We start from the raw sequence: 56822 nt of genomic DNA on the forward strand, positions 1-56822 counted from the left end.
CGATGAAGGACGTGGGAGGCCGCGATAGGCCTGGGGGAGCTGTCAACCAAGCTGTGATCCCAGGGTGTCCGAATGGGGAAACCCGGCATCAGTCATGTGATGTCACCCGCACCTGAACACATAGGGTGTGTGGGGGGAACGCGGGGAAGTGAAACATCTCAGTACCCGTAGGAAGAGAAAACAAATAGTGATTCCGTGAGTAGTGGCGAGCGAAAGCGGATTGAGGCTAAACCGGCGGCGTGTGATACCTGTCAGGGGTTGCGTGGTCGGGGTTGTGGGACCCTGCTCAACAGACTGACATCTGTTGGAGAAGTTACAAAGCCAGTGGCTAGTCGAACAGTCTGGAATGGCTGACCGTAGACGGTGATAGTCCGGTAGGTGAAAGCTGCTGGTCTTCTGTGGGTGTTCCCGAGTAGCGGCGGACTCCTGAAATCTGCCGTGAATCTGCCAGGACCACCTGGTAAGCCTAAATACTTCCTGGTGACCGATAGCGGACGAGTACCGTGAGGGAATGGTGAAAAGTACCCCGGGAGGGGAGTGAAATAGTACCTGAAACCGTTCGCCTACAATCCGTCGGAGCCTTGCGGGGTGACGGCGTGCCTTTTGAAGAATGAGCCTGCGAGTTAGTGGCATGTGGCGAGGTTAACCCGTGTGGGGGAGCCGTAGCGAAAGCGAGTCTGAATAGGGCGTTTTTAGTCGCATGCTCTAGACCCGAAGCGGAGTGATCTAGCCATGGGCAGGCTGAAGCGCGGGTAAGACCGCGTGGAGGGCCGAACCCACCAACGTTGAAAAGTTGGGGGATGACCTGTGGTTAGGGGTGAAAGGCCAATCAAACTCCGTGATAGCTGGTTCTCCCCGAAATGCATTTAGGTGCAGCGTCGCGTGTTTCTTGCCGGAGGTAGAGCACTGGATGGTCTAGGGGGCCCACAAGCTTACCGAAATCAGCCAAACTCCGAATGCCGGTAAGTGAGAGCGCGGCAGTGAGACTGCGGGGGATAAGCTTCGTAGTCGAGAGGGAAACAGCCCAGATCACCAGCTAAGGCCCCTAAGCGTGTGCTAAGTGGAAAAGGATGTGGGGTCGCATAGACAACCAGGAGGTTGGCTTAGAAGCAGCCACCCTTTAAAGAGTGCGTAATAGCTCACTGGTCAAGTGGTTCCGCGCCGACAATGTAGCGGGGCTCAAGCACACCGCCGAAGCTGTGGCATTCACATTTTAACTTCGTGCCTCCTTGATGGGGTATGCAGGTGTGTGGATGGGTAGGGGAGCGTCGTGCCGGGGGTGAAGCAGCGGGGTGACCCAGTTGTGGACGCGGCACGAGTGAGAATGCAGGCATGAGTAGCGAAAGAAGGGTGAGAAACCCTTCCGCCGGATGACCAAGGGTTCCAGGGCCAGGCTAATCCGCCCTGGGTGAGTCGGGACCTAAGGCGAGGCCGAGAGGCGTAGTCGATGGACAACGGGTTGATATTCCCGTACCCGCGAAAGAGCGACCCTGACGAACCTCGTTGTGCTAACCACCCGAACTGCCGGCGGTCTTCGGACCAATGGTGGGGAGCGTGGGAACCTGGCGGGTAGTAGTCAAGCGATGGGGTGACGCAGGAAGGTAGCTGAGCCCGGCCGGTGGTTGTGCCGGGGTAAGCGTGTAGGCCGGCGTGTAGGCAAATCCGCACGCCACATAGGCTGAGACGTGATGCCGAGCCGATTCAGGTGAAGTCAGTGATCCTATGCTGCCGAGAAAAGCCTCTAGCGAGTTCTTAGCGGCCCGTACCCCAAACCGACACAGGTGGTCAGGTAGAGAATACCGAGGCGATCGGGCGAACTGTGGTTAAGGAACTCGGCAAATTGCCCCCGTAACTTAGGGAGAAGGGGGGCCGGAGACGTGAAGCCCCGCGCGGGTGGAGCGTTGTATGGCCGCAGAGAGCAGGGGGAAGCGACTGTTTACTAAAAACACAGGTCCATGCGAAGAAGTAATTCGATGTATATGGACTGACGCCTGCCCGGTGCTGGAACGTTAAGGGGACCTGTTAGCTCTCACGAGCGAAGCGGAGAACTTAAGCGCCAGTAAACGGCGGTGGTAACTATAACCATCCTAAGGTAGCGAAATTCCTTGTCGGGTAAGTTCCGACCTGCACGAATGGCGTAACGACTTCCCCACTGTCTCAACCACAGGCCCGGCGAAATTGCATTACGAGTAAAGATGCTCGTTACGCGCGGCAGGACGGAAAGACCCCGGGACCTTTACTATAGCTTGACATTGGTATCTGAATTAGCTTGTGTAGGATAGGTGGGAGCCGGTGAAGTCCATACGCCAGTATGGGTGGAGGCAATCTTGAAATACCACTCTGGTTGATTTGGGTATCTAACTTCGGACCGTTATCCGGTTCAGGGACAGTGTCTGGTGGGTAGTTTAACTGGGGCGGTTGCCTCCTAAAGGGTAACGGAGGCGCCCAAAGGTTCCCTCAGCCTGGTTGGCAATCAGGTGTTGAGTGCAAGTGCACAAGGGAGCTTGACTGTGAGACTGACAGGTCGAGCAGGGACGAAAGTCGGGACTAGTGATCCGGCACTGGCATGTGGAAGCGGTGTCGCTCAACGGATAAAAGGTACCCCGGGGATAACAGGCTGATCTTCCCCAAGAGTCCATATCGACGGGATGGTTTGGCACCTCGATGTCGGCTCGTCGCATCCTGGGGCTGTAGCAGGTCCCAAGGGTTGGGCTGTTCGCCCATTAAAGCGGTACGCGAGCTGGGTTTAGAACGTCGTGAGACAGTTCGGTCCCTATCCGCCGTGCGCGTAGGATACTTGAGAAGGGCTGTCCCTAGTACGAGAGGACCGGGACGGACGAACCTCTGGTGTGCCAGTTGTCCCGCCAGGGGCACGGCTGGTTAGCTACGTTCGGAAGGGATAACCGCTGAAAGCATCTAAGCGGGAAGCTCGCTTCAAGATGAGGTATCCCACCCACATTTGTGGGGTAAGGCCCCCAGCTAGACGACTGGGTTGATAGGCCGGAAATGTAAGCCCGGTAACGGGTTCAGTTGACCGGTACTAATAGGCCGAGGACTTGACTACTAAGCTGCTACGCGTCCACTGTGCAACTCTGAACAAACCACCACCCATGTTGTTGGGTTGGTTGACATGTTCATAGAGTTACGGCGGTCATGGCGGAGGGGAAACGCCCGGTCACATTCCGAACCCGGAAGCTAAGCCCTCCAGCGCCGATGGTACTGCACTCGGGAGGGTGTGGGAGAGTAGGACACCGCCGGACAATCTTCCAATTCAGGGCCACCCCCAACCGGGGTGGCCCTGAATTGCGTTGCCCCCCGGAAAACACCACGACGGACCGCCTCGGTCTCGTACCGTCGAGCCGGGACCGTCGACGCACGATCGCCCGCCGGCTCGGCGGCGCGAAACGTGACGTGCCGTACGCCGGGACCGTGATCGGGTCCGACCGCACGGGGTACAGGAGTGGGCATGGAGATCGGAATCATCGGGTCGGGGCACATCGGGGGCACCCTCACCCGTCGTCTGCGTTCACTCGGTCACGACGTCGCGGTGGCCAACTCCCGCGGGCCGCAGAGCCTGACCGACCTCGCCGCCGAGACCGGCGCCCGGGCGGTGTCGGTGGAGGAGGCCGTGCAGGGCGCCGAACTGGTGGTCATCGCGATCCCGCTGAAGGCGGTGCCGCAGCTCCCCGCGGCGCTGTTCGACGGCAAGCTGGTGGTCGACGCCGACAACTACTACGCCCAGCGGGACGGGGACATCCCCGAGCTGCTGGACCGCAGTCTCAGCTCCAGCCGCTGGACGGCCGATCACCTCAAGGGCGCGCGGGTGGTGAAGGTCTTCAACAACATCCAGGCCGCGCACCTGATGGACGAGGGTAAGCCGGCGGGTACGGCGGGCCGGATCGCGCTGCCGGTGGCCGGTGACGACGCGGACGCCAAGCGGATCGTGATGGAGCTGGTGGACGAGCTGGGCTTCGACCCGGTCGACGCGGGCACCCTGGACGAGAGCTGGCGGCAGCAGCCGGACACGCCCGTCTACGGCACCGACCGGGACGCCGACGGCGTACGCGAAGGGCTGGCCGCGGCACGGCCGTGAGAATCATGGGAAAGGCCCCGCCGGATACGTCCGGCGGGGCCTTTCCGCGTCTCGTGGATCAGTCGTCGCCCGGCTTCGGGGCGCAGATGAACCGCGGCTCGGCGTCGTAGCGCCAGCTGAACTTCTCCCGCTTGAACACCTTGCCGTCCTTCTTGATGACCCGGAACGCGTCCTGGGCGAACCCGACAGCGCCGGCGGCGGCGATGCAGGTCGGACCCGGCGTCAGGTAGACCGTCTTCGGCTGGGTGATGTTGCGGCGCGGGCCGTACTCGGTCTTCACGCTGTCGTAGATCTTGGTGCTCCAGATCGAGACGGTGATCGAGTTGGACGTGTACGACGTGTCGATCAGGACGCCGTACGGCGTGTTGTTGCGGAACTTGAAGTCGAGCTGAGGCCAGTAGATGGTCGACTCGATCACCGCCGGGTAGCGGCTGAAGTAGAACGAGTGCGGCTTGTGCTCGACGTCCTCCAGCCCGGCGTAGTAGGTGGCGTTGAACAGCGTGGTGGTGAACTGGGAGACACCGCCGCCGACGCCCGGCACCAGCTTGCCGCCGACGATCGTCGGCGCGTCCTTGTATCCCTGGTCGTAGCCGCGTTCGCCGGTGTGCCCGTTGAGCGAGAACGTCTCGCCCGGCTTCACCAGCGCGCCGTCCACGTCCTTCGCCGCGCGGACGATGTTCTGGCTGCGCGGCGACGAGAGGCCGCCGGTGAATTGAGTGGTGAACGTCGACACCCGCTCCTTGATGCCGAGCTTCGCCAGCTCCGCCTCGGTCAGCTCGGGGGTGGCCGGCTTCAGCTCGGCGGTCACCGTACGGCCCTCGGTCTTCGGCAGCACCGCGAGCAGCGCCGGGCCGAGCGCGGCGGCGTCGACCTGGCGTCCGGGCTTGCTGGGCAGCACCTTCGGCTTGCCGCCGCTGATGGTCAGTCCGGCGTCCCGCGGCTCGACCTCGAGCTTCGTCAGCCGGTCCCCCAGTGCGGTACGCAGCCGCTTGACGTCGACCTTCGGGGTGAGCGTGCCGGCGTCGTCGGCGGAGAAGCGCAGCGACCGGGCGATGGCGGCGGGCGGGACGGTGACCGAGCCGCCGTCGGTGGTGAGCGTGACCGGTGCGGCCACCGCGGGCCGGGCCAGCTCGGCGACGAGCCGGTCCACCTCCTCGCGGGTGGTGGCCGGCCACTTCTCGACGAGCGGCACGGTGACCGGCTCGGCGGCCAGCCAGCCGGCCTTCACCACCGAGGTGGCGCCATCGGTGTCGATCGTCAGCGCCGGCTTCGGGTAGACCGGCTTCGGTGTGGTCCCGGTCCAGATGATCGCCGGCATGGTCATCTCACGCCCCTGCGCGCCCATCACCTTGCGCAGGGCCGCCCCAAGCTTGGCCTGGTCGACGGTCACCACCGGCTCGACCGCCCGGGAGCCGACGAGCCGGCTCACCGCGTGCGCGTCGGCCTCGGCAGCCGCCGCCACCGTCGCGTCCACGTCGATGGCGAGCCCCACCTCGGACGGCTTCAGCTCGGCCTTGTTCTCACCGACTGCGACCGCGAGCGGGGCGTCCAACTTGTCGGCCCGGCGTTCCAGCTCGGCGCGGAGCGCCTGGGCCGCCTCCGCGCGGCTCCGCCCGCCCAGCTCGGTGCCGAGCACCGTGGTGCCGCGGGGCACGTCACCGGCGTACGCGTAGGCGCCCAGGCCGACGCCGCCGGCGAGCACGGCCGCGACGATCCCTCCGGCCAGCAGCAGCCGGGCCCGTCGCGAGCGTGTCGGCTTGGCCGCGCCGCCTCCGGGTGGTGTGGCGACCGGCTCCATCTCGACGCCGGGCCAGCTCACCGCCGCCACCTTGATGGTGGGACGGTCGTCGGCAGCCGGCATCTTCTCGCCGTACATCGTCACTGCAACCTCGATCGGAAGTACACGCGGGGACCGCTTCCCCCGCGGGAGACACCTACGGTAACCAACGCTCGGGCCCGCCGGGAGTGTCCGGTCCGGCGGTCGTGTCGGTTGACCGCCGGTGTCGCACCGATCACCCGTTTCGGGGCGGTGCCGCGGTGCGGATCGTGGCACGGTGAGCTGGTGCGGACACAGGATCGGGTGCCGGCGTACGGCGGCGGATGGCTGGACCGGGCGGCGGCGCGGCGCGCCGACGCGGACTGGCTGGCCGAGCGGCTGACCGACCCGGCGAGCGTCGTGCTGCCGCTGTGGCGGGACCGCTGCCTGGTCGACGGGGACGGCCCGGTCCGGCTCACCGGTGAGCGGGCGTCGACCGTCCGGGCCGCGGCGGGCGAGACCGTCTTCCTCGGGGTCGACGGGGACGCCGCGGTGTTCGCCGTCGACCTCTCCGCGCTGGGTGAGCGGGCCGCCGTGGAGGCGGCCGCCGCGACACGGGCGGCCGACCTGCGGGCGCTGGCCGGCCGGCTCGACCCGGCCGGGGCGGCCGTCCAGGCGTACGCCCGGGGGTTGCTGCTGTGGCACCGGCAGCAGCGATACTGCGGCGCGTGCGGCGCGGCGGCGGTGGCCGGTGGCGGCGGACACGTCCGGACCTGCGCGGACGCGGAGTGCGGGCGGATGCTGTTCCCCCGGATCGAGCCGGCTGTCATCGTGCTCGTCGAGGCGCCCGGCCCGCCGGGGCGCTGCCTGCTGGCCCGGCACGCGGGCGCGGCCGAGGGGGCGTATTCGACGCTCGCCGGCTTCGTCGAGGTCGGTGAGAGCCTGGAGGACGCGGTCCGCCGGGAGCTGGCGGAGGAGGCGGGGGTGACAGTCACCGACGTGACCTACCAGGGGTCGCAGGCGTGGCCGTTCCCGGCCGGCCTGATGGTGGGTTTCCGGGCCGTCGCCACCTCCGAGCAGGTCCGCGTCGACGGGGTGGAGCTGCTGGAGGCGCGCTGGTTCACCCGGGCGGAGCTGCGGGAGCGGATCGCGTCCGGTCGGTCGCTGGGCCGGGTGGACTCGATCGATCACCTGTTGCTGGGTGACTGGCTGGGCGCCGAGTCGCCGGCACGGCCATCAGCAGTGTCGTGACCACGGCCGTGGCGAGGGCCGCGACGACGAGACCGCCGACGGTACGCGGACGCACGATCGCGGCAACGGTCACCAGCGCGCCGGTGCCCAGCCACAGCGGTGCGGCCGGCCACCTGACGCCTCCGGCGAGACGGTCGTTGAGCAGAACGAACGTCACCGCGTAGAGCGCGCCGACGGCGGCGAACAGCGGCGCGTACCGGCCGAGCGCCGTGTAGTCGGGTCCGCCGACGAGCCGGAAGGCCAGCCCGCCGGCAACTGCCGACGCGCCCACCAGGACCAGGCCGCAGGCACCCGTCACCGCGAGCGCGACCGTGCGGCTGCGGCGGTCCCCGCGGGCCAGGCGTGGCAGGGCGAGGACGGCGGCGACCTGCGGCGCCCAGAGCGCGCCCTTGGTCAGGACGGTCCCCACCGAGTACGCCCCGGAACCCGACGGCGGCAGCAGTTGCCGGGCCAGGAGCAGATCGGCGTAGGAGACGACGAGCATCGCCAGCGTCGCCCCGCACCCGGCGGTCACCTGGGCGACGGTCAGGCGCGGGGCGGCCGAGGGACGCCGGGGCGTACCGGTGAGCCAGGCCAGCGCCGGTGGCGCCAGCGCGGCGGTGAGCGCACCGATCGCGAGCGCGCCGGTCAGGCCCGCGCCGAGCAGCAGCCCCACGATCACCCCGCCGTAGCGCGCGGCGGCCAGCAGCGCCATCGCGGCGGCGAGCCGCAGGAAGCGCTGACCGCCCTGCAGTTCGCCGAGCGAGCGCGACGAGAGCACCACCGAGGCCGTGGTGACGGCCAGCAGCGCGGGTACCACCGCCGGCAGGTCCAGCGCGGCGACGAGCACAGGCGTCGCCACCAGCAGTGCCCCCGCGCAGAGGGCGGCGGTCAGCACGGTGAGCCGCCGGGTGTCGGACGGGCCGTGCCGGGCGTGGTGCACGGCGACCGCGAGTTGCAGGCCGAGCCCCGGCACACCGGCGATGGCCACGAGGCCGAGGGCGGTGGCGAGCGCGCCGAGGTCGTCCGCGTCGAGCTTCCGGGCGGCGAGTACCGGCACCAGGTAGGCCAGGCCGTTGACCAGCACACCGGCGAGCGTGACGGCGACGCCCGCCGCTCCCAGCCCGGTCCTCCGGCCGTCCGCCGGCTGCGGGCCCGGCCGGCCCTCGCTCACGTGATCTCCGAGACGCGGGACGCCGGGCCGTCCTCCGGCCCCGGCGCGACGTCCGGTGCCGGCCGCCCGTCCGAGTCGGGCTCGGCGCGACCGTCCAGGTTCGTATCCGGCTCGGCCTCGCCGTCCGGCCCTCGGCCGGCGTCCCGGTCCGTGGCCGGCTCGTCGCGGTCCGGCCCCGGGCTCGGGCCCGGCTCGGTATCGCGGTCCGCGTCTCGGTCCGGACCCGGCTCGACGTCGAGGTCCGGCCATCGGCCCGGACCCGTGCCTGGACCGGCGAGGGCGGCGGGAGCGGCGACGGCCGCGGCGGCGAGGGCAGGGACGGGCGTCGGCTGCCCGGCCGGCTCCGGCGTCCGGGGGGCCGGCACGGCCGGGGCCGCCGCCGAGGCGGGCCTGATCCGGCGTACGGGCCGTCGGCGGGCGGTCGTGGAGAGCCAGAGCGCGCCCAGGGCGGCGACCGTCAGGAGTTGCGGCAGCACGTCGGTGTGCCGGTCGCCCGATTCCAGATAGACCCACCCGGCCAGCGCCACGAGCGCGCCGGGGAGCCACGTCTCGGCCGCCCGGGCGATCCTCCTGACCCGCCGGGGGTCACTGGTCCACGGCAGGCGACGCGGCCCGGGTACGGCGAGCATGAAGCCCGCTGCGACCAGCAGGGCGCCGAGCAGACCGCTGTGGAGCACGAGCGCGGCGGCGCCGACTGCGAGCAGCGGCAGCGAGCGGGTGAGCCGTCGCCGGGCCGCCGGTGCGACGACGACCGCGCGATCCCCGGCGGGCCGGCGATCGGGCAGCACCGCGAGCAGCACCACCACCGCCAGCAGGACGCCGCCGAGCAGCAGACCCATCCGGTACGGGGTGTCCGGCGTGAAGCGCAGCACCACGTCCCCGGAGACACCGGCGGGAAGGATCCAGCCCTGCTGCCAGCCGTCCACCACGAGCGGGGTGAGCGTCGTGCCGCCGATGGTCGCCTGCCAGCCGGTGTTGGTGTTCTCCCGCACCGCGAGCACCCGGTCGACGGAGTGCTCGGACACCCGTACCCGCCGCTCGGTGGCCGACCAGGAACCCACCTCGATCTCGCCGGCGGTGGCCTCCGCGGCGGGCGTCGCGGTCCGTGGCGTCAGCGCGACGCGGGTGGCGGTGGCGAGCGTGCTCGCGGTGGTGACGAGGCGGTGCTCCCCGCTGCCCAGGTCGAGCTGCTTGGGCGTGGTCCGGCCGCAGGCGGTGACCGGCATCTCGCGCAGCTCCAGCAGGTCGCGGACGGTGCCGGTGAGCGTGGTGGTGATCCGGGACGAGCCGACCTGGAGCGTCGGGCCGGACCCGCAGGCCAGCTTCAGCGGCGTCTCCGGGCGGGGTGCGACAGTGGTGCCGAGGGGCAGCACCGTCACCTCGCCGACAGCGATGGGCAGCGGCTCGGGCAGCCGCAGGCCGTACGGGTCGGTGCTGGTGGCGGACGGCTTGTCGAGGAACTGGATGGTGATCGAGTCGGTCCGCATCGGCGGGTCGAGCGTGAGCACGCCGTCGTTGGTGAGCAGGTTGCTGCGGAACCCGTCGTTGCCGACCACCCGGACGCTGCCGATCCGGGTGGCGGCGGTCCCCTCCTCGACGGTGAACCGGATCCGGCTGATGACCTGCGGTTCGAGCCAGGTGAGGCGCAGGATCGGCGCCTCGTCGTTCAGCGCCGGTGACCAGCTCGTGGCCGGGTCGCCGTCGAGGACCGCGCCGGGCCGGCCGGCCGGGTCGGGCACCGCCGTCGAGGACGCGGTGACCTGCGGCGCGAGGCGCAACGGCTGAGCGTCGGCGACCAGCTTGTCCAGAGCGGCGTTCAGCTCCGGGCCGGGCGTCGGCCGCGCCCACAGCTTCGCGTCGTACGTTCCGGCCACCGGCAGCGTGAAGGTGCGGTCGATGGTGGAGGCGTCCTCCGAGCCGCGGATCGCGTCGGTGGAGCAGCGGGGGCGGCCGTCGACGGTGAAGCAGGCGGGCGTGGACGGGGCCGCCGACACGACCACGCCTGCGGGCTGGTCGGTGGCGGGGGCGGCGGGCAGCTGGAGGGTCCGGCTGGTCTGGACACCTGGGATCTTGATCTCGGTGATGCCGACCGTCTTGTTGCCGAACGGGCGCAGGTCGAACGCGGCGTCCACTGATACCTCGACCTTGCGGGTGGCGTGCACGCCGGGCAGCTCGAAGACCATGTGGTCACCGAACTGCTCGACGGTGCGGCTCTCGTACCCGGCGGTCACGGTGACTGTGGTGGGCAGGGCGTCGGCCTTCAGGTCGAACCAGACCTCCACCCGGGTGACCCGGGTCGGGTTCGCGAGGTTCACCTCGATCCACTGCCTGTCGCTGCGCGAGTGCGGCGCCGACCGCCAGGACGTGGCGGTGTTCCCGTCCATCGCCGCGTACGGCTGGTATTCGGGCCGGGTGCCGCCGGTCGCGTCGATCTGGGAGCGGGCGGTGGAGGCGCGGATCCCGCTGATGCCCTCGAAGCGCGCGACAGTCGACCACTCCGGCCCCCAGTCGGGCAGGTAGTCGTGCGCGGGCGCGGACACCGCGAAGGTGTCGTCGGCGGTGAGCGTCTGGGAGGAGTTGTCGCGCAGCCGGCCGAACGAGACGTCGCGCCTCCGCAGCCCGTCGGTCATCACGACCCGCCCGGTGGTCTCACCGGCCTTCGCGTCGCCGGCCAGGATCGTGGGCGCGGCGCCGAGCTGGCCCGAGGCGGCCAGGTCGAGCAGCGACTCGGGACCGCCGACGACGGTGGTCACGTCGTCGCGGTCGTACGCGACCACCGGCTGGACGGGCCGGTCCACCCGGTACACCTCAAGTGCCCGTCCGGGCACGTCCAGGCCCTGGTCGCGGAACTCGTCAGGGGCGTCGGAGCCGCCGCGTACCGGGCCGAAGGACACCACGCGGGTCAGGCCGGGCGAGCGTTCCAGCGCCTGCCGGACGACCGCGGGGCGGGCCGTGTCCGAGCGGCCGTGGTCGAGGTCGGCGCGGAACAGGACGTGGCTGATCCCGGAGCGGGCGAGCAGGTCGGCCAGGCCCGCCGAACCGGCGCCGGTGGCGAGCGTCGACTCGATCGCGTCCAGCAGCCGGATCGTGGCGGGCGGGGTGAACGGGATGGCGTTGCGGACCGCCCACCGGCTGTCCAGCAGCGGCTGGGCGATCTCGTCGGTGGTGCTGCCCCAGTCGTACGCGGGGAAGCGCGCGCCGGGGACGACGAGGACCCGCCCGCGTCCGGTGTTCGCGTCCAGCCAGTCGGTGGCGTCGTGCCAGTAGCCGGGCACGTCCTTCACCGCCCCCGGGGTGGCGAGGCCACCGGCGAGCGCCGGTGAGGCGACGCCCGCGACCGCGACCATCGCCGTGCCGGCGGTGAGCCAGGCCCGTGCCGTGGCCCGGCCACGACGCTGCTCGGGGGCGGTCCGGGCCGCGCGTACGGCGAGGCTGACCAGGTGCGCCAGGCCGAGCGCCAGCGGCAGGCGCAGCAGCACGTCGAACTTGTGCACGTTGCGCAGCGGGGCGCCGATGCCGTCGAGGAACTGCTGCTGCGGCCCGGCGAGGATGTTCGGCAGGTCGCCGGTGTGCCCGAGGCCGACGAGCGCGACGCCGAGCAGCAGACCGGTGATGAGGAACCGGCGGTGCGGCATCCCGCGCCGGGACAGGCCGAGCACCCCGAGCGCGGCCACCGCCAGGGTGGCCGCCACAAGCAGCGTGTCGTTGGCCAGCCGGGCGCCGGCCGGGATGTTCGCGCCGAACGGGGACGCCAGGTACGCGACCCAGTAAGAGGCGCCGCGTAGCGTCGTCACCGCGTCGGTGACGCTGGTGGTGTTGCGGGCGGTCTCGATGTAGTCCAGGAACGGCGGGCTGTACCGGCCGAGGACCAGCAGCGGGATCAGCCACCACGCGGTGGCCAGGGCGACCGCGCCGCACCAGGCCGCGAGGGCGGTGACGCGGCGGCGCAACGGCCGGAGCGTGGCGAGCCAGAGCAGGGCGAGCGGCACCACGGCGGCGACGGCTGTGGCGTTGACGCCGCCCGCGCAGGCGACGGCGACCGCCGACCCGGCGACCGCGCGGCGCAGCCGGGCGCCCCGGGCGAGTCCCACGAGCGGGATGAGCACCCACGGCGCGACGGCGCTGGGCCAGGACTCCACCGACGACCAGCCGAGCTGGGTCAGGATGCGCGGGGACAGCGCGAACGCGACACCGGCGATCATCCGGCCGGCGGGGCTGCCGATGCCGAGCCGGCCCGCCAGCCGCACCACACCGAGGTACGCGACGCAGAACAGCAGCGCCCACCAGAGCCGCTGGACGATCCACGGCGCGATGCCCAGTTCCGTCCCGAGCAGGAAGAACGGGCCCATCGGCCAGAGATATCCGTACGCCTGGTTCTGGAGCTGGCCGAACGTGCCGGTGGGATCCCACAGGTGCAGCGAGCGCAGCAGCCACCCCGCCGGATTGACGTTCAGGTCGACCTTCGTGTCCGGTACGACCTGCCCGGGCGCCTGCTGGAAGGCGAGGGCGGTGAGCGCGAGGCAGATCGTCAGGTGCCGGAACCGCCGCGCCGTCTGCCGGGCACGGCCGGTCTCCCGGGCGGGGGTGTCCGTCCCCGTCGGCGACGTTGTCGTCCCGTCCGCACGCATTTTCGGCTCCCGTCTCCGCCGGCCGTACGCGCACCTGCAACATGACGCGTGTCGCGCGACGTTATCCGGACCGGACGCGCAGTGGCGACCTGGGGGCGCGGCAGGGCGTTATCAGGAGAACGGCCGTCCCCACGGCGTGTAAGCGTGTGGCAGGCTGCCGACCATGTCAATGCCACAAGCAGCGGCCGAGACGCATCCGGCAGCCGTCGGCGCGGAGGACGACGGACCCGGACCGATCGGTCGCTGGATTGCCGCCGACCGCGTCCGCGCGGTCGCGATCGCCCTCATCGTCGTGTCCGTCGCGTCGCGCGCCGGGCTGGCCGCCCGTGGCTGGTTCTCGCAGGACGAGTTCGTCATCGCCGCGCAGGTGCTCGACACCCGGCTGGACCCGGACTACCTGCTGGGCACGTTCAACAACCACCTCATGCCGGCCGGGCTGGCGGTCGCGTGGCTGATGGTCCGGGCGGCCGGTTTCGCCGGCTGGCCGTGGATCCTGCTGCTGGCGGCCGGGCAGGCGGCGGTCGGGATCGCCCTCTACCGGCTGCTCCGTGACCTGCTGCGGCCCGGCTGGGGGCTGCTGGTCCCGCTGAGCCTGTTCCTGTTCAGCCCGCTGACGCTCGAGGTGTCGTCGCTGTGGCTGGTCGGGCTGCTCGTCCTGCCGCCGCAACTCGCCCTGGTCCTCGCGGTGGCGGCCCAGGTCCGGTACGTGCGCACCGGCCGTAGGCGGCACCTCGTCCTGGTCGCGTTCTGGCTGGTGTTCGGCCTGCTCTTCGACACCAAGGCGCTGCTCATCGTGCCGCTGCTGTTCCTGCTGACCGCGTTCCTGTTCACCAAGGGCCGCGCGTGGCGCAGCCTGGTGAGCACCGTCGTGCGGTTCTGGCCGGCGTGGCTGATGCTCACCGTGCTGTCCGGGGCGTACCTGGCGTACTACCTGACCCGCCCGGCCCGGGGACTGGACGAGCCCACCTCGGTCGGGCAGGTCTTCTCCTTCCTCGGCGACCTGATCGGCGACACGGTGGTGCCGGGCCTGCTGGGCGGGCCGTGGCGCTGGACGTACGCCGGTGACGGGCCGCCGCTGTCCGACCCGTACGACATCGCGAAGTGGCTGTCCTGGGCGGTGCTCGCGGCGCTGATCGTGGTCACCGTGCGGCGGCGGCCGTCCGCCGGGCGGGCCTGGCTGCTGCTCGCCTGCTACCTCGGCCTGGTCGCGGCGCTGTTCGCGGTGACCCGGCTCGGCGGGCCGCTCGGGCCGCTGGTCGGCGTCGTCCCCCGGTACGTCGCGGACGTGGTGCTGGTGGCCGCGATCTGCGTCGGGGTGGCGCTGCTCGGGATGAAGGACAACGACGAGGACGACGTGTCCGCGTGGCCGCTGCCGACCGTGCTGCGGGAGCCGGGCGCCTTCGCCGTCGGCCTGGTCTCGATGGTGGTGCTGCTGGCGACCATCGGCGTGGGCACGCTGTGGAGCACCGCGCGGTTCGGCGACAACTGGAGCACCAAGCACGGGCGGGACTACCTGGCCACCACGCAGGCCGAGCTGGCCGCCGCACCACCGGGGACCGTCTTCTTCGACACGATCGTGCCGGACCGGGTGGTGGCCGGGTACTTCTGGCCGGACAACCTCCAGTCCCACTTCTTCCGTCCGGCGGAGCGCCGGCCGACGTTCGTGACGATGAGCGAGAAGCCGTCGACGTTCGACGAGAACGGCCGGATCCGTCCGGTGGTGGTCGAGGGACGCAAGGTCGCGCCCGGCACCGTGGAGGGCTGCGGGCACCTGGCCGAGGGTGGCCGGACCACCCGGATCCCGATGGACGGCTACCTGGTCGAGTGGCCGTACGTGGTGCACTTCGGCTACGTCAGCTCCGGTGACTCGACGGCGGTGTTCAAGCTCGGCGACGCCACCCGCGAGATCACGCTCAAGAGCGGGCTGAACGACGTGTTCTTCATGGTGGAGGGCGCCGGGTCCGCCGTCGAGCTGACCGTGAACACGCCCGGAGTCAGGTTGTGCACCAACCTGATCACCATCGGCCGGGCGGTGCCGAAGCCGTAATGACCGGACGTCCCGCCGAGGGCGGCGGCCCCGCGGTCCGGCGGTGGCGGGAGGCGCTGCCGCTGTACCTCGTGGCGGTCGTCGTCACCGCGTTGATCCTGGCCCCGCTCGCGGCGCCGGGCTACGCGCTGCGGTACGACATGGTGTTCGTCCCCCGGCAGCCGCTGAGCTGGGATCTGGTGGCCCCGGCGCAGAGCCTGCCCCGGGCGGTGCCGATGGACGCGCTGGTCTCGCTGGTGACCCAGCTCGTGCCGGGCTGGGTGGTGCAGCGGGTGGCGCTGGCCGGTGCGGTCCTGTTCGCCGCCGTGGGCGCCGGACGGCTGGTGCCGACCGAGCGGCGTGCGGTGCAACTCGTCGCCGCCGTGGCGTACGCGTGGACGCCGTACCTGGCCGAGCGGCTGCTGATCGGGCAGTGGGGGCTGCTGCTGGCGTACGCCGCACTGCCGTGGCTGGTGCGGGCGGCGCTGGACCTGCGGGCGGGCCGCGACGGCGCGCTCGCCCGGGTGGTGCTGCTCGCCGCGCCCGCCGCGATCACCCCGACCGGCGGCCTGATCGCCCTGGCGACGGTGCTGGTGCTGACGGCGGACCGGGCCCGGCTCCGGCTCTCCGCAGTCGCGGTGGGCGGTGTCGCGCTGCTCAACGCACCGTGGATCGTGGCGGCCCTGGTGACCGGCGCGGGCGGCACGTCCGACCCGGCAGGTGTGGCGGCGTTCGCGGCGCGCGCCGAGAACTGGGCCGGCCCGCTGGTGGCGCTCGCGGGCACCGGCGGCATCTGGAACGTGCAGGCCACCCCGGCCAGCCGGTCCGGCACGCCGGCCCCGCTGGCGACCCTGGTGCTCGTGGTCCTCGCCGTGGTCGGCGCCGGCCTGCTGCGGCGCCGGCTGCCGGCGGGCGCGGCGGTACGGCTGGGCGTGCTGGCCGGCGGCGCGTACCTACTGGCCGCCCTCGCCGTGCTGCCCGGCGGGAACACGGCGCTGAGCTGGGCGGTGGCGCACGTGCCGGGCGCGGGACTGCTCCGCGACGGGCAGAAGTTCCTCGCGCCGTACGCCCTCGTGCTGGTGGTGTGCGCGGCGCTCGGCGCCGAGCGGCTGGTGGCCCGGATCGACCGGGAGGTCGGCGGGATCGTGCTGGCCGGGCTGCTGCTCCTGCCGTTGGCCGCGATGCCGGACCTGGCGTTCGGCGGGGCCGGCCGGATCAGCCCGGTGCGCTACCCGGCGGACTGGCAGGCGGTCGCCGAGCGCCTGCCGGACGACCCGGGTGAGATCCTCGCCCTGCCGCTGACCACCTACCGGGCCTATCCGTGGAACCCGGGCCGGGTGGTGCTGGACCCGGCGCCCCGCTATCTGCCGGGAACCGTGCTCACCGACGACACGCTAGTGGTCGACGACGTCGCGGTGGCGGGCGAGAATCCGCGCCTGCGCGAGGTGCGCCGGGTGCTCGCCGAGGGACAGCCGGTCTCGGCCACCGGCGTGCGCTGGGTGGTGGTGCAGCACGGTACGCCGAGCACAGTGGACCCGGCCGTCCTGGCCGGTCTCGACCTCCGGTACGAGGGGGAGTCGCTGAGCCTCTACCGGAACCCGGCCGCGTCGGGCTCGCCGCAGCGAGCCGGATCCGGTCGCTGGCTTGTCGTGCTCGCGTGCGGAACTGCCGTTCTGGTGGTCATGGCTGCCGCCTTTTCGACCCTACGCCGGCGAGCTACTGCGTGGTAACGTCCGCTCGCACGTCTCACCACTGGAGGAATGGCATGCGTAGAGCTCTAACCCTTGTCGTGTCCGGCCTGGTGGCGGCGTTGCTCGGGGTCCTGGCCCTCGGCGGGCTCTCCGCCGCCGCGACCGCCACGGCGGAGGAGGCCGCAACCGAGGCGCGTAACGCCTCGGAGGCGGCCAAGCGGGCCGGGAAGCAGGACCCGTACGCCCCCGAGGTCTACGGCAACAGGTAGGACGGGTCGCCCCGCCGCTGCACCCGGCGGGGCGAGTCCGCGGTCTCCAGCAGGGTCGCGAAGCGTTCCCCCGCCACCGGCCAGGTGAAGTTCGCCGCGTGCCGCCGGGCCTGAGCGCCCATCTCCTGACGCATCTCGTCGTCGTGCAGCAGCGCGCGCACCTTCGCCAGGTAGTCGTCGATGTCGTCGGCCAGCAGGCCGGTGCGCCCGTCGACCACCGCCTCCGCGACGCCGCCCGCCTCCCGGAACGCCACTGTCGGCGTGCCCGCCGCGCCGGCCTCCACGATCGTCAGCCCCCAGCCCTCCTTGAGCGACGGCGTCAGGGCGACCCAGGCCGAGGCGAGCAGCGCGGCCTTCTCCTCCTCCGTCACGAAGCCCCGGAAGTCGACCCGGTCGGTGATGTCCAGCTCGTCGGCGACCTCGCGCAGGTGCGACTCCCACCAGCCCTGACCGGCCACCACCAGCCGGAGCTGGGGCAGCTCGTCGGCGAGCGCCGCGACCGCCCGCAGCGCCACCTCCACCCGCTTGTGCGGCACCAGCCGGTTCAGCGTCACGAGCAGCGGGAACGGTGCGCGCCCGGCGTCGGTGCGGGGCAGCTCCGGCGTGCCGTTGTAGACCACCGAGACCTGCTCCGGCGGTACGCCGAGGGTGGCGAGTTCGCGCCGGGTCGCCTCGGACACGGTGACGTACCGGCAGCGCCGGTAGACACGTACCGCCAGCGACGACTCGACCCACCAGCCGAACCGGGCGGCCCACTGCGGCAGGACCACCGGCCACTGCTCGCGGTGCACGTGGTGGATCAGCTTGACCACCGGACGCCGGGCCCAGAGCGGGGAGAGGAACGGCAGGCCGTTGCAGACGTCGACGAGGATGTCCGGCCGGCCGCCCCGGCGCGCGGCGAGCGGGCCGAGGCCGAACGCCCCGGCCAGGTAGCAGAGCGCGGCCCAGAGGTAGACGGTGTGCCGGCCGCCGCGACGGACGAACCGGATGCCCTCGTCGTTGACCTCGTCGGCGGGAGCCTCGCGGTGCGCGGCACAGAACAGGGTGGCGCGGAATCCGCGCGCCACCAGCTCGGCGGCGATCCGTTCCACGTACACCTCGGAACCGCCGCCCTCGGGGTTGCGAGTGTCTCGCCAGTTGAGGAACAGCACGTGTCCGGGCATGCCGAAGCGACGCTCCACGCGAACCCTACTCTCAAGTAATTTAGCGGTGCGCGTCACATTAAGGGCTGGGCCTGCGCCCGGCAATGCCCCGAGCGGCGGCGTTGAGCCGCCGGGCGTCGTCGGATGACGCTCGGTGTTCGGCTGGTGACCGCTAGGCGGGTGCCGCGACGTCCGGCGTGGTGGCCGGGACGTCCGGCGTGGTGGCCGGGACGGCCGGTGCCCCCGCCGCCGGTCCGCGCCCGGTCGGCCGGCGGCGGCTCTGCGTGCCGAGCGTCTGGAGAGGGCGCTCGACGCCGTAGTAGCTGGCCGCGGCGTACATCAGTCCGAAGACCATGGTCAGGGCGAAGACGTTGACGAACTCGCCGGTGAACAGCGGCCGGTCCTCGAGCAGGTAGATCAGCTCGATGACCAGCGGGTGCCACAGGAACAGCCCGTACGACACGTGGCCCATCCACCGCGCCGACCCGGTGCTGAAGACCTCCTTCGCCCGGGTCGGACCGCCGAACGCCACCGGGATCGTGATCAGGACGGCGATCAGGAGGTAGAGCGCCATCTTGGTGCCGAACTCGACGGCGGTCGGGCTGGTCAGGTCGCGCGGGCCGGCGATCGGCGTCGTCGCGATCGCCATCACCGCGACCGCGGCACCCCAGCAGGCGAGCGGCGCCGAGGCGAGGTCGTCGAGCACGCGGAAGGCGGCCGGCGCGGTGCCGGTCCGCAGGGCCACGTGCGCCGCGGCCAGCGCCATGCCACCGCCGAACCAGGCGCCGTACGAGGGGAACCACATGGTGTGCAGCGCGCCGTCGAGCCAGCCGGCGCCCATCATGGCGATCCACGCGACGGTCAGCAGCGCGCCGGAGGAGGCGAGCAGGACGGTGCGGACGGGACGCCAGGTCCGGCCCACGGCGAGCACCGCGAGCAGCGGCAGGAGCAGGTAGAAGACGACCTCGGTGGCGAGGCTCCAGGTCTGGCTGAGCCCGTGGCGGAGCTGGCCCGGGCCGTAGATCTGGGTGAGCGTGAGGTGGCGCAGCCAGTCACCGGCCGACACCGGGTGGTTGCCGGGCAGGACGACGAAACAGACCACCACCGCCAGCCAGTACGCGGGCAGGATCCGCAGCGCCCGGCGCCAGAAGTACCGCTTGGCGCGGGGCCGTGGGCGTCCGGTGGCGACGGTGAGCGCCCAGGGGCGGAACAGCAGGAAGCCGGAGAGCACGAAGAAGATCGCCACGCCCACGTCCAGGCGCGCCAACCAGCCGCCCCACGTGGTGTTCATGGTGACGGCGGTCTGGAAGCCGACGTGGTGACCGACGACCGCCACCGCGCCTATCGCTCGCAGCGCGTCGAGGGCGGGAAGACGGCCCGTTACCGGTGGCTCCGGGATTGTTGGCGTGGTGGCTGTGGACATCTGGACATCCAGGGGGTCGCTTTTGCAGGTGACTGGGGAGTAACCTCCCGCCAATGCTAAGGATCGGGTGCCCCGGACGACAGACCGTAGGGCGGCAGGTTACAGGAGGATGAGTGAAGCTTCGCGTGGGCGCCGCGCTCTTCGGGCTAGGTGTCTTGTTGCTGGTCTTCGCGGCCGGGCTGCCGTTCTACGTGGCCCCCGCCGTGACCAAGCTGCCCTATGACCTGGAACCAACGACGTCCGTCGCGGAGGCGAAGGGCGCGAAGTTCCTACAGATCAAGTCCGAAGCCGGCGGCGTGAGCATCGACGTGCCGCAGGCCGACCTCGTGTCCAGCGTCGAGGTCATCCCGCAGCCGGAGGACACGAAGGACCGCTTGCCCAAGGAGCTGAAGGGCGACGCGGTCATCTGGAACGTCTTCCAGACGGTCAAGCGCGGCGACAACCAGGATGTGATCAGCCAGTACAGCACCGAGCTGGCGCTGTACCGGATCTCCGGCGCGGCGGCGCCGTGGGACGAGCAGTGGCTCAACGAGTCCGGCGCGCAGCAGACCCCGGTCGGCAACGTGCGCTACTCGGGCCAGATCTACAAGTTCCCGTTCGGCACCGGCAAGCGTGACTACCAGGTGTTCGACCGTGACCTGAAGAAGACGGCCCCGGCGCGGTTCACCGGCACGGAGAAGATCAAGGGCGTCGAGACGTACCGCTTCGAGCAGCGGATCGAGAACGAGCCGCTGAACACCCCGGAGGACAGCGTCAAGACGCTGCTGGGCAAGTTCGCGCCCGGCGCGACCAGCGGCCAGGTCGTCTACAGCAACACCCGTACGCTCTGGGTCGACCCGGTGACCGGCGCCTACGTCAAGGTCCGCGAGCAGCAGTACAAGGAGCTGCGCCCGGACACCGGCGCCCCGACCGTGCTGCTGGACGCGGACTTCAACTACAACGACGCCACGATCAGCCGCAGCGTCGAGACGGTGAAGGACAACCGTTTCAAGATCGGCCTGATCAGTGTCTGGGGTCCGATCATCGCCGGCGTGCTCGGCCTGATCGCCCTGATCGCGGGCGTGTGGCTGGTGACCCGGCCCAAGGGTGACGGCAGCGCCCGGCACCGCGCGGACGCGCCGACCTCCGACCCGACGCCTACCCGCGTGGACCAGGAGCCCGTGGGTGGCCCGCTCGACGACGAGATCCCGCCGGCGTCGACGAACTGGCGGTCCGACGATCCGTCGGTGCCGGCCCAGCGTTCGGGCGCCGGTGAGGTGGAGCGCCGCTGACCGGTACGCCGGAAGCACGACGGAGGGGTGGGCCGCGATGCGGCCCACCCCTCCGTCGTCAAGATCTCCCATGCGGGCGAACCTACTTTACATTCGTTACTCGATTGTAACGGCGAGATGTCCGGTGACTTTCCGTCGCGCTCACCGTCATCTATGCCCGGTTTGCCGCGACATTTCGCCCTCCACGCCCTGCCTGGGCAGGGATTTCGTGACGCCTGGTCACCTCTCTGTCTCAACCCGGTGTTACCGCCGGGTAATCAGGGGGTTGTGAGCTGCACCGCATCGGGTGCACGATCAGGCTCGATCGTTACCCGTCGGTAACAGAGGACGGGCCCGGCGCGGGCCACCGGTTCCCCACCGGCCGCCGCGCACATTCGTTCGAGGAGGAACCCCGTGCAGAATCGGCTCGACAACCAGGGTCGTACCCGGTGGCGGCGGTTCGCCGCCATGATCGTGCCCACCACGGCCGCCGCCGGTGCCATCCTGTTCGGCATGTCGACCGGCGCCATCGCCTCCGACATCACCGTGTCCGGGCAGACGTTCAAGATCGGCGCCGACCGCCTGGAGGGTGAGGGCTTCAAGCAGTACGGCGGCATCGTCCGCGAGAAGGGCGAGGACGGGAAGGCCGGCGCGACCCGCCCGGTCGCGATGGCCGAGATCAGCAGCGCCGAGCTGTACAAGCTCTGCCAGTCCGTCCGCGCCGACCTGCCCGGCCTGCCGGTGGTGCTCACCATCAACGCCGGTGAGGGCAAGGACCCCGCCCGGGCCAAGGACCTCGTGATCGCGATGGACTCGCTCGAGGGCAACGCGACCTTCACCAACATCAAGATCGGACGCGACGCCAGCGACCTCAACCCGACGGCGCAGCGCGGCTCGTTCGGCCAGAACTCCGACCGGGTCACCATCCGTGACCTGAAGCAGGTCTCCCGCTACACCACTTCCTCGACGTTCAACCTGGTCGGGCTCCGCCTCAAGGTCAACGTGGGCGACGACGCCAAGGGCAAGGAGTGCTTCTGAGCTGAGCACGGCCCGCGGTGGCCGACCACCGCGGGCCCGCCCGATCGATCCCGTCCCCGCTCCGCCAGGAGGAGTACGTGACAACCGTCGACCCGTCCCACGCCCGGCTCGGCACCGCGGCCCGGGCATGGCGTACCTTCCGCCGCTGGCAGCGGAGCCGGCCGTTCTGGGGCGGCCTGTTCATCATCCTGGCCGGGGTGGAGATGCTCGCCTCCACCCGGTTGACCCTCAACGGCCTGAGCTTCAGCAGCGGCGCCACCGGCCTGCTCTCGCTGCTGATCCCGGGCATCCTCGTGACCTGCGGGGTGCTGCTCTGGCTCAGCCCGCCGCAGCGGCTGTTCTACTCGATCGTCGCGGCGATCACGACCGTCTACTCCCTGATCGGGCTCAACCTCGGCGGCTTCTTCGTCGGCCTGCTGCTCGGCATCGTGGGCAGCGCGCTCGCGTTCGCCTGGGTGCCGACCCCTCCGGCCGGTCCCGCCGGTGCGGCCGCCGACGAGCGCGACGCCGAGGCGGACGCCGAACCCGGCACCGCTGCGGACGCCGAGCCCGGCACCGCCGAGGACGCACAGCCCGTGGACACGCGGCCCGAGGACACGCAGCCCGCGGACGAGCGGCCGACCGTCGAGGTGCCGGCCGGCGTACGGCCGGCCGTCGAGCAGCCGACTGCCGAGCGGCCGGGCGGGGAGCGGCCGGTCCCTCGGCAGTCGGTGAACGGGCAGGCGGCCGGATCCGACGGCGGCCCGCCGGAGTGGGCGGGGCGTTCGGCGGACCCGCGCGCCTTCGGCATCGTCCTCGTGGTGCTCGGCCTCGCCACCGCCGGCCTCGCCGTACAGCCCCGAGCGGTGCAGGCCGCCGCCCCGAGCAAACCCGCCGCCAGCGCCTGCCCGTCGAAGCCCGCCACGCCGACGCCCGGCGCGAGCGCGCCCACGGCGACGCCCACCCCGTCGCCGAGCGCGAGCCCGACACGGGAGGGCAACATCATCACCGACTTCTTCGAGGGGATCGGTGACCTGTTCAAGGGCAGCAGCAAGAAGAGCGAGACGCCGTCGCCCACACCGACCGCGAGCGGATCGGCGGCCCCGACGAGCAAGCCGGCGACCCGGCCCGGATCGACCGAGTGCCCGGCGCCGGGCAAGCCCGGCAAGGTGGACCCGGCGAAGCCCGGCAAAGTGGAACCCGGCAAGCCCCTGCCGCGTATCGCCGCCGACCCGAGCCTGCCGAAGGTGGGCCAGACGCCGTCGAAGCTCACCGGCTCCAAGGTGACCATGACCGGGCTGCGGTTCGAGGGGATCACCGACCTCCAGACCGAGCAGGGTGCGCTCAAGGTGCTGAAGTTCAGCATGAAGGAGGCGGTGACCGACGACTTCCTGCTGGTCGCCGACGGTCCCAGGGGCCGCACCCAGCGGTACGCGACCGACCGCCTCACGGTCCGCGACGACGTCGCGTTCTACTGCACCCGGTTCGTCGGCAAGCTCGCCGGTATCAAGCTGACGCTGACGCCGGACCTGCCGTTCCCGGACGGCCTGCCGGTCACGCTCCCCATCCCGGTGACGTTCACCGACCCGGTCATCGACCTGGCGTACGTCACCAGCAACACGCTCACCGGCCGGCCGACGTTGCGGCTGACGCTCGGCGCCTGACCCGGCGGGTGCCGGCGGGACTCCCCGTCGGCACCCGCAACCGGCTCAGAGCCGGGCCAGCGCCTTGCGCAGCGGGTCCAGCCCCAGCGAGCCCAGGTCGAGCGCCTGGCGGTGGAACTCCTTGAGGTCGAAGTCGGCGCCCTTGCGGGCCTTCGCGTCCTCGCGGGCCTGCAACCAGATCCGCTCGCCCACCTTGTACGACGGGGCCTGACCGGGCCAGCCCAGGTAGCGGTTCAGCTCGAAGCGCAGGTTCTCGTCCGGCACCCGGCAGTGCGCCCGCATGAACTCCCAGCCCAGCTCCGGCGTCCACCGCTCGCCCGGGTGGAAGCCGAACGGGTTGTCCTTCGGGATCTCCAGCTCCAGGTGCATGCCGATGTCCACGATGACCCGGGCCGCGCGCAGCGCCTGCCCGTCGAGCATGCCGAGCCGGTCACCCGGGTCGTCGAGGTAGCCCAGCTCGTCCATCAGCCGCTCGGAGTAGAGCGCCCAGCCCTCACCGTGCCCGGAGACCCAGCACAGCAGCCGCTGCCAGCGGTTGAGCAGGTCGGCCCGGACGGCGGTCTGGGCGACCTGGAGGTGGTGACCCGGCACGCCCTCGTGGTAGACGGTGGTCACCTCCCGCCAGGTGGAGAAGTCGGTGATGCCCTGCGGCACCGCCCACCACATCCGTCCCGGCCGGGAGAAGTCCTCGCTCGGGCCGGTGTAGTAGATGGCGCCGTCGCTCGTCGGCGCGAGGCAGCACTCGATCCGGCGCACCTGCTCGGGGATGTCGAAGTGGGTGCCGTTCAGCTCGGTGATCGCCCTGTCGGCGAGCGCCTGCATCCAGTCCCGGAACGCCTCCTTGCCGCGTACCGTCCGCGCCGGGTCGGCGTCGAGCGCGCGTACCGCGTCGTCGACCGAGGCGCCGCGCCCGGCGATCCGCGCGGCCACCGCGCGCATCTCGGCCTCCAGCCGGGCCAGCTCGGCGAAACCCCAGGCGTACGTCTCGTCCAGATCGACCTTCGCGCCGAGGAAGTACTGCGAGGCCAGCTCGTAGCGCTCCCGCCCGGCGGCCTGCTTCTCCCGGCCCACCGGCGCCAGCTCGGTGCGCAGGAACTGCCCGAACTCGGCGGTGGCGGCGGTCGCTGCGGCGGCGCCCTTGCGCAGCTCCGCGCCGAGCGCGCCGTCCGCGTCGATCCGCTCGACCAGCCCGTGGAAGAAGTTGTCGCCCTCCGGGTCGACCCAGACGTCGCACTGCTTGGCGACCTCGACGAGCTGCACCCGCGAGCTGACCCGTCCCGCCGCGGCGGCCTCGCGCAGCGTGCGCTTGTAGCCGTCCAGCGCGGACGCGAAGCGGTTGAGCCGTGCGGCCACGTTCGCCCGGGCCTGTTCGCCGTCGGTCGGCATGAGGTCGAAGACCATCCGGATCTCGTGCAGCCCGCTCGCGATCACGTTGACCTCGCTGCCGGTCTCGCCTGCGTCGTAGCGGGCCAGCTCCAGGCCGAGGCGCTCCTGCATGGCCTCCTGGGCGGTCCGCTCCGCCTCGGTCTCCGCCTCGGTCACGTCGAGTTCGCCGAGCGTGCGGCGGGCCAGGTCGGCGCGCGCCGCGTAACCCTCGGGCGACAGGTCGTCGAGCTGGTCGTCGTAGCCGGCGATGCCGACGTAGGTGGCGCCGGTCGGGCTCAGCGGGGCCCACTCGGCCACGTACCGGTTGGCGAGGTCATCGATTCGTCCCACGAGGCGACCCTACGTGACCCCGCATCCGGAATACCGCGCGACTTCGTCGTACCTCTGCGGCAGAGTGTCAGGGGTGAACGTCGAGATCACTCCTGACCGCGCGCCGGCGCGGAGCTGGCTGCCCGGGTTCGTCGCGCTCGCCGCCATCTGGGGTTCCAGCTTCCTGTTCATCAAGGTCGGTGTCACCGAGCTGCACCCCGTGCACCTCACCCTCTACCGGGTGGCCACCGGTGCGCTGACGCTGCTCGTGGTGCTTGCCGTGCTGCGCGACCGGCTACCCCGCGACCCCCGGGTCTGGGCGCACATGCTCGTGGTGGCCGCGTTCGGCGTCGCGGTGCCGTTCACGCTGTTCGGCTACGGCGAGCAGCGGGTCGAGTCGATGCTCGCGGGCATCTGGAACGCCACCACGCCGCTGATCGTGCTGCCGCTGGCGGTGCTGGTGTTCCGCACCGAGCGGCTGACCGTCCGGCGTGCGGTCGGGCTGGGGCTGGGCTTCGCCGGCGTGCTCGTGGTGCTCGGCGTCTGGGAGGGCGTGGGCGGCGCCCACTTCGTCGGCCAGCTCATGTGCTTCGGCGCGGCGGCCTGCTACGGGCTGGCGATCCCGTACCAGAAGAAGTTCGTCGCGGGCAGCGCGTACTCCGGGCTGTCGCTGTCGGCCGCCCAGCTGCTGGTGGCGACCGCGCAGCTCGCGCTCGTCGCGCCGTTCGTCGGCACGCCGCCGTCGCCGACCGGCCTCTCCCCGCGCGTGATCGCGAGCGTGCTGGCGCTCGGCGCGCTCGGCACCGGGCTCGCCTTCGTGATCAACATGCGCAACATCCGGCTGGCCGGGGCGAGCACGGCGTCCACCGTGACGTACCTGATCCCGGTGTTCGCGGTGCTCGTCGGCGCGGTGGTGCTCGGCGAGCGGATGAACTGGCACCAGCCGGTCGGCGCGTTCGTGGTGCTCGTCGGCGTGGCGGTCGCCCAGGGCCTGTTCGGGCGGCGTCGCCCACGCCCGGAGGCGGTGGCGCCCGCAGTCCGCGCCGTCGAGCCGGCCACCCGGGGCTGACGTTCAGCTACGGCCGGCCGTCCACTTCACCAGGCGGTCGGCCGTCCAGGTGTTCACCACCCGCTTCGCCGGTACGCCGCACAGCGCGGCCCGCTCGCAGCCGAAGCGCTGCCAGTCGAGCTGGCCCGGCGCGTGCGCGTCGGTGTCGATGGCGAACCGGCACCCGGCCTCCAGCGCGAGGCGGATCAGCCGCTTCGGCGGGTCCTGCCGCTCCGGCCGGGAGTTGATCTCGACGGCCACGTCGTGCTCGGCACAGGCGGCGAAGACGGCGTCCGCGTCGAACTCGCTCTCCTTACGGGTACGCGCCCGGTGCCCCCGGTCACCCGGCCCGGTCACCCCGGCGGGCCGGGAGGAGACCATCCGGCCGGTGCAGTGGCCGAGGATGTCCAGGTGCGGGTTCGCGATCGCGGTCAGCATCCGGCGGGTCATCTTCGCCCGGTCGTCGTTGAGGCCGCTGTGCACCGAACCGACCACCACGTCGAGGCGCGCCAGCAGGTCCTCGTCCTGGTCGAGCGAGCCGTCGGCGAGGATGTCCACCTCGATGCCGGTGAGGAGGCGGAAGCCCTTCGGCAGCGCCTCGTTGACGGCGGCGACGTGGTCGAGCTGCTTGCGCAGCCGCTCCGCGGTCAGGCCCCGGGCCACAGTCAGCCGCGGCGAGTGGTCGGTGAGCACCATGTACTCGTGGCCCAGCTCGACCGCCGCCAGCGCCATCTCCTCGATCGGTGAGCCGCCGTCGGACCAGTCCGAGTGGGTGTGGCAGTCGCCGCGCAGCGCGTCCCGCAGCTTTGCCGCCGCCTCGTCCAGGTCGGTGCCCTCGGTCGCCAGCAGGCGGCGCAGGTAGACCGGTTCCTCGCCGGCCAGCGACTCGGCCACGCAGCGGGCGGTGACGTCACCGACGCCGGACAGCTCGGTCAGCTTGCCGGTGCGGGCCCGCTCGGCCACCTCGGCGGCGGGCAGCGCGCCGAGCGTCTTCGCCGCCGACCGGAACGCCCGGACCCGGTACGTGGCCTCGTTCGCCCGTTCCAGCAGGAACGCGATCCGGCGCAGGTCGGCGAGGGGATCCCGGGCACTCATGTCCTGGAACCTACGCGCATACGCCGTCCGCCGCGTGGCCCCGCAACCGCGAGTCGGTCAGCCGCTGCGGGTGGACCGGCCGGGCGAGGCCGGGCAGCCGTGCTTGCGCTGCCAGGCGGTGACCTCGGCGACCGGCGAGCGGTTGCCGCCCTTGCGCCACGAGTTCAGGTACGGCGCCGGCCAGACCACGCCCCGGCGGATCCACCAGTCGTCCGCGCCCGTGCACTTCGGGGAGAGCCCGAAGTGCAGGTGGCAGACGTTGTTGGCGTTGCCCGTACGGCCCACCTCGCCGAGCTGCTGCCCGGCACGCACCCGTACCCCGGCGTCGACACCCGCGGTGATCGCGCTCAGGTGCGAGCCGTAGTAGCGCACCCCGTCGTCGCCGAGCAGCGAGACGGAGAGCCCGCCGTTGTTCGGGCCCAGCGGCCCGCGCTTGTCGAACCGGTCGACGCGGCTCACCTCCAGCACCACGCCGTCGGTGACCGCCACCACCGGTTCGCCGCAGTCGGCGAACACGTCGGTGCCGGGGTAGCCGCCGTGCGTCGGGTGGTAGTCGACGTTGCCGGCCCGCACCGGGAAGACCCGCTTCACGTCGGTGCGCGCCGGCGACGGCGTGGCGGACGAGGAGGCGACCGGCGGGGCGGGGTCGGCGGGCTGCGCCGCCGTCGCGATCGGACTCGGTTCCTGCCACCTGTCGGCGCGCCCGGTAGGGGCGCCGCACCCGGCGGCGAGCGCCGCGACGAGCAGCAGGACCGGGTACGCCGGTCGCGTGCGGCGTCCGATCGATGGCGAGCGCATCCGGTCATCCTGACAGACCACTACCGTAGGGACGAAAGCTGAAGCGGGACGGACGGTCCGGGAAAGGGGGCGGCGGTGACGCACGGGTGGCACGGCGGACCCGAGGGGACCGGTCCGGGGGCGTTCCCGCCACCGCGTACGCCCTCGGGGCTGTTCCCGTCGAGCACGTCGATGCGGCCCAGCTACCGCGAGCCGTACCCGATCACCGGCGCCGGCGTCGCTGTCGGTGCGCTGGTCGCGTTCGCCTGGTTGCTGTTGTTCGGGCTGGTCGGCGGCGGCGTCGCCGGTTACGCCTGGTGGACGCTGCTGGCTGGCGGCCTGGCCTGGCTGGCCGCCGCGGTGCTGGTCCGCCACGGCGACCGGGGGGTGGCGACGGGCGTGGCGATCGTCACCGCGGGTGGCTGGAGCATCGCCGCAGCGATAGTCGCGATGCGGTGGGCGCAGACCGGGGACTGGCCGCTCTGGTGACCTTCGGTGCCGGTTTCGCTGCGTAGCGAAGGCCACCTTGACGTACGCCTGAGGACGGTCCACGCTCGCGGTATGGCCTGGACCACACCGCCGCGGCTCGACCCCGATCGGAGCCGCCGACGCCTGCAACTCCTCGCCGAGTTGGCCGGTGCCCGTGCGGTACAGCAGCGCCAGCGGCCGCAGCGGGCCCGCACCGAGCGGCTGCGCCAACTCATCGCCACCCGCCGGCGCGTCGTCGGCTGATCGGCTTTCTCTTCAGGAACGGCCGGCCCATACGGGGCGTTGACCGCTCGCCTGCCGACCCGACCGGTTAACGTGCATCGCGTGACGTGTCGGCGTGCTGCCGAGGCTGATTTGGGGGGACCGTGTCGTACTTCGCTGCTGCCGTGGCGCGCGTCGACGGCGGCTGGACCGCCGGTGAGGTGAGCCTGCGGGGCGTCACCGACATCGAGGAGGTCGCCGACCGGCTGCGCGACGTCGAGCCGGACGCCGACCTCTCGCTGCTGTTCGTCGAGGCCGACGACACGTACCTGGTCATCCTGCGCCTGGACGAGGGGGAGGACCTGCGGGTCTTCGGCTCGGACTCGGCGTACGCGGAGGAGTCCCGGCTGGGCGCGCTGCTCGTCGGCGACCTGAAGACCTCGGTGACCGGGCTGGAGGAGGTCGACGAGCCGCGCGCCTCCGGCGGCGACGACGACACCGAGCAACCCGCTGTCGACCCGGAGGCCGACCCGGTCGGTGACGCCGACCTCCTCGCCGACCTGGGCATCCCGGCGCAGAAGCTGCTGGCGCTCTGCGCGCACGAGGGCTCCATGCCGGCCGACGTGACAGCCGAGATCTGCCAGGTGCTCGGCTGCGCGGACGAGGTCGAGGAGCTGCGTGAGGTCTGAGCCCGGGGAGTCCCTGACGCCCGGCGCCGCCGAACCGGCCGACGCGACAGATCCGGCGCTGGAGACCGTACGCCCGGGGCAGCCCACCCCCGGCCGGGCCGGGCGCGTCGGTCCGGGCGCCGACGAGGCGCTCGCCGACCCGGGCGCGATCGGCCGCCGGCAGCGGCACGAGCTGTGGATGCGCCGGGCCCTGGAGGTCGCGGTGACCGGCCCGGACGATGCGACCCCCGACGCCGACGACGTGCCGGTCGGCGCGGTGCTCTACGGACCCGACGGCGCCGAGCTGGCGATCGGACGCAACGAGCGGGAGCTGACCGGCGACCCGACCGCGCACGCCGAGGTGCTGGCGTTGCGCCGGGCCGCGCAGCGGCTGGGCCGCTGGCGGCTGGACGACTGCACGCTCGTGGTGACGCTGGAACCGTGCACCATGTGCGCCGGGGCGATCGCGCTGGCCCGCGTCTCGACAGTGGTGTTCGGCGCCTGGGAACCCAAGACGGGCGCGGTCGGGTCGCTCTGGGACGTGCTGCGCGACCGCCGCGTCACGCACCGCCCCGAGGTGTACGGCGGCGTGCTGGAGCGCGAGAGCGCGGCGGTGCTGCGCGCCTTCTTCCGCTGAGGATTTCCGGTCTCAGGCGTCGGCCGGGGCGGGGCGCAGCAGCGTCGCGGCGACCGCTCGGCCGACCTCGGTCCAGGCGGTCGGGCGCAGCGTGGCCGGGTCCAGCCGGACGATCGACCGGGTGCCGGTGGCGTGCACGGTCGCGCCGTCCACCGAGCGGAACTCGAAGGCGTAGCGGGCGCTGCTGGTGCCGAAGTGTTCGAGCCAGAAGTGCACAGCCACCGTGCCGACGCCGACGACCGGCGCCTGGTAGGTGATGGTGAACTCACGGACCGCGTGGAACACGTCGGGGGTGGCGTGCACGTCGCCCCGGAAGGCGACGCCGCGCTCGGCCCAGTAGGGCGTCAGGGCGCGTTCCAGCAGCACGGCGTAGCGGGCGTTGTGCAGGATGCCCATGGCGTCGAGGTCGTCGAAGTGCACCGGCACGTGCTCGACGTGCCCGAACTCGGCGACCTGCCGGTCAGCGGTGGCGTGGCTCATGACTGGCCTTCCGGTAGCAGGGTCGGATCCGGGCAGAGCGCCCGCAGCCGGGTCAGCAGGCCCTGGCGGGCGTGCCGGTAGGTGGCGTCCGGGTCGAGCAGCCGGGACCGCATCACCGCGCTGATCCCCAGCGCGTCGATCTCGTACGCGAGCAGCGGCACGTCCAGGTCGGCGGGGAGTTCGCCGAGGTCGACCGCCTCCTGCACGAGGCGCTCCAGCAGTGCGGTCCACCTGGCGAACGCCTCGGCGAGCCGGTCCCGGACCGGGCCGGGACGGGCGTTGTACTCGAACTCGGTGTTGGCGAAGAAGCAGCCGCCGGGCAGCACCCGGGCGGCGTAGAAGTCGATCCGGGCCTCGTGCAGCGCGCGCAGCCGGCGTACGCCTCGTGGCGCGCTCAGAGCGGGGGCGACGATCCGCTCCTGCCACTGCGCCACGGCCCGGTCGACTGTGGCGAGTTGTAGTGCCTCCTTGGAGCGCCAGTGCGCGAAGAGGCCGGACTTGCTCACCTCCAGCCGGTCGGCGAGCTGGGCCAGGGACAGGCCGTGCAGGCCGACCTCGGTCGCCAGCGCCACGGCGGTGTCCAGCACCGCGGTGCGGGTGCGGTCGCCGCGGGCGACGCGGCCGTCGGAGGTCATGCGATCAGCCTAGGGGAAACAAGCACGACCGGTCGTATTTATTTTTGTGACCCGGGTAACGCGCAGCCGCCCCGCCACCGAGCGGTGACGGGGCGGCCCTGGATCGATCAGGTCAGGCGATGATGGTGTCCAGCGCGATCTCGACCATCTGGCCGAACGTCTGCTCACGCTCCTGCGACGTGGTCTTCTCGCCGGTCTTGATGTGATCGCTGACGGTCAGGATGGTCAGCGCGCGGGCCTTGAAGCGCGCCGCGATCGTGTAGAGCGCCGCCGACTCCATCTCCACCGCCAGCACGCCGTAGTCGGCCAGCCTGTCGTACAGGTCGGGCCGGTCCGTGTAGAAGGCGTCCGCCGCCAGGATCGGCCCCACCCGCATGCTGATGCCGCGCCGCTCGGCCACCTCGACCGAGGTACGCAGCAGCCCGAAGTCGGCCACCGGGGCGTAGTCGATCAGCCCGTCGAAGCGCATCCGGTTCATGTTCGAGTCGGTGGACGAGCCGATCGCCGCCACCACGTCCCGCAGTTGCAGATCCTCGGTCAGGGCACCGCAGGAGCCGACCCGGATCAGCGACTTCACGCCGTACTCGTTTACCAGCTCGTGGGCGTAGATCGAGGCGGACGGCATGCCCATGCCGGAGCCCTGGACGGACACGTCGACACCGTTCCACCGGCCGGTGAAGCCCAGCATGCCGCGCACCGTCGTGTAGCAGCGGGCCCCCTCCAGGTAGGTCTCCGCGATCCACTTGGCCCGCAGCGGGTCGCCCGGCATCAGGACCCGCTCGGCGATCTCTCCCGGCTCAGCGCCGATGTGCGTACTCATGGCAAAGATCCTGCCAGGCCGGGCCGAGGGATACCGGTTCGGCGTCCAAGCCGGCGGTCCTGTACCCTCGTCGGCGGTGGCGTGTCCGAGTGGCCTAAGGAGCACGCCTCGAAAGCGTGTGAGGGTTTACGCCCTCCGCGGGTTCAAATCCCGCCGCCACCGCTCGTGAAATGCGAGAACGCCCGGGTCGATCCGCGAGGATCGCACCGGGCGTTCTCGCATCCCGTCACGAAGGAGCCGTCGGTGCGGCCAGCGTCGCCGCGCCTGTCACCGCACGCCGGGCCCGAAGCCTGTCGCGCTCATGGCGCGTATCACCGCAGGCGAGTCGAGCAGCCGTACCGCTGACTCGACGCAGAGTCCGCGAATGCACACCTCGAGCGGGTTGGCCGCCGGGAACAGCAGTTGGCCGTCCCGTTGTCGCCAGGCCTTCACCAGATCCGACGACCTGACGAACTCGAGCTGGGAATAACTGTGACTGCGGCCGCGCAGCGCATCGGCACCGAAGTCGCAGATTGCCAGGACGGTGAGCATCAGAGTGTCTTCGATGCTCCCGTCCTGGCCGGTCGGGTCGTCGACGTCGCTTCGCATCGCCAGCCGGAAGGCGCATCGTCCGGATGTGTAGCCGGTGTCGAGGAGGGAGCCGTCGAGGACCTTCTTCGAGAGGAGGGCTTCGACGGCGTAGCCGGCTGCTGTCGACGTCGACCGCGTCCTGCCGAAGGTGCCCTCCGCTCCTTCGAGTTGCCTCGTCTCGCCGCTCCTGATGACTCCGGTCTCCTGGATCGCCCACTCTGCCGGCACGCGCATGGTGGGGATGCTCACGACTCCTGGATGGCGGACGTTCCCCTCACTGCTCCGAATGCCGACCAGTACCAGCTCCGGGTCGTCGGCGGGCACCATGACGAGACCGATCACTGCTTGGGGAAGATCATTCGGTGCCCGGCGTCGAATCGTCGACGCCTCATCTCGAAGCCACATCGGTCCTCGCTCGAAGAATATCGATCTGTTTCGTTGGCTTGTGTTTTCGGATAGGTCGGCGTGGTCAGTGACTGGCGGCAATTGGGCGAGCCAGAATGGTGGTGCGGAACCATCCCTCGCGCTGCGTCAACAGACGATTCAAACGATCAGTATACGCCTCGGTGTACAGGTCGGACTGGCTGACCACGAGGAGGTTCTCCTCCCGGTCCCAGTCCTCGGCTGCGACGAGTTCGTCGAATGGCTCATGCCGGTTGAGCACCAACTCGAACACGGCGAAGCCGAGTTGTGAGCCGTCCGCCGTGGAAACGACCTGGTATCCGTGGAACTGGAATCGGCTCTCCGGGGCATCGAGGCCGCAGCAGATGAACAACTCCCGCTGCGCTGCGCGTATGAACGCCTTCACCGGGACCCCGAGCGGGCCATCGGTTCTGGTTGCCTGCCACATCGCGTCGGTGGCGGCATCCACGTGCCGGTCGGCGAATACCGGAACTCCCAGTGCGGTAGCCAGGTCCTCCTCAAGGAGCCTGCTGGTGATGAGCGAGTATTTTCCGAAGGAGTCGGTGTCCGAGAACTCGTTGCGCTGCCTGAGCATGACGACCGGGCCGCGGTTGGTGTTCGCGCGGATCATCACGGCCGCCACTGGCATGCAGGCGGGACGGGCCTGCCCGCCGGTCCCGTACGGCTCGAGGCCGTGTACGACGAGGTAAGGCGTCTTCTCGTCGTGCCGGCCTCCCGGCGGTGGGGGGCCGTTCACATCGCTCGCTTCGATCAGGTCACAGCGCACCTGCCGGATCGCCAGCTCTTCGCAGCCTTCGATCAATCGGCTGTGCATGTCATCTAGAATGGGATAGTTGTCGTCCGTCTCCTCGACCACCAGAAGGGGAAGGTCGTTGCTCTGATGGCCGGCCCCTATTGTCAACCAGAACTCTTTACGGCCTGTACTGCGGACGGTGACGTGCATCAGCATTTCCAAGAAATAGTGACGCATCCCCAGCAACTGCAATGCTTTGCTCCGCCTGGCAGCGGCGGCGGGGACCGCCCGCGCCTGCTGACGAGCGCAGTTTCGGATCGTGTCCACGGCCGCCTGCCAGTCCCGTACGACCGGCCCGAGCCCGACTCCGCTGCGCCCGGTGAGAATCATTGACGGCGTCGGTGTGACGTAATGCAGGCTGTCCCACGGGAAGTCCTTTTCGCTCTTGCGTACCTCCGCGGCAACTGTTGACATCGCCAGTACTACGCTCCGGCTGGCGATTCCGCATATCGAGATCTTCGAGGCCTCGCGTAACGTACGTTCCAGCTCGGAGCGCCGGTTCGCCTCCGGCGGCCCCACCAGATACTGGCTCCGTCGCAAAGCGTTCGACGACTTGGACGTGGCGGGGCCGGTTTTCCCCATCAATTCCTCGGTGAGCCGAAGATCCTCGTTGCCCCTGCCCCCATGATTTGCCATGTCGCTGTCCTCAAAGATGTGAACGATAGACGCGGGAGACCTCTCGGATCATGACCGTCCATTGCCGCAGGATGTCTTCCTCGTCGGCGTCTGATCTCGCCACCGCATTGGCGAGGCCGAGGCATGCCTCGCGAGCTGCCTGGTCCTTCAATCGCGCGGCCGACAGCACCAACCGACGACGTACCGCCGATTCCGATTCGGTCAAGGCGCGATAGACGCTGATGTCCTCGAACAGTCCCAGTATCTCGTCACATCTCGCACGCTGGTCCTCCCTTCTTCGCCGTCGACTCTCTCCCGACCCCGCAATCATCGGCGCGACAAGACCCGCGATCAGCCCTACGAGTGCCATGACTGCGGGAATGAGGGCTGGAACGACGGGCTGGTCCATGGCCTCCCCAGATCACGGTGCGCGACACGTAGGCGGACATCGAGATGGCCCCGTCATGGGCACCAATGCGGCCATTATCACATGAAAATGAAGCGCAGAGAATCGTCCAATCAGGCCGTACCGGCGTCAGAGCTCAGGGCTTCGCTATTCGATAAGCGGCAGACCTGATAAATCGTCCCATTGGTCGAGCGTGGGTCGTTGAGCCGAGGCGCCGGAAGCGGCCGGGTGGAGGGCTGTGCCCGGCGGTCGCTGCCGAGCGTCAGCAGGGGCCGTAGCCCTCGTCGAAGAGGCGGCGGGCCCAGTCCGCGTACCCGGCGATGATCTCGCGGACGGTGACGCCGTCGTGCAGGAACAGGTACGCACGGTCGCCCTCGCGGGCGAGCAGCCCGGCGAAGCGGTGACTGCCGGGCGGTGCCGGCAGGTCGACGGCGCCGGGATACGCGGCGCGGGCCTCGCCCACCGGTGAGCCGGCGCTGATGCCCTCGGGCGTGCTCATCGGGTCGTCGAGCCACAGCAGGACGAGCCGGTCGTCGACGAAGATCGGGCTGACCGAGCCGTGCCCCACAAGCGCGGGCCCGCATGCCTCCTCGTCGGCGCGCAGCACGCCGCGCCGGGTCAGGGCCGCCTCGGTGTCGCCGAACTCCGCGTTGCGCAGGCCCTCCAGACTCACCACCTGGGCGGCGCCGACCGGGCGGGTGGGCCACTGTGGATGAACGCCGCTGCCGGCTGCGGACGCGGCAGCAAGCATCGCGGCAATAAAGCCGAATTGTCGTAGTTTCATGCAATCCCCCAGTCACCAACGGGACCGGGGCCATGAGGTTGCTGCTGCGGGTCGGATTGGCGTAGTTCCCACTCTTCAGCCAGGTCGTCCCAGTAGTCGGCGGACAGTCCGCGGCGGCCGTGCGCCAGCCAGCCGTCCGTGTCGCGCTCCAGGTGCAGGCCCAGCTCGGCGAACGGGTCGATCCACGCGCCCGGCTCCGCGCCCAGCCGGGCCAGCGCCGTGTTGATCGGCCACTCGGTCCGCGGCCGGTCCAGCGCGGCGTCGTACCGCGGGCCCCAGCTCACCTCGCCGCCCAGCCAGACCACCGCCGACTGGTGGCCCAGGCCGCCCGCGAACTCCGCCTCCAGGTACGCCACCGGGCCGATCCTCGACCAGCGGGCCAGCACCTCCGCGAGCGGCGGCGACAGCACCAGCCGGAACGGACGCTCGGCGCGCGGCTCGTCGGTGGCGTAGTCAGGCAGCCCGCCGGTCAGTTCCTGCACGAGCTGCGGGGTGACCGGCAGCAGCGCGAAGTCCTGGCGGAGCGCGGCGAGCACCGCGTGGTCCAGGTCGGCGGTCTGCTCGCGAAGCAGCTCGACGTCGGCGACCACGGCGCTGAGCTGGTAACTCATCCGGTCCTCTCGGCGTCCACAGGCTGTGGATGGAACATGTGTACGACGGTCTCAGGTGGTTCCGTTGGTCAGGTACCTCGGGCGTCCGTCGCTCAGCGCGGCCACCGCGTGACGCAGCCGATGCCAAACGTACGGGCGAAGCAGCGCCTGCGCATCATCGAGCGCAACGAATCGGGCGTCGGCCAGTTCGCCGTCAGCCGGTTTCAACGGCTCGGCGGGAGGCAGTGCGCCGCCGTCGAAGATGAACATCAAGCTGTCGTCCCAGGGGCCGTGCGGTGCCACCCAGTCCACGACCAGCAACGGTCCGACGCGCAGTTCGAGACCCAACTCCTCGCGTACCTCTCGCTCGGCGGCCAGGTGCGGCGGCTCGTTCGCCTCCGCCATGCCGCCCGGCAGGTCCCAGTCGGGCTTGTAGCGCGGGTCTACCAACAGGATGTCGCCGTCACCGTTGCGCAGCAGTACGTCGGCTCCCACCCGCTTCCGGGGCTGCCGCGCGTTGCCCTCGGCGAGGTGGTCCTGCCAGGCTGCCGGATCTCGCTCGTACAGGGGACGCTCGTCGGCCATGCCGACGATTGTCGGCCGTCCTCACCCCGTCGGCAGCGGCAGCGCCACCCATCTCCGCTCCCGGATGGCGTCGCGAAGCCGGTCCAGAAGCTGTGGCACGTCCGAGCACCGGACGGCATGCGACCGCAGCAGCAGTGCGAGATGTCTGAGCTGGTCGAGGACAACGGCCGACCCCAGCCCGTGGGTGAGTTCGACGGTCTGGTGCGTCAGGTCGCACGCCTCCTCGATCCGGGCCTGCCCGACGAGCGCGGTGGCCAGGAGCATCCGGGCGAGCGCCTGACTCCGCACCCGGCCGCCCGGCCGCTCGGCGACGTTGCCGTTGAGGATGCGAAGAGCGGCCGTGACGTCACCGAGGCGAAGCAGGCAGCGCGCCGACTCGATATCGAACGAGGTGCGGTCGAATGGACTCAGCCATTCGGTGGGTGCAGGTGCCGCCTCCGCGAAGGCGGACTCAGCCCGCTGAAGGGAAGCATGGCAGTCGGCGATGAGACCCGCTGCGGCGAGGCCGCGTGCCTGCAAGGCGAAAAGACGGGCGCGTATCAGAGCACCGGCCTCCTCTTGAGCGACAGCCCCGAGCCCGTCCCTGGCATGTGAGATCGCGGCCTCCGCGTTTCCGCTGTGGCAGGCGAGGTGGCTCAGGCTTCCGTGCACCTGCGCCACCAGCAGCGCGTCTCTGCTGTCGACGGCGAGCGCCAAGGCGTCAAGGAAATGCCGTCTACTCGTCGTGCTGTCCCCGGAATCGTGCGCCATCCAACCGGCCATCTCGCGCAGGGCGGCGGTCGCCATGAGTACCTGTGGGGACATGGCAGGAGGACCCGCCGGCCCGGAGAAGGCGGCAAGGTGCGTCAGTACGGTGCTGTAGAGGTTCTTGCCGCCGACCTGACGATCTGCGGACCGGAGTGCGCGGATCAGTTGAGGACCCACCTCCACGACATCGGCCGGCAGCGGGGTGTCGCCTGGTGCGGCCGGTAGTCGGAACCACAAGGTGTGCGCGGGTATCCGCAGCACGCGGGCCCAATGCGCCAGTCGGTCGAGGTGCACCACCTCCGGTCCGTTCTCGATGCGGCTCAGTTGCGCCTGCGTAATCCCGAACCAGCCGGCGACAGTGGTTTGAGGCAGCGGCTGTCGCCCGTGATAGGGATGGTGACGGTAGGCGCGGACAACGCGACCGAGGTGCCGATCCGCAAGCGCATGGCGAAGCGGTTCATGGGACCAGAAGCTGGGTGGAACGTCGGGAGCAGCGACGATGCGGTCCCGCTCCGCTCGTTGACAGGGAGCGCACCGTCCCGAGCCGTTGTCGGCAGCCAGGTTGGCGCCGCAACGCGCACACCTGCTTGGCCTCGATGCCGCGATCACTCACTCATTCAATCTGCTCAGTGACTGTCGGTTATGCACGCTACGCATAACCGGGCCATGACGACGACGAGAGCTTTGACGTGCCACGTACGAGAATTGCGTGATCGACCTCGTCGGGGCTGTCGGATCGCGGTGGCGGCGTTCGTAGCCGGGGTGACGGCGGCCCGGCCCGCGGCCGGCGAGAGTGAAAGAGGAACCGATGGCGCAGTACCTGATCTCCGTACTCGACGACACGACCGGCTCGGCCACCGAGGCGGAGATGGCCGCGATCGGTGAGTTCAACGAGCGGTTGCGAGCCGACGGTCACTGGGTCTTCGCCGGTGGGCTCGCGGCGCCGGAGACGGCCACGGTCGTGGACGCGCGAGGCGGGAGTCCGCTGCTCACCGACGGGCCCTACCTGGAGACGAAGGAGTACGTCGGCGGGTTCTGGATCATCGAGGCGCCAGACTTCGACGTGGCGCTGCCGCTCGCCGCGCTGGCGTCGCAGCGGTGCAACAGGCGGGTCGAGCTGCGGCCGTTCCTGGGCGCGTGAGCGAGGTCGGCGAGGCGCTCACCCGGGTCCACCGCGAGGAGTGGGCCCGGGTCGTAGCCACGCTCGCCCGGCGCATCGGCGATCTCGACGTCGCAGAGGAGATGACAGCCGAGGCGTTCGCCGCCGCCGTCGAGCGGTGGTCGGCCGACGGCGTACCGCCGAATCCCGGCGCGTGGCTCACCACCACCGCGTACCGCAGGGCCGTCGACCGGATCCGGCGCGAGAGCCGGCGGGAGGACAAGCACCGGGAGGCGATGATGCTGGCCGACGTGCCGGAACCGCTCGGTGTCATCGACGACGACCGGCTCCGCCTGATCTTCACCTGCTGCCACCCGGCGCTGGCCATGGAGGCGCGGGTGGCGCTGACGCTGCGCCTGGTCGGCGGGCTCACCGTGCCCGAGATCGCGCGGGCGTACCTGGTTCAGGAGGCCGCCATGAGCAGGCGGATCACCCGGGCCAAGACGAAGATCAAGGCGGCCGGGATCCCGTACCGGGTGCCGTCCCGCGAGGACCTGCCGGCCCGGGTCACCGGCGTGCTCGCCGTTCTCTACCTGATCTTCAACGAGGGCTACCTCGCCTCCGACCCGGGCAAGGAGGCGGTTCGCGCCGACCTGACCGCCGAGGCGATCCGCCTCACCCGGCTGGTCCGTACGCTGATGCCCGACGACCACGAGGCCACCGGGCTTCTGGCGCTGATGCTGCTCACCGAGGCCCGCCGGCCCGCCCGGGTCTCCGCGACAGGCGAACTCGTCGTCCTCGCCGAGCAGGACCGCAGCGCCTGGGACCGCGACCTCATCGCCGAGGGGCACGCCCTGGTCCGCGCGTGCATCGCCGCCGGACGGCCGCCGGGCCGCTACCAGATCCTCGCCGCGATAAACGCCGTCCACACCGACGCCCGCGACGCGCGGGACACCGACTGGGCGCAGATCGCCGCGCTCTACGACCATTTGGTACGCGTCGACCCGTCGCCGATCGTGCGGCTCAACCGGGCCGTGGCGGTCGCCGAACTGGACGGGCCGCAGGTGGCGCTGGCCGAGGTGGACGGGTTGCCGCTGGAGGGCTATCACGCGTACCACGCGACGCGGGCCGAGTTGTTGCGCCGGATGGGGCGGGGTGGGGAGGCGCGGGCGGCGTACGACCGGGCGATCGAGTTGGCGGGCAACAGCGCGGAGACGGCGTACCTGAAACGGCGGCGGGACCAGTTGGGCGGCCGCTGATCGACAACTTGGTGTTGAGGCATGTCAGCTGAGGTTCGGCCGCAACCGGGCTGGGGCGATAGGCAGACCCCAACTGCCATTCCCGCCAGCGCACCACTATGCCTCTCCCCAGTTGCTTGATCTTCAGGCGTCCGACGCAGGCCGGTGGGGGGAGGAGAACGGGGTCAACGGGAAGGACCGGAATGGAATTGTGTGATGCGACGAAGGGGAGAAAGTGCAAGTGCTATTCATGTCAGGTTGCGCTAGAAGTAAGTCAGGAACCTGAAGCTGGCGATCTCTATCCTCCTGTTATCTTCGAGCATGCCGCTGGGACGCAGAAATTAGTGTCGCAAGGGCCCCGAAGCCAAAGCCAACAACGGCAGCGGCGACGGAGCCAAAGTTGCTCTTCTCGATGAATAGGAAGACGAGCGACGTTACGACATAGACTGCGGCAGCTAGCGTTGAGAAGATCAAAGAAAGCCAGCGGAACTGTCGTTGCCGCTGATGGGCGAGCTCGAGCTCGGCCTCCTTCTCTGCCTCTCTTTCGCCAATCCTGAGGTATGCGTCGGCGCTGAGCTTTCCCTCGATGAACCTGCGCTCCTCGGTTGAGATCAAGGGTTCCATCGTTACTGGTACGGTTGTGCTCTCCTCAGTTCTCATGCCGCTTCCGTTCCTGGTGAATATCGGATTCGTTGATTTGCTGAGTTGGGATAACGGGCACCCCGTTGGAGCGCTTTAGCTGTGGATATTCCTCCCCAAGTAGTGCGAGACTTGCCGCCAGTAATCCTGCCATTAAGATCACGTAGCCCACGTCGTCTTGCGTCAGCGCGTCGGGTTTGTCCGCATCCACGGAGAGGAACCCGTAACTCCTCGACTCTGTTCGAACCGGAACCATCAACATGGACTTGTATTCACGGTCGGGACTGCTGGCGAAGTCCTTCGGAGGGGCTTTGTCGATATCTGGAACGAGGAGAGTCTTCTCGCCAAGCGCGCGTTCGATAACTTGCTTGTCGTTTTCGTTGCGGCTGCGGACGAAATCCGGTCGAGCGGGCGGCCCTTGCCGACCCTCTTCAAATACTCGCACCAGTCGATCGGGAGACTCGAATTGGTAGAAGACGCATCTGATTCCAGCCTTCTTGTCAGCGAGTTTCCCGCAAGTGATAGGTGCGATGCCGACCGTCTTCGTTGCCAAGGACCACACCTCCGCCCTCCGGTCAGGGCCCTTGTCGGCCTCGGCAACTCTCCCCAGCAGGGTAACCAGCGGACTGCCGGAGCGGTTCAGCGCTTTGGCCAGAGCAACTTTGGCCGTCACGGCGGTTCTCTCAGCGAGCCACTTCTGGACCTCGCCGTACACCTGCAGAAACGCCAATAGGAGGATCGCAAGGATCAGGCCGATCACAGACAGTGTCCGCGCCTGCCCCTGCTTGACGGCTGCGAGCCGCGTCAGCATGGCTACCGCTACCGGCAGCAGAAGCATGCCGACCCATCGTACGAGCGTCATTGCCCATGCGGACCTCGACATGTGTCCCCGCCATGTCGCCATCGATCAAGACCCCCACGGCTATCGATATGAAAGATATCGTCTCCGTGATTTTGCTCGCCTATCAAGTCCACTGTCTGCTTGCTGACAGAGATGGTGAGAGTTGATGTTCTATGGATGCGGTGGAGCGAGGCGGTTGCCTCATCAGGATCGCTTGTTGAAGTGATACGTGCACGATCGCTCGGGTTGATCTACAACTGGCGTCGCCAAGAGTTGATCGACGCCAGCCAGATGTTGCGCGTGCCGTTGGCTGCCAAGCGAGGGCTGCTCGAGCTCGCGGGTACCGCCGAGCTGAAGATTAAGGCGGCTGTGTAGCGCGCGGGTCGAGTTATTTAATGAGTAGTGCCCTAAAAGACCGCTTCGCGGCCATCGACGGATGGCTGTTGAAGGGCTGCCGGTCAAGGTCTGCTGGGGTGCGCTGTACGTCTATGCCTGGCGGAGTCGGCCGCCCTCGCTGCGGGCGCTGCGTCACCTGTGGCTGGCCGAGCAGATCCACGCCGTGCATCTGTCATTCCGCAGCACCTACTTTTCCGCCGGTGGAGGCGAGCTGCAGCTGGGGCGGCGGACTCGTCGTGAGGGCTATCACACGCTCGAATGCTGATGCGTCGCGTCGGCATCCACGGCTGCCCAGAAGTCCCGGCCGCGGCAGCACCGCAGAGCGACCTGGTGGTCGCGTCCGCGCTGGTGGTGTAAGAGACGGCCATCGCGTGATCCGGTCTGATGTTATGCGGCGATCGAGGTCGGGTCGGTCTGGTCGGTGGCGTGTTGGTCTGTGTCGATGGTGATCAGGCGGGCTTTAGCGAGTAGTTCGAGGCCCATGTAGCGGCGTCCTTCGGTCCACTCGTCGGTCTGCTCGGCCAGGACGGCGCCGACGAGGCGGATGATCGCCGCCCGGTTCGGGAAGATCCCGACGACGTCGGTGCGACGGCGGATTTCCTTGTTGAGCCGCTCCTGTGGGTTGTTCGACCAGATCTGGCGCCAGATCTCGCGGGGGAAGCCGGTGAACGCCAGGAGGTCGTCGCGGGCGGCGTCGAGGTGCTCGGCCGCGGCCGGGAACTTCGCTTCGATCGTGGTCACGACCCGGTCGAACTGGGCGCGGACAGCGTCGGCGTCGGGCTGGTCGAAGATCGTGCGGACCAGGGTGGCGATCCACGGCTGCGCCGACTTGGGCACCTTCGTCAGCAGGTTGCGCAGATAGTGGGTCCTGCACCGCTGCCACGAAGCTCCCGGCAAAGCCGCCCCGATCGCGGCCACGAGGCCGGCGTGGGCGTCGGAGATGACCAGGCGGACACCGGACAGGCCTCGGGCGGTCAGGCTGCGCAGGAACGCCAACCAGCCGGCGCCGTCCTCGTCGGAGGCCACGTCCAGGCCCAGCACTTCACGGCCGCCGTCGGCGTTGACCCCAACCGCGATCAGGGCGTGGACGTTGACGGTCCGGCCGTGCTCGCGGACCTTCATCGTCAGGGCGTCCATCCACACAAACGTGTAGTGGGCGGCGTCCAAGGGTCGGTTGCGGAACGCCTCCACCTGCGCGTCCAGATGCGCGGCCATCTCCGAGACCTGCGACTTGGACAGCTGCCGGATCCCGAGCTGCTCGACCAGCTTCTCCACCCGCCGAGTCGACACCCCCAGCAGATAGCTCGTGGCCACGACCGAGACCAGGGCCTGCTCGGCCCGACGCCGGTGGGTCAGCAACCACTCCGGGAAGTAGCTGCCGTGTCGCAGCTTCGGGATCGCCAGGTCGATCGTGCCGGCGCGGGTGTCCCATTCCCGAGGCCGGTAACCGTTGCGCGAGTTGACCCGCTCATCGCTGCGCTGCCCGTACCCGGCGCCGCAGATCGCGTCGGCCTCGGCGGACATCACCGCCTGCACGAACGTCTTGATCATCGCTTGCAACACGTCCGACGACGCGCCCTCGATCTGCTCGCGCAGCAGGTCAACAGGGTTCACACTCTCTGAAGCGGCCATCGCGTCCTCTTCTCCTTCTCTGACTTGGTCGTCTTGAAGGATCGACGCGATGGCCGTCTCTCATCTACGCAACACGCCCATCACGGGCAAGTCGTACACCACTCCCGTGGACGCAACCGACCTGGTCAAACTGCGGCTTGATCCGCTCGTCGCCGAACCCACGCGGTCGGCCAGGTGTGCCGCATCGTGGCCCAGTTCGGCGGACTGCTCTGTGTGCTGCCCCGCCGTCAACAGGCGGGGGAACTGAGCGAGGGCCGAAGGCAAGCGGGCGCGGGGGAAGCAAGGCGGGAGCTGACACGAGAACGGCCGCAGTGAAGGCGGGAGGGCCGGTCCCTCGACGGGGCCGGCCCTCACGTTCCTGCTGCTCAAGAGAGCGGAGGATACGAGATTCGAACTCGTGAGGGTGTGAACCCAACACGCTTTCCAAGCGTGCGCCCTAGGCCTCTAGGCGAATCCTCCGCGAGCCAGGATACAGGTCTCCCGACGGCGGGCCACCCCACCCTCCCGGAAGATCCACAACCCTTCGGGTAGGCTTGGCGTCACCTCCCGTGCGGCGGTACCTCGTGAACCTCCCCAGGGCCGGAAGGCAGCAAGGATAAGCGAGCTCTGCCGGGTGCACGGGAGGCCTTTCTGTCTCCCGGGCCGGGTAACGTCGCTGCGGGTCGGGTCACGGGGTGGTGGGTGGTCACCCGGGGCCGACCGGCGCAGAATGGCTCGGTCGAGAGGAGGCGGGACGGGTGGCACTGGCCCTTTACCGCAAGTACCGGCCGCGGACGTTCGCCGAGATGATCGGCCAGGAGCAGGTCACCGAGCCGCTGTCGCAGGCGCTGCGCAGCGGGCGGCTCAACCACGCCTACCTCTTCTCCGGTCCGCGGGGCTGCGGCAAGACCTCCAGCGCCCGGATCCTGGCCCGCTCCCTCAACTGCGAGCAGGGCCCCACCCCCGAGCCGTGCGGGCAGTGTGACTCGTGCCGCGGGCTGGCTCCCGACGGCGGCGGCTCGATCGACGTCATCGAGATCGACGCGGCCAGCCACGGTGGTGTCGACGACGCCCGTGAGCTGCGCGAGAAGGCGTTCTTCGCCCCGGCCCGCAGCCGCTTCAAGATCTACATCATCGACGAGGCGCACATGGTCTCGTCGGCCGGCTTCAACGCGCTGCTCAAGCTGGTCGAGGAGCCCCCTGAGTACGTCAAGTTCATCTTCGCCACCACCGAACCGGAGAAGGTCCTCGGCACGATCAAGTCGCGGACCCACCACTACCCGTTCCGGCTGTTCCCGCCGAAGGTGGTCCGCCCCTACCTCGAACAGCTCTGCGAGGCGGAGGGCGTCAAGGTCGAGCCGGCGGTCTTCCCGCTGGTGGTGCGCGCCGGCGGGGGCAGCATGCGCGACAGCCTCTCCGTGCTCGACCAGCTCATCGCGGGCGCCGGCCCGGAGGGCGTCGGCTACGCCCGGGCCGCCGCGCTGCTCGGTGTCACCGACGCCGCGCTGATCGACGAGATGTGCGACGCGCTCGCCGCCGGTGACGGCGCCGCCGCGTACGCCACCGTCGACCGGGTCGCCGAGGCCGGGCACGACTCGCGCCGCTTCGCCTCCGACCTGCTGGAGCGCCTCCGCGACCTGATCGTCCTGCAGCAGGTGCCTGATGCCGCCGCCAGGGGCCTCATCGACGGCCCGGCCGACCAGATCGAGCGGATGGCCGCCCAGGCGCAGCGCCTCGGCCCGGCCACGCTGTCGCGCTGCGCCGACATCGTGCACAACGGCCTGGTCGAGATGCGCGGCACCACGGCGCCCCGGCTGCTGCTGGAACTGATCTGCGCGCGCATGCTCCTGCCCGGCGCGGACGACTCGTCCGGCGGCCTGCTCCAGCGCCTGGAGCGGATGGAGCGCCGGCTGACGCTCGGGGGCGCCGAGCTGCCGCCGGCCGCCGCCGACCCCGCGCACCCCAACCAGACCCAGGGGGTACGCCCGGCGGCTCCCGCCCCGGGCGCGGCTGCCGCCGCGGTCCACGCGGATTCCGCCGGCACGCCGGCGGCTGCCGGTGCCCCGACCGGCGCCGCCGCCGCACGTGCCGCTGCCGCCGCTGCGGTGGGCGCCCGGAACGCCGCACCCGGTTCCCGTCCGGCTCCCGCCGTGACGGAGCCGGCAGGCGGCCCGGAGGCTGCTTCCCCCGCCCCGGCCGCTCCCGAGCGAGCCGCCGTCGATCCGGCCGCTTCCGGCTCGCCCGCTGCCGCCTCTGATGCTCCCGCCGCTGCCCGACGTCCGGTACCGCCGTCCGCCGTGATGCCCGACCCGGCCACGCCCGAACCGCCCCGCCCCGGCGCGGCGAATCCCGGCGCGCTCGACGCGGTCGCGGTGCGCCGCGTGTGGCCCGAGGTGGTCGGCAAGGTCAACCGCAGCAACAAGCGGATCGCCGCGCTGATGCGGGACGCGGTGGTACGCGACCTGGACGGCGACACGCTCGTGCTGACCGTGAAGTCGACGGTGCTGGCGAAGATGATGGCCGACCACGCCGCAGTGCTGACCGACGCGCTCTACGAGGAACTGGGCGGTCGCTGGCAGATCCGCTGCGAGGTGGCGGGCGAGCGTGGCGCGTCCTCGCTCGGCGGCCCGTCCCGTCCGTCCGGTGCGAGCCGCGCGCAGGCCGACGCCGCACCGGGCCGCAACGCGCCCGAGAGCGCCCCGGCCCGCCCGGCGGCCGCCCCGTCCGGCCCGGCGTCCGACACCGGGTCCGGTCGCCCGGATTCCCGGGCGCTAGGTACTGCTCAGGGCCGCCCGGACGCCGACGCGGCCGATGCGGGACCGAGCCGTCCGGGCTACGACTCCGGACTCAACCGTCCCGGCTCCGACGCGGGACCGGGCCGCCCGGGTTCGGCCCACGCCGGGCCAGGCCGTCCTGACTCCGGTGTCGCCGGACGTCCGGCAACCGACGCCGTCGGCGGCGCCCCGGGACAGCCGGTGTCCGGCTCGGGCAGCGCCACGGGCAACCCGGCCACTGGCAACCCGGCCACTGGCAACCCGGCCACTGGCAACCCGGCCACTGGCAACCCGGCCACTGGTAGCCAGGCCGGGGGACCGGCGGGCCGGGCAGGCGCGGGTTCGCCCGACGCCTCGCACCGTTCGACGGCGAGCCCTGCGGCAGACCAGATCGAGGAGGACTGGCCGGAGCCGGCCCGACCCGGTGGCACGGCCTCGGCCACCGGCACCGCCTCGGCGGCGAGCGGCGGCGACGGGGAGGACTGGCCGGCTGCGGCCCGTCCGGGCGGGGGCACGGCTACCGCTACCGCGCCTGTCGTCGTACCCAAGCCTGCGGCACCCGCGGCGGCGCCGGCGCCTGCCGCTGCGGCGAGGCCGGCGGGGGCGAAGAACAGCGCGATCGCGGCGGCGCGTGCGGCCGCGGCGGCTGCTGCTGCGGGCGGTGGTCCCGGCAAGGGGCCGCGCGCGGCGCAGCCGGCGCGGAAGACGGCCGATGCCGAGTGGGCGGGCGAGCCGCCCTACGACCCGGACTTCGACGGCCCGGTGCGAGGTGGGGGCGCGCCTGCGGCGGCACCCGCCTACGAGGGATTCGACCCGGGCGACGAGCCGCTGGACGACGTGATCGACGAGCGGACCGCCCGGCAGTCGAGCGAGGAGCAGGCGGTGCAGCTGCTGCGCGAGACGTTCGGCGCGGAGAAGATCGACGAGGTGGACGCGCGCTGAGCGCGCGCCGACCGCGATTCAGCGGTGCCGTGGCCCGACTAGGCTGGGCGCGGCCGAGCAGACGAGTGGAAGAAGGAGCGGTCCGTGCGCCCAGGTGGACAGCCGAACATGCAGCAGATGCTGAAGCAGGCGCAGAAGATGCAGCAGCAGATCGCCAAGGCCCAGGCCGAGCTGGCCGAGGCGGAGCTGACCGGCACCGCCGGCGGGGGCCTGGTCACCGCGACGGTCGCCGGTACCGGTGAGCTGAAGGCGATCAAGATCGACCCGAAGGCGGTCGACCCGGAGGACGTCGAGACGCTGGAGGACCTGGTGGTCGCGGCCGTGCACAACGCCGCCGAGGCGGCCCGCGAGCTGACCGAGAAGAAGATGGGCCCGGTCGCGGGCGGCATGGGCGGCCTCGGCCTGTCCGGGTTCTGAGCCGGCAGATGTACGAGGGTGCCATCCAGGATCTGATCGACGAGCTGGGCCGGTTGCCGGGCGTGGGCCCGAAGAGCGCCCAGCGGATCGCGTTCCACGTGCTGTCGGCGGATCCGGCCGACGTCAACCGGCTGGCCGGCGCGCTGCGCAAGGTCAAGGACCTGGTCCGGTTCTGCACGACCTGCTACAACGTGGCCGAGTCGGAGCAGTGCCGGATCTGCCGCGACCCACGGCGTACCGACGAGGTGCTCTGTGTGGTCGAGGAGCCGAAGGACGTGGTGGCGATCGAGCGGACCGGCGAGTTCCGCGGGCGCTACCACGTGCTCGGCGGCGCGATCAATCCGCTGGAGGGCATCGGCCCGGACAACCTGCGGATCCGTGAGCTGATGACCCGCCTCGGCGGCGGCGAGGTCCGCGAGCTGATCCTCGCCACCGACCCGAACACCGAGGGCGAGGCGACCGCCACCTATCTGGCGCTGATGGTCAAGCCGATGGGGATCGCGGTGACCCGGCTCGCGAGTGGACTGCCGGTCGGCGGCGACCTGGAGTACGCCGACGAGATCACGCTGGGCCGGGCCTTCGAGGGCCGACGGGCCGTCTGAATCCAGTCGTGCCGCCTCCGGCGGGTGCCCTGCGGGGTGCCCGCCGGACGTGTCTCCGGGCCGGAACGGGATGCTCGTCGATCTAACAGGAACGTGCGTCCGGGACCGGATCGACGTAATAAATTCGGCCTTCTAGCCGACGAAACATCGGAAGTGCAAGGGATTCTCCTTCGATTCGTATGCCTCGTTGCGGAACAGACACGATTCGATACCAACCCGCCCCCCGCCCGTTTCCGCGCCGTCCACCCGAGGGCTAAGGTCTGCGCACATCGGTGACCCTGTCACCACGTTGTCCGTACCCCCAAGGACGAGGTGAAGCACCATGCGTGCATCCAGGCCGAAGGTCGCAATCGCGGCCATCGCGGTCGCGGCCCTCGCGGTTGCAGGCTGCGCCGAGAGCGACCGTGAGAGTGGCTCCGGAGATAGCAAGAAGGACACCCTCGTCTTCGGCGTCGCCGGAGACCCGAAGGTGCTCGACCCCAGCTTCGCCAGCGACGGTGAGTCGCTGCGCGTGGCGCGCCAGGTCTTCGAGACCCTGGTCCGTCCGGAGGAGGGCGGCACCAAGGTGACGCCGGGCCTCGCCGAGTCCTGGACGCCGGATGCGGCGGGCACGACCTGGACGTTCAAGCTCCGCTCGGGCGTCAAGTTCCACGACGGCACCGACTTCAACGCCGAGGCCGTCTGCGCCAACTTCAACCGCTGGTACAACGCCAAGGGGCTCATGCAGAGCCCGGACGTGACCGCGTACTGGCAGGACGTCATGGGCGGGTTCGCCAAGAACGAGAACCCGGACCTGCCGCCGAGCCTCTTCAAGTCCTGCACCGCCAAGGACGCCACCACTGTGGACCTGGCGTTCACCCGGGTCTCCAGCAAGATCCCGGCCGCGCTCATGCTGCCGTCGTTCTCGATCCAGAGCCCCAAGGCGATGGAGCAGTACGACGCCAGCAACGTGACCGGCACGGCCGAGGACATCAAGTACCCGGCGTACGCGATGGAGCACCCGACCGGCACCGGCCCGTTCAAGTTCAAGGCGTGGGACATCGCGAACAAGTCGCTCACCATCGAGCGCAACGACGACTACTACGGCGACAAGGCCAAGCTGAAGACCATCATCTTCAAGACGATCTCGGACGAGAACGCCCGTAAGCAGGCGCTCCGCTCGGGTGACATCCAGGGCTACGACCTGGTCGGCCCGGCGGACGTGGAGCCGCTGAAGAAGGAGGGCTTCAACGTCCTCACCCGGCCCGCCTTCAACATCCTCTACCTGGCGATCAACCAGAAGGGGAACCCGAAGCTGGCCGACCTGAAGGTCCGGCAGGCCATCGCGCACGCGCTGAACCGGCAGGCCCTGGTCGACTCGAAGCTGCCCCCGGGCGCCAAGGTCGCGATGAACTTCTTCCCGGACACCGTCGAGGGCTGGAACGGCGACGTCACCAAGTACGACTACAACCCGGAGAAGGCCAAGCAGCTGCTGGCCGAGGCCGGGGCGTCGAACCTGACGCTGAAGTTCCACTACCCGACCGAGGTCACCCGGCCGTACATGCCGAACCCGAAGGACATCTTCGAGCTGCTCTCGGCGGACCTCAAGGCGGTCGGCATCAACGTCCAGGCCATCCCGCTGAAGTGGAGCCCGGACTACCTCAACGCCACCACCTCCGGCAACAAGCACGACCTGCACTTCCTCGGCTGGACCGGTGACTACGGCGACGCGTACAACTTCATCGGCACCTTCTTCGACCGCCCGAAGGACGAGTGGGGCTTCAACAACCCCCAGCTCTTCGCGCAGTTCAAGGACGCCGACACCACCGCCGACGCGGCGGCCCGTACGGAGAAGTACAAGGCACTGAACAAGACGATCATGGACTTCCTGCCGGGCGTGCCGATCTCGCACTCCCCGCCGGCGATCGTGTTCGGCAAGGACGTGACCGGGATCAAGGCGAGCCCGCTCACCGACGAGCGGTACGCGACCGCAGAGTTCAAGTGATCTGAAGGCACCGTACGCGGGCGGGCGCTGTGACCACAGCGCCCGCCCGCACCCCTCCGCACACCCTCCGAGGCGCCCGTGTTCCGGTTCATCATCAGACGCCTGCTACAGCTGATACCCACGCTGTTCGGGCTCTCCGTCCTGCTGTTCATCTGGCTCCACCGACTTCCCGGCGGGCCCGAGACCGCGATCCTCGGAGAACGGGGCACGCCCGAGACGCGCGCCGCCATCCGGCGCAACCTCGGCCTCGACGAGCCGATCCTGGTCCAGTACGCCCGCTTCCTGCGGCGGATGATCCGGCTCGACCTGGGCACCTCGACCGGTACGAAGCGGGCCGTCACCACGGAGTTCGTGGAGCGGTTCCCCGGCACCGTCGAGCTGACCGTGATGGCCATGATCCTCGCGGTCGGCATCGGCATCCCGCTCGGCTACCTGGCCGCCCGCCGCCGGGGCCGGTTCCTCGACCACGCCTCGGTCGGCGGATCGCTCATCGGCATCTGCATCCCGGTCTTCTTCCTGGCGTACGTGCTCAAGGCGATCTTCGCGGAGAACCTGGGCTGGTTCCCCTCCAGTGGCCGGCAGGACCCGACCATCGGGGCGACCCGGGTCACCAACTTCTTCGTCCTCGACGGGCTCATGACCCGCGAGTGGGACGCCGCCGCCGACGCGCTCTGGCACCTCGTGCTGCCGGGCATCGCGCTCGCCAGCATCCCGCTCGCGATCATCGTCCGGATCACCCGGGCCAGCGTGCTGGAGGTGCTCAACGAGGACTTCGTCCGGACCGCCGAGGCCAAGGGCCTGACCGAGCGGACCGTACGCCGCCGGCACGTGCTGCGTAACGCCATGCTGCCGGTGGCCACCTCGATCGGCCTGCAGACCGGTCTCCTGCTCTCCGGCGCGGTGCTCACCGAGACCGTGTTCGCGTTCAGCGGCATCGGCGCGTTCGTCGCCGAGTCGATCAGCCAACGCGACTACCCGGTGCTGATGGGCTTCATCATGATCATTGCGGTGGTGTACGTGCTGGTGAATCTCCTGGTCGACCTCTCCTACAGCGTGATCGACCCGAGGGTGAGGGTGCGATGACCATCACCACTGGCAAGAAGCGCGAGAAGATCGACCGGCTCGCCGAGCTGGCCGCCCGCGACGACGAGCAGGGGGTGAGCCTCTGGAAGGAGGCGTTCCGCCGGCTGCGGCGCAACCCGGCGGCCGTCATCGGCGTCATCATCCTGGCGGTCTTCGTCCTGGTCGCCGTCATCGGGCCGTTCCTCGTCCCGTACAGCCCGACGGACTCCATCGGCATCCGCGAAGGACTGGTCAAGTCCGGCCAGGGCATCATCCCGGGCGTCTCCGCCGACCACTGGCTCGGCTTCGACCACCAGGGCCGGGACGAGTTCAGCCGGCTCATCGTCGGCGCCCGGCAGACGCTGCTCGTCGGCGTGGTCTCCACCCTGATCGGCCTCGCGGTCGGCGCGCTGATCGGCGGCGTCGCCGGTGCCGCGGCCGGGCTCGGCGGGCGCTGGGGCCGCTGGATCGACACCACCCTGATGCGCTTCATCGACATGCTGCTGGCCATGCCGAGCCTGCTGCTCGCGGTGAGCATCGCGGCGCTGCTCGGCGCCAGCCTCACCACCGTGATGATCGCCGTCGGTGTGGTGTCCGTGCCGATCTTCGCCCGGCTGCTGCGCGGCTCGATGATCGCGCAGGCCAACAGCGACTACGTGCTGGCCGCGACGTCGCTCGGCGTGAAGCGCTCCAGGATCGCCCTCACCCACGTGGTGCCGAACTCGATCGCCCCGGTCATCGTGCAGGCCACACTGACGCTGGCCACCGCGATCATCGAGGCGGCCGCGCTGTCCTTCCTCGGTCTCGGCAACCCCGACTCGGCCATCCCGGAGTGGGGCGTCATGCTCGCCGACGCGCAGCCGTACCTGGGCATCCGGCCCGGCCTGGCGATCTATCCGGCGCTCGGCATCATCATCACCGCGCTCGGGTTCACCCTGCTCGGTGAGGCGATGCGCGAGGCCCTCGATCCAAAGCTGCGGAAGTAGGTCAGTCAGTCATGGCACTGCTCGAAGTGGACGACCTCTCCGTCACGTTCGCCCGTCGTGGGCAGCGCACCGTGCACGCGGTGGACGGGGTGTCCTTCTCGGTCGACGCCGGCGAGGTGGTCGGCCTGGTCGGCGAGTCCGGCTGCGGCAAGAGCGTCACGTCGCTGGCCATCATGGGCCTGCTGCCCAAGCAGCCGGGCCTGCGCGTGGGCGGCAAGGCGGTCTTCGACGGCACCGACCTGCTCCAGCTCGACGACCGGTCCCGCCGCGACATCCGTGGCCGGGACGTGGCGATGATCTTCCAGGACCCGCTGTCCTCGCTGAACCCGGTCATCCCGATCGGGCTCCAGGTGACCGAGGTGCTGGCCCGGCACCGGGGCATGAAGGGCGAGGCGGCCACCAAGGAGGCGGCCGCCCTGCTCGACCGGGTGGGCATCCCGGACCCGCGGCGGCGGCTCAAGGAGTACCCGCACCAGCTCTCCGGCGGCATGCGGCAGCGGGCGCTGATCGCCATGGCTGTCGCCTGTCAGCCCCGGCTGCTGATCGCCGACGAGCCGACCACCGCGCTCGACGTCACCATCCAGGCGCAGATCCTGGAGCTGCTCAAGGACCTGGTCCGGGACTCCGGCACCGCACTGGTGATGATCACTCACGACCTCGGCGTGGTGGCCGGCATGTGCGACACCATCAACGTGCTCTACGCCGGCCGGGTGGTGGAGACGGCCACCCGTCGTCCGCTGTTCCGCCAGCCCCGGCACCCGTACACCGAGGGGTTGCTCGGTTCGGTGCCGCGCCTGGACGCCGGCCGCGGCGAACGGCTGAACCCCATCCCCGGCTCGGTGCGTGACGTGCTGCCCTGGCCGGACGGCTGCGCGTTCGCCCCGCGCTGCGCCCGCCGCGTCGACACGTGTGTGGGCGAGCCGCCGGAGCTGGTGCTGACCCACGACGCGCGCAGCTACCGCTGCGTCAACCCGGTGCCGGTCCCCGGCCTGACCCCGGAGGCGGACGCCCGCGGGACCGCGCCGACGACCGCCGAACCGGGTGCGGTGCCGGCCCAGGCCGAGCCGGCCGACCCGCCCGCCGTGCCCGGCTTCGGACCGGCTCCGCGCGAGGAGGAGACCCCATGAGCGACAACGACATCCTCGTCGAGGTCCGCGATCTGAAGGTGCACTTCCCGATCCGCCGGGGCGTGATCTTCGACCGCACGGTCGGGCACGTCAAGGCGGTCGACGGGGTCGACCTGAGCATCCCGCGCGGCAAGACGTACGGGCTGGTGGGCGAGTCGGGCTGCGGCAAGTCCACGCTCGGCCGGGCGCTGCTCCAGCTCAACCCGCCGACCAGCGGCGAGGTGAAGTTCGACGGCGTCGAGCTGACCACGCTCCCCGCCGGCAAACTGCGCGCGATGCGCCGCCGGATGCAGATGATCTTCCAGGACCCGATGTCCAGCCTGGACCCCCGGCAGAACGTCGAGTCGATCCTGACCGAGGGCCTCCAGACCCACGGCATCGGCGCGAACCGGGACGACCGGCGGCGGATCATCGGCGAGACGCTCGACGCGGTGGGCCTGCCGAAATGGGCGCTGTCCCGCTACCCGCACGAGTTCTCCGGCGGCCAGCGCCAGCGCATCGGCATCGCCCGCGCGCTGGTCCTCGGCCCGGAGCTGATCGTCGCCGACGAGCCGGTCTCCGCGCTGGACGTCTCGATCCAGGCGCAGGTGGTGAACCTGCTCGACGAACTCCAGGACAGCCTCGGCCTGACCTACCTGGTCATCGCGCACGACCTGGCCGTGGTGCGGCACATCTCCGACATCGTCGGCGTGATGTACCTGGGCGCGCTGGTGGAGGAGGCGCCGAGCGACCGGCTCTACACCGAGCCGCTGCACCCGTACACCCGGGCGCTGATGTCGGCGGTGCCGGTGCCGGACCCGGACGTGGAGGACCGGCGCGAGCGCATCCTCCTCGCCGGCGACCTGCCGTCGCCGGCCAACCCGCCGTCGGGCTGCCGGTTCCACACCCGCTGCCCGTGGGCGCAGCCGACCCGCTGCGCCGACGAGCGGCCGGAGCTGCGCCAGATCGGCGCCAGCCGGGTGGCCTGCCACTGGGCCGAGAAGATCGCCGCCGGTGAGCTGCGCCCGCACGAGGTGACCGCAAAGATCACCCGGCCGGAGGGGGAGGGCGAGGAGCCGGGCGTGGTCTCCGCGCCCAGCGAGCCCGGATCGTACGTCTGACACGACGAAGCGCGCCCCCACCCGGGCCGGGTGGGGGCGCGCCTTGTCGTCGGTCAGCCCTCGGGGCGGTTGAGCAGGCCCACCGCGATCGTGTGCACGGCGTCGAGCGCGGCCGGGTCGGCCAGTGGCGCGGAACCGCCGGTGACCGCGTACCACTCGTCGGCGTCCTTGTACTGCACCCGCAGCGTCACCCGGCCGTCGGCGTGCTCGGTGCGCAGCGTCAACTCGCCGGTCACCACGCCCACCTCATCGGTCATGACCCCGCCCGGACCTGCGGTGATGTCCGAGGTGCGGTCCGCCGGTCCGCCCGGTGCGCCCCCGGCCGGTGCGCCCGGCACCGCGTCGGCGGTCATGCCCGCCCCGGCGACGTCCGCGGACGCCGGCTGCCGGCCGTCCGCCGTCATCCCGGCCGAGGCCGGACCCGCCGGTGCGGACTCCGGGGCCGGTGCGGCGTCTGCCTCCGGCGCCGGTGTGGCGTCCGGCCCGGTCACGGTTTGCTCGCCCATGTGCAGCCCTCCAGCATGTCGGTGAGAGCGGCCTTCTCGGCACTTGTCACAGTCAGCCGCCAGTAGTGCTTGACCGTCACCCAGTCCGCCGCGTACTGACACCAGGACGACCGGTTCGGCGGCTTCCACTGGGACGGATCCTGGTCACCCTTTGCCCGGTTGGACCGCGCCGAAACCGCGATGAGCTGCGGCCGCGTCAGGTCGTTGGCGAAGTCGCCGCGCTTCGAGTCGTCCCACTCGTCCGCGCCCGAACGCCACGCGGCGGCCAGCGGCACGGTGTGGTCGATGTCCACGTCCGACGGATCGTTGAGCACCACACCGTCGTAGACGCTCTCCCACCGGCCGCCCACCACGTTGCAGCCGGACAGCTTGATGCCCTCGCCGTCGCGCTGCAGCACGCTGTCGCGGACGTCGCAGTTCTTGCCGGTGTCCCGCCAGTGCGGGAAGCGGGAGCGGCTGTAGCCCTTCATCGACCCGGCGGTGGCCACTGTCAGCTCACCGAGCTGCTTGTTGACGTTCCCGGTGGCACTGGGCGGCGCCTCCGGCTCGGTGACCGACACGTCGCAGCCGGCCACGCCGAGGGCGAGCACCGCGCTCAGCGCGGCCGCCAGCCCGGCTCGGGCTCCTGATCTCGTACGCACAGACGACACCTCTCCAGCTTGCGTGCTCCGGGCGAGTCCGCACAGTACCCGGCGGCGGTTTCCGCGATTCGTGGCGTCGACGGTGGGCGGCGGGCAGAGTGGTGAGACGTGACCGCACCCGCTCCCGCGCTGCGTACCGGCTCCGCCGCCGGACGCGGCACGCTGCTCGCCGCGATCCTCGCCTCCGGCATGGTGTTCCTGGACAGCACTGTCGTCAACGTCGCGCTGCCACGGCTCGGCGCCGAACTGGACGCCACAGTCGCCGGTCTCCAGTGGACCGTGAACGGCTACCTGCTCATGCTCGCCGCGTTCGTGCTGCTCGGCGGCGCGCTCGGGGACCGGTTCGGCAGGCGGCGCGTCTTCCTGCTCGGCGTGGTCTGGTTCGCTGTGGCGTCGGTGCTCTGCGGGCTGGCCCAGGACACCGGCTGGCTCGTCGCCGCCCGGTTCCTCCAGGGCGCGGGCGGGGCGCTGCTCACCCCCGGGTCGCTGTCCGTGCTCCAGGCCAGCTTCCACCCGGACGACCGGGGCCGGGCCATCGGCACCTGGTCCGGGCTGTCCGGTGTGTCCACCGCGCTCGGTCCGCTGCTCGGCGGCTGGCTGATCGACACGCTCTCCTGGCGGTGGATCTTCTTCGTCAACCTGCCGCTGGCCGTCGGCGTGGTGCTCGCCGCGCTGCGCTGGGTGCCGGAGAGCCGGGACGAGGAGGTCTCGCGTACCGGAGGCGGGCGGCGGCGGTTCGACGTGGCGGGCGCGCTGCTCGGCGCGCTCGCGCTCGGCGGTGTCACGTACGCGCTCATCGACGCCCCGGCGCGCGGCCTGGACTCCCCGGCGGTGCTGGTCGCGGCGGTGCTCGGGGTGGTCGCCGTGGTGGTCTTCGTGCTGGTCGAGCGGCGGCGCGGCGACACCGCGATGCTGCCCACCGGGCTGTTCTCCAGCCGGCTGTTCTCCGTGCTGAACGTCTTCACAGTCGTCGTGTACGCGGCGCTCGGCGGGTTCACCTTCTTCCTCGCCGTCTACCTGCAGAACGTGGTCGGCTGGTCGGCGCTGCTCACCGGCCTGGCCACAGTGCCGATGACAGTGCTGCTGCTGGTCGGCTCGCCGCGCGCGGGCGCGCTGTCGGCCCGCATCGGCCCCCGGCTGCCGCTCACCGTCGGCCCGGTGATCGCCGCGGTGGGTCTGCTGCTGTTGCGCCGGGTCGGGCCTGGTGCGTCGTACTGGGTGGACGTGCTGCCGGGCGTGGCGCTGTTCGGCGCCGGGCTCACGCTCGTGGTGGCGCCGCTGACCACGTCTGTGCTCGGCGCCGTCTCGGACCGGTTCGCCGGGGTGGCGAGCGGCTTCAACAACGCCGCGTCCCGGGCCGGTGGTCTGCTCGCGGTGGCCGCGTTGCCGCTGCTGGTGGGGCTGTCGGGCACCGGGTACGAGCAGAAGGGTGCGCT

48 protein-coding genes, 2 tRNA genes, 2 rRNA genes, 1 other RNA gene and 1 pseudogene (2 of these 54 only partly in view) are annotated in these 56822 nt (G+C 70.7%); 30 read left to right on the forward strand and 24 right to left on the reverse strand.

What is annotated here, in order from left to right; translation table 11 throughout:
* From FHX31_RS31185 to FHX31_RS31195, 3 genes are all read left to right on the forward strand, one after another.
* Positions 1 to 3064: ribosomal RNA gene (locus FHX31_RS31185) — 23S ribosomal RNA — on the forward strand (it extends 46 nt beyond the left edge of the window).
* Between the two features lie 79 nt (positions 3065 to 3143).
* Positions 3144 to 3260, forward strand: a 5S ribosomal RNA gene (gene rrf, locus FHX31_RS31190).
* Positions 3261 to 3466: 206 nt separating this feature from the next.
* Positions 3467 to 4093: an NADPH-dependent F420 reductase gene (locus FHX31_RS31195; protein ID WP_184977647.1), complete on the forward strand. Its 627-nt coding sequence runs from the start codon at positions 3467 to 3469 to the stop codon at positions 4091 to 4093.
* Between the two features lie 58 nt (positions 4094 to 4151).
* On the opposite strand, the gene FHX31_RS31200 is transcribed toward FHX31_RS31195, so the two are convergent.
* Positions 4152 to 5969, reverse strand: a complete 1818-nt coding sequence (locus FHX31_RS31200) for a VanW family protein (protein WP_184977883.1) — start codon at positions 5967 to 5969, stop codon at positions 4152 to 4154.
* A gap of 300 nt (positions 5970 to 6269) precedes the next feature.
* On the opposite strand from FHX31_RS31200, the pseudogene nudC reads away from it, so the two are divergent.
* Positions 6270 to 6953: pseudogene (nudC, locus tag FHX31_RS31205) on the forward strand (NAD(+) diphosphatase); the annotation flags it as partial.
* Between the two features lie 16 nt (positions 6954 to 6969).
* Here nudC and FHX31_RS32925 read toward each other — a convergent pair.
* Both FHX31_RS32925 and FHX31_RS31210 read right to left on the reverse strand, forming a co-directional pair.
* Positions 6970 to 8253 carry a lipopolysaccharide biosynthesis protein gene (locus FHX31_RS32925; RefSeq protein ID WP_013289080.1) on the reverse strand — a complete coding sequence of 428 codons (1284 nt, stop codon included), beginning with the start codon at positions 8251 to 8253 and terminating at the stop codon, positions 6970 to 6972.
* Entirely contained in the window at positions 8250 to 12881 is a 4632-nt protein-coding gene (locus tag FHX31_RS31210) for an alpha-(1->3)-arabinofuranosyltransferase domain-containing protein (protein ID WP_184977649.1), read from the reverse strand. Before FHX31_RS31210 ends, FHX31_RS32925 begins: the two co-directional genes overlap by 4 nt.
* A 169-nt stretch (positions 12882 to 13050) precedes the next feature.
* Here FHX31_RS31210 and FHX31_RS31215 point away from each other — a divergent pair, with 169 nt between their 5' ends.
* Genes FHX31_RS31215 through FHX31_RS31225 form a run of 3 tightly spaced genes read left to right on the forward strand, consistent with a single transcriptional unit; the run spans position 13051 to position 16867 of the window.
* Positions 13051 to 14928 (forward strand): hypothetical protein, encoded by a 1878-nt coding sequence (locus tag FHX31_RS31215; protein WP_374539165.1) that lies wholly within the window; start codon positions 13051 to 13053, stop codon positions 14926 to 14928.
* Entirely contained in the window at positions 14928 to 16637 is a 1710-nt protein-coding gene (locus tag FHX31_RS31220; protein ID WP_123110602.1) for an MmpA family trehalose lipid delivery protein, read from the forward strand. Before FHX31_RS31215 ends, FHX31_RS31220 begins: the two co-directional genes overlap by 1 nt.
* 35 nt (positions 16638 to 16672) lie before the next feature.
* Positions 16673 to 16867 carry a hypothetical protein gene (locus FHX31_RS31225; RefSeq protein WP_013289076.1) on the forward strand — a complete coding sequence of 65 codons (195 nt, stop codon included), beginning with the start codon at positions 16673 to 16675 and terminating at the stop codon, positions 16865 to 16867.
* Here the strand turns inward: FHX31_RS31225 and FHX31_RS31230 are convergent.
* Positions 16852 to 18030 (reverse strand): glycosyltransferase family 4 protein, encoded by a 1179-nt coding sequence (locus tag FHX31_RS31230; protein ID WP_085983664.1) that lies wholly within the window; start codon positions 18028 to 18030, stop codon positions 16852 to 16854. The two genes, FHX31_RS31225 and FHX31_RS31230, sit on opposite strands and share 16 nt — an antisense overlap.
* A gap of 151 nt (positions 18031 to 18181) precedes the next feature.
* Positions 18182 to 19432 (reverse strand): acyltransferase family protein, encoded by a 1251-nt coding sequence (locus FHX31_RS31235; RefSeq protein ID WP_091330609.1) that lies wholly within the window; start codon positions 19430 to 19432, stop codon positions 18182 to 18184.
* Positions 19433 to 19545: 113 nt separating this feature from the next.
* Here FHX31_RS31235 and pgfA point away from each other — a divergent pair, with 113 nt between their 5' ends.
* The 3 genes from pgfA (at position 19546) to FHX31_RS31250 (ending at position 23363) form a co-directional block, all read left to right on the forward strand.
* Positions 19546 to 20703, forward strand: coding sequence for a cell envelope lipid trafficking protein PgfA (gene pgfA, locus FHX31_RS31240; protein ID WP_013289073.1), 1158 nt, complete (start codon positions 19546 to 19548; stop codon positions 20701 to 20703).
* A gap of 393 nt (positions 20704 to 21096) precedes the next feature.
* Positions 21097 to 21720 carry a DUF6230 family protein gene (locus FHX31_RS31245; protein WP_013289072.1) on the forward strand — a complete coding sequence of 208 codons (624 nt, stop codon included), beginning with the start codon at positions 21097 to 21099 and terminating at the stop codon, positions 21718 to 21720.
* 77 nt (positions 21721 to 21797) lie between these two features.
* Entirely contained in the window at positions 21798 to 23363 is a 1566-nt protein-coding gene (locus FHX31_RS31250; protein WP_123110636.1) for a DUF6114 domain-containing protein, read from the forward strand.
* 45 nt (positions 23364 to 23408) lie between these two features.
* Here the strand turns inward: FHX31_RS31250 and FHX31_RS31255 are convergent, their stop codons facing one another.
* Complete coding sequence (locus FHX31_RS31255) at positions 23409 to 25079, reverse strand: DUF885 domain-containing protein (protein ID WP_091330610.1); 1671 nt, start codon at positions 25077 to 25079, stop codon at positions 23409 to 23411.
* 73 nt (positions 25080 to 25152) lie between these two features.
* On the opposite strand from FHX31_RS31255, the gene FHX31_RS31260 reads away from it, so the two are divergent.
* Positions 25153 to 26127 carry a DMT family transporter gene (locus FHX31_RS31260; RefSeq protein WP_184977650.1) on the forward strand — a complete coding sequence of 325 codons (975 nt, stop codon included), beginning with the start codon at positions 25153 to 25155 and terminating at the stop codon, positions 26125 to 26127.
* A 3-nt stretch (positions 26128 to 26130) separates the two neighbouring features.
* Here the strand turns inward: FHX31_RS31260 and FHX31_RS31265 are convergent, their stop codons facing one another.
* A complete protein-coding gene (locus FHX31_RS31265) occupies positions 26131 to 27201 on the reverse strand; it encodes a PHP domain-containing protein (protein ID WP_184977651.1) in 1071 nt (356 codons plus the stop codon).
* Positions 27202 to 27258: 57 nt separating this feature from the next.
* A complete protein-coding gene (locus FHX31_RS31270; protein WP_091330612.1) occupies positions 27259 to 27999 on the reverse strand; it encodes a M23 family metallopeptidase in 741 nt (246 codons plus the stop codon).
* 171 nt (positions 28000 to 28170) lie between these two features.
* On the opposite strand from FHX31_RS31270, the gene FHX31_RS31275 reads away from it, so the two are divergent.
* The 4 genes from FHX31_RS31275 to FHX31_RS31290 all read left to right on the forward strand — a co-directional run bounded on the left by FHX31_RS31275 (position 28171) and on the right by FHX31_RS31290 (position 29973).
* Positions 28171 to 28467: a hypothetical protein gene (locus FHX31_RS31275; RefSeq protein WP_013289066.1), complete on the forward strand. Its 297-nt coding sequence runs from the start codon at positions 28171 to 28173 to the stop codon at positions 28465 to 28467.
* Positions 28468 to 28539: 72 nt separating this feature from the next.
* The gene (locus FHX31_RS31280; protein ID WP_018786529.1) at positions 28540 to 28710 is read left to right on the forward strand and encodes a hypothetical protein; all 171 of its coding nucleotides are present in this window, start codon (positions 28540 to 28542) and stop codon (positions 28708 to 28710) included.
* 122 nt (positions 28711 to 28832) lie between these two features.
* A complete protein-coding gene (locus tag FHX31_RS31285; RefSeq protein ID WP_013474946.1) occupies positions 28833 to 29357 on the forward strand; it encodes a tRNA adenosine deaminase-associated protein in 525 nt (174 codons plus the stop codon).
* Positions 29358 to 29505: 148 nt separating this feature from the next.
* Positions 29506 to 29973, forward strand: coding sequence for a nucleoside deaminase (locus FHX31_RS31290; RefSeq protein ID WP_338105229.1), 468 nt, complete (start codon positions 29506 to 29508; stop codon positions 29971 to 29973).
* 12 nt (positions 29974 to 29985) lie between these two features.
* Here FHX31_RS31290 and FHX31_RS31295 read toward each other — a convergent pair whose 3' ends face one another.
* From FHX31_RS31295 to deoD, 3 genes are all read right to left on the reverse strand, one after another.
* Complete coding sequence (locus FHX31_RS31295; protein WP_013289063.1) at positions 29986 to 30453, reverse strand: acyl-CoA thioesterase; 468 nt, start codon at positions 30451 to 30453, stop codon at positions 29986 to 29988.
* Complete coding sequence (locus FHX31_RS31300; protein WP_013289062.1) at positions 30450 to 31088, reverse strand: TetR/AcrR family transcriptional regulator; 639 nt, start codon at positions 31086 to 31088, stop codon at positions 30450 to 30452. Before FHX31_RS31300 ends, FHX31_RS31295 begins: the two co-directional genes overlap by 4 nt.
* Before the next feature lie 112 nt (positions 31089 to 31200).
* Entirely contained in the window at positions 31201 to 31908 is a 708-nt protein-coding gene (gene deoD / locus FHX31_RS31305) for a purine-nucleoside phosphorylase (RefSeq protein WP_013289061.1), read from the reverse strand.
* Positions 31909 to 31983: 75 nt separating this feature from the next.
* Here deoD and FHX31_RS31310 point away from each other — a divergent pair.
* Positions 31984 to 32070: transfer RNA gene (locus tag FHX31_RS31310), tRNA-Ser, on the forward strand.
* A 105-nt stretch (positions 32071 to 32175) separates the two neighbouring features.
* Here FHX31_RS31310 and FHX31_RS31315 read toward each other — a convergent pair.
* From FHX31_RS31315 to FHX31_RS31345, 7 genes are all read right to left on the reverse strand, one after another.
* On the reverse strand, positions 32176 to 32727 hold the full coding sequence (locus FHX31_RS31315; RefSeq protein WP_225319525.1) for a hypothetical protein: 552 nt from the start codon (positions 32725 to 32727) through the stop codon (positions 32176 to 32178).
* A gap of 220 nt (positions 32728 to 32947) precedes the next feature.
* Positions 32948 to 34330 carry a hypothetical protein gene (locus FHX31_RS31320; protein ID WP_071097476.1) on the reverse strand — a complete coding sequence of 461 codons (1383 nt, stop codon included), beginning with the start codon at positions 34328 to 34330 and terminating at the stop codon, positions 32948 to 32950.
* A 10-nt stretch (positions 34331 to 34340) separates the two neighbouring features.
* The gene (locus tag FHX31_RS31325; RefSeq protein WP_143766935.1) at positions 34341 to 34718 is read right to left on the reverse strand and encodes a hypothetical protein; all 378 of its coding nucleotides are present in this window, start codon (positions 34716 to 34718) and stop codon (positions 34341 to 34343) included.
* Positions 34719 to 34977: 259 nt separating this feature from the next.
* Positions 34978 to 35499 (reverse strand): hypothetical protein, encoded by a 522-nt coding sequence (locus tag FHX31_RS31330; protein WP_047891804.1) that lies wholly within the window; start codon positions 35497 to 35499, stop codon positions 34978 to 34980.
* Entirely contained in the window at positions 35496 to 36110 is a 615-nt protein-coding gene (locus FHX31_RS31335; RefSeq protein ID WP_114919099.1) for a hypothetical protein, read from the reverse strand. Before FHX31_RS31335 ends, FHX31_RS31330 begins: the two co-directional genes overlap by 4 nt.
* Before the next feature lie 51 nt (positions 36111 to 36161).
* Positions 36162 to 36674, reverse strand: coding sequence for an NUDIX domain-containing protein (locus FHX31_RS31340; RefSeq protein WP_184977652.1), 513 nt, complete (start codon positions 36672 to 36674; stop codon positions 36162 to 36164).
* 21 nt (positions 36675 to 36695) lie between these two features.
* Entirely contained in the window at positions 36696 to 37718 is a 1023-nt protein-coding gene (locus FHX31_RS31345) for an NsdA family TPR-like regulatory protein (protein ID WP_402881681.1), read from the reverse strand.
* A 511-nt stretch (positions 37719 to 38229) separates the two neighbouring features.
* Here FHX31_RS31345 and FHX31_RS31350 point away from each other — a divergent pair.
* Positions 38230 to 38562, forward strand: coding sequence for a YciI family protein (locus FHX31_RS31350; protein ID WP_114919096.1), 333 nt, complete (start codon positions 38230 to 38232; stop codon positions 38560 to 38562).
* The gene (locus tag FHX31_RS31355; RefSeq protein WP_184977654.1) at positions 38559 to 39779 is read left to right on the forward strand and encodes an RNA polymerase sigma factor; all 1221 of its coding nucleotides are present in this window, start codon (positions 38559 to 38561) and stop codon (positions 39777 to 39779) included. Before FHX31_RS31350 ends, FHX31_RS31355 begins: the two co-directional genes overlap by 4 nt.
* A 288-nt stretch (positions 39780 to 40067) precedes the next feature.
* Here FHX31_RS31355 and FHX31_RS31360 read toward each other — a convergent pair whose 3' ends face one another.
* Together FHX31_RS31360 and FHX31_RS31365 are read right to left on the reverse strand one after the other, a co-directional pair.
* The gene (locus FHX31_RS31360; RefSeq protein ID WP_162959268.1) at positions 40068 to 40418 is read right to left on the reverse strand and encodes a hypothetical protein; all 351 of its coding nucleotides are present in this window, start codon (positions 40416 to 40418) and stop codon (positions 40068 to 40070) included.
* A complete protein-coding gene (locus tag FHX31_RS31365; protein WP_184977655.1) occupies positions 40408 to 41235 on the reverse strand; it encodes a GAF domain-containing protein in 828 nt (275 codons plus the stop codon). The genes FHX31_RS31360 and FHX31_RS31365 overlap by 11 nt, the downstream gene beginning before the upstream one ends.
* Before the next feature lie 144 nt (positions 41236 to 41379).
* On the opposite strand from FHX31_RS31365, the gene FHX31_RS31370 reads away from it, so the two are divergent.
* A complete protein-coding gene (locus FHX31_RS31370; RefSeq protein ID WP_184977656.1) occupies positions 41380 to 41613 on the forward strand; it encodes a hypothetical protein in 234 nt (77 codons plus the stop codon).
* A 61-nt stretch (positions 41614 to 41674) separates the two neighbouring features.
* Entirely contained in the window at positions 41675 to 41899 is a 225-nt protein-coding gene (locus FHX31_RS31375; protein ID WP_184977657.1) for a hypothetical protein, read from the forward strand.
* Between the two features lie 122 nt (positions 41900 to 42021).
* Here the strand turns inward: FHX31_RS31375 and FHX31_RS31380 are convergent, their stop codons facing one another.
* Both FHX31_RS31380 and FHX31_RS31385 read right to left on the reverse strand, forming a co-directional pair.
* Positions 42022 to 43266, reverse strand: a complete 1245-nt coding sequence (locus FHX31_RS31380; RefSeq protein WP_013284934.1) for an IS256 family transposase — start codon at positions 43264 to 43266, stop codon at positions 42022 to 42024.
* 374 nt (positions 43267 to 43640) lie between these two features.
* Positions 43641 to 43725, reverse strand: a tRNA-Ser gene (locus FHX31_RS31385).
* 81 nt (positions 43726 to 43806) lie between these two features.
* On the opposite strand from FHX31_RS31385, the gene ffs reads away from it, so the two are divergent.
* From ffs to FHX31_RS31430, 9 genes are all read left to right on the forward strand, one after another.
* Positions 43807 to 43896: signal recognition particle sRNA small type (gene ffs, locus FHX31_RS31390), an RNA gene on the forward strand.
* A 107-nt stretch (positions 43897 to 44003) separates the two neighbouring features.
* On the forward strand, positions 44004 to 46961 hold the full coding sequence (locus tag FHX31_RS31395; RefSeq protein ID WP_184977658.1) for a DNA polymerase III subunit gamma and tau: 2958 nt from the start codon (positions 44004 to 44006) through the stop codon (positions 46959 to 46961).
* A 108-nt stretch (positions 46962 to 47069) separates the two neighbouring features.
* The gene (locus FHX31_RS31400; protein ID WP_013289051.1) at positions 47070 to 47378 is read left to right on the forward strand and encodes a YbaB/EbfC family nucleoid-associated protein; all 309 of its coding nucleotides are present in this window, start codon (positions 47070 to 47072) and stop codon (positions 47376 to 47378) included.
* A gap of 8 nt (positions 47379 to 47386) precedes the next feature.
* Positions 47387 to 47980, forward strand: coding sequence for a recombination mediator RecR (gene recR, locus FHX31_RS31405; RefSeq protein WP_013289050.1), 594 nt, complete (start codon positions 47387 to 47389; stop codon positions 47978 to 47980).
* Positions 47981 to 48302: 322 nt separating this feature from the next.
* Positions 48303 to 49964, forward strand: coding sequence for an ABC transporter substrate-binding protein (locus tag FHX31_RS31410; protein WP_013474955.1), 1662 nt, complete (start codon positions 48303 to 48305; stop codon positions 49962 to 49964).
* Between the two features lie 78 nt (positions 49965 to 50042).
* On the forward strand, positions 50043 to 51047 hold the full coding sequence (locus FHX31_RS31415; RefSeq protein WP_013289048.1) for an ABC transporter permease: 1005 nt from the start codon (positions 50043 to 50045) through the stop codon (positions 51045 to 51047).
* Complete coding sequence (locus FHX31_RS31420) at positions 51044 to 52012, forward strand: ABC transporter permease (RefSeq protein WP_013289047.1); 969 nt, start codon at positions 51044 to 51046, stop codon at positions 52010 to 52012. The genes FHX31_RS31415 and FHX31_RS31420 overlap by 4 nt, the downstream gene beginning before the upstream one ends.
* A gap of 11 nt (positions 52013 to 52023) precedes the next feature.
* Positions 52024 to 53139 carry an ABC transporter ATP-binding protein gene (locus FHX31_RS31425; RefSeq protein ID WP_184977659.1) on the forward strand — a complete coding sequence of 372 codons (1116 nt, stop codon included), beginning with the start codon at positions 52024 to 52026 and terminating at the stop codon, positions 53137 to 53139.
* The gene (locus tag FHX31_RS31430) at positions 53136 to 54239 is read left to right on the forward strand and encodes an ABC transporter ATP-binding protein (RefSeq protein WP_013289045.1); all 1104 of its coding nucleotides are present in this window, start codon (positions 53136 to 53138) and stop codon (positions 54237 to 54239) included. The genes FHX31_RS31425 and FHX31_RS31430 overlap by 4 nt, the downstream gene beginning before the upstream one ends.
* Before the next feature lie 53 nt (positions 54240 to 54292).
* On the opposite strand, the gene FHX31_RS31435 is transcribed toward FHX31_RS31430, so the two are convergent.
* Entirely contained in the window at positions 54293 to 54745 is a 453-nt protein-coding gene (locus FHX31_RS31435) for a hypothetical protein (RefSeq protein WP_013289044.1), read from the reverse strand.
* A complete protein-coding gene (locus FHX31_RS31440) occupies positions 54727 to 55386 on the reverse strand; it encodes an HNH endonuclease family protein (protein WP_013289043.1) in 660 nt (219 codons plus the stop codon). Before FHX31_RS31440 ends, FHX31_RS31435 begins: the two co-directional genes overlap by 19 nt.
* 108 nt (positions 55387 to 55494) lie before the next feature.
* Between FHX31_RS31440 and FHX31_RS31445 the strand changes: the two genes are divergently transcribed.
* Positions 55495 to 56822: the 5' portion of an MFS transporter gene (locus FHX31_RS31445; RefSeq protein WP_013289042.1), read on the forward strand. The gene runs 118 nt beyond the window's last position; the window shows 1328 of its 1446 coding nt (coding positions 1-1328); it begins with the start codon at positions 55495 to 55497; its stop codon lies beyond the right edge, outside the window.

This window comes from Micromonospora sp. CNZ286, from assembly GCF_014207755.1.

Coding starts and splice junctions, on each gene's coding strand:
- FHX31_RS31195 (WP_184977647.1), top strand. CDS start 3,467: ATGGAGATCGGAATCATCGGGTCGGGGCACATCGGGGGCACCCTCACC.
- FHX31_RS31200 (WP_184977883.1), bottom strand. CDS start 5,969: ATGTACGGCGAGAAGATGCCGGCTGCCGACGACCGTCCCACCATCAAG.
- FHX31_RS31210 (WP_184977649.1), bottom strand. CDS start 12,881: ATGCGTGCGGACGGGACGACAACGTCGCCGACGGGGACGGACACCCCC.
- FHX31_RS31215 (WP_374539165.1), top strand. CDS start 13,051: ATGCCACAAGCAGCGGCCGAGACGCATCCGGCAGCCGTCGGCGCGGAG.
- FHX31_RS31220 (WP_123110602.1), top strand. CDS start 14,928: ATGACCGGACGTCCCGCCGAGGGCGGCGGCCCCGCGGTCCGGCGGTGG.
- FHX31_RS31225 (WP_013289076.1), top strand. CDS start 16,673: ATGCGTAGAGCTCTAACCCTTGTCGTGTCCGGCCTGGTGGCGGCGTTG.
- FHX31_RS31230 (WP_085983664.1), bottom strand. CDS start 18,030: ATGCCCGGACACGTGCTGTTCCTCAACTGGCGAGACACTCGCAACCCC.
- FHX31_RS31235 (WP_091330609.1), bottom strand. CDS start 19,432: ATGTCCACAGCCACCACGCCAACAATCCCGGAGCCACCGGTAACGGGC.
- FHX31_RS31265 (WP_184977651.1), bottom strand. CDS start 27,201: ATGAGTGCCCGGGATCCCCTCGCCGACCTGCGCCGGATCGCGTTCCTG.
- FHX31_RS31270 (WP_091330612.1), bottom strand. CDS start 27,999: ATGCGCTCGCCATCGATCGGACGCCGCACGCGACCGGCGTACCCGGTC.
- FHX31_RS31275 (WP_013289066.1), top strand. CDS start 28,171: ATGCGGCCCAGCTACCGCGAGCCGTACCCGATCACCGGCGCCGGCGTC.
- FHX31_RS31280 (WP_018786529.1), top strand. CDS start 28,540: ATGGCCTGGACCACACCGCCGCGGCTCGACCCCGATCGGAGCCGCCGA.
- FHX31_RS31295 (WP_013289063.1), bottom strand. CDS start 30,453: ATGAGCCACGCCACCGCTGACCGGCAGGTCGCCGAGTTCGGGCACGTC.
- FHX31_RS31300 (WP_013289062.1), bottom strand. CDS start 31,088: ATGACCTCCGACGGCCGCGTCGCCCGCGGCGACCGCACCCGCACCGCG.
- deoD (WP_013289061.1), bottom strand. CDS start 31,908: ATGAGTACGCACATCGGCGCTGAGCCGGGAGAGATCGCCGAGCGGGTC.
- FHX31_RS31320 (WP_071097476.1), bottom strand. CDS start 34,330: ATGGCAAATCATGGGGGCAGGGGCAACGAGGATCTTCGGCTCACCGAG.
- FHX31_RS31325 (WP_143766935.1), bottom strand. CDS start 34,718: ATGGACCAGCCCGTCGTTCCAGCCCTCATTCCCGCAGTCATGGCACTC.
- FHX31_RS31330 (WP_047891804.1), bottom strand. CDS start 35,499: ATGAAACTACGACAATTCGGCTTTATTGCCGCGATGCTTGCTGCCGCG.
- FHX31_RS31335 (WP_114919099.1), bottom strand. CDS start 36,110: ATGAGTTACCAGCTCAGCGCCGTGGTCGCCGACGTCGAGCTGCTTCGC.
- FHX31_RS31340 (WP_184977652.1), bottom strand. CDS start 36,674: ATGGCCGACGAGCGTCCCCTGTACGAGCGAGATCCGGCAGCCTGGCAG.
- FHX31_RS31350 (WP_114919096.1), top strand. CDS start 38,230: ATGGCGCAGTACCTGATCTCCGTACTCGACGACACGACCGGCTCGGCC.
- FHX31_RS31360 (WP_162959268.1), bottom strand. CDS start 40,418: ATGAGAACTGAGGAGAGCACAACCGTACCAGTAACGATGGAACCCTTG.
- FHX31_RS31365 (WP_184977655.1), bottom strand. CDS start 41,235: ATGCTTCTGCTGCCGGTAGCGGTAGCCATGCTGACGCGGCTCGCAGCC.
- FHX31_RS31375 (WP_184977657.1), top strand. CDS start 41,675: ATGGCTGTTGAAGGGCTGCCGGTCAAGGTCTGCTGGGGTGCGCTGTAC.
- FHX31_RS31380 (WP_013284934.1), bottom strand. CDS start 43,266: ATGGCCGCTTCAGAGAGTGTGAACCCTGTTGACCTGCTGCGCGAGCAG.
- FHX31_RS31400 (WP_013289051.1), top strand. CDS start 47,070: ATGCAGCAGATGCTGAAGCAGGCGCAGAAGATGCAGCAGCAGATCGCC.
- recR (WP_013289050.1), top strand. CDS start 47,387: ATGTACGAGGGTGCCATCCAGGATCTGATCGACGAGCTGGGCCGGTTG.
- FHX31_RS31410 (WP_013474955.1), top strand. CDS start 48,303: ATGCGTGCATCCAGGCCGAAGGTCGCAATCGCGGCCATCGCGGTCGCG.
- FHX31_RS31420 (WP_013289047.1), top strand. CDS start 51,044: ATGACCATCACCACTGGCAAGAAGCGCGAGAAGATCGACCGGCTCGCC.
- FHX31_RS31425 (WP_184977659.1), top strand. CDS start 52,024: ATGGCACTGCTCGAAGTGGACGACCTCTCCGTCACGTTCGCCCGTCGT.
- FHX31_RS31430 (WP_013289045.1), top strand. CDS start 53,136: ATGAGCGACAACGACATCCTCGTCGAGGTCCGCGATCTGAAGGTGCAC.
- FHX31_RS31435 (WP_013289044.1), bottom strand. CDS start 54,745: ATGGGCGAGCAAACCGTGACCGGGCCGGACGCCACACCGGCGCCGGAG.